Genomic DNA, 47,271 nt, shown 5'->3' on the forward strand with positions numbered 1-47,271 from the left:
CCGCCTGGTGGGCGCGCTCGCCGCACGCATACCGTCCCGGGACGAACGTCCCTTCCTGCACGTGGCCGAGGCGAGCACCGGTGCCGTCGCGCTCTACGAACGGCTCGGCTTCGCGAGCCGGAAGCAGGTGACCTTTCGTGGGTTCCGTACTCCCTGACGACGGACACGGGGCGAGGGTCACCGCGGTGCCCTCCCCTTGCGCAGGAACCGCCGCAGCCGGGTCAGCGGCCAGGTGTTGATCACGTCGTCGCCGGTGAGCCAGCCGCGCTGCGCGGTGCCGATGCCGTACCGCAGGTTGGCGAGGTGGAGGACGGAGTGGGCGTCGCTGTCCACGGCGAACCGCACCCCGTGCCGCCTGGCCCGCAGGATGTCCTCGTCGCGCAGGTCCAGTCGGTCCGGGTGGGCGTTGATCTCCAGGGCCGTGCCGGTGCGCGCGCAGGCGGCGAACACCGCGTCGAGGTCGGCGTCGACGCCCGGCCGCTTGCCGATGATCCGGGTGGTGGGGTGGCCGATGATGTCGACGTAGGGGTTCTCACAGGCACGCACGAGCCGGCGGGTCATGGCCGCGCGGTCCTGGTGGAAGTGCGAGTGCACCGAGGCCACGCACAGGTCGAAGCCGGCGAGGAACTCGGCGGGCCAGTCCACCTCGCCGTCGGGGCCGATGTTCAGTTCGGCGCCGTGCAGCAGCCTGAGGCCGCCGCGCGCCCCGCGGGTGGCGTACGCGCCGTCGAGTTCCCGGACCCGCTCGCGCTGGGCCAGCATCCGCTCGTCGGTCATGCGCTGCATGGCCATGTCGGGCCCGTGGTCGGTGATCGCGTAGTAGGCGTAGCCGCGCCGGGCGGCCGCCTCGGCCATCTCCTCCAGCGGCGCGAGCCCGTCGGTGAGGTCGGTGTGGCTGTGCAGGTCGCCCCGGATGTCCGCCTCGGTCACCAGGTCGGGCAGCTCGCCGCGCAGCCCGGCCTCGATCTCCCCGCGGTCCTCGCGCAGCGTGGGCGGGATCCACGGCAGGCCGAGCCGGGCGTACACCTCCTCCTCCGTCCCGGAGACGGCCTTCTCGCCGCTCTCGACGTCGAAGACGCCGTACTCGGAGAGTTTCAGCCCCTGGTGGACGGCCAGCTCCCGGGTCCGGATGTTGTGGGCCTTGGAGCCGGTGAAGTACTGCAGCGCCGCTCCCCAGGAGTCCGGCGGCACGACACGCAGATCGACGTCGAGGCCCTTGGCCGTGCGCACGGACGTCTTCTTCTCACCGTGCGCGATCACTTCGGTGACGTACGGCAGCTCGGTGAACGCCCGCATGACCGGCGCCGGCGTCATGGAGGCGACGAGGACGTCTATGTCACCGATCGTCTCGCGCATCCTGCGCAGCGACCCCGCGTACGCACACCGCAGACAGCCCGTCGCCCGGGACAGCGCGGCCACGATCCCGTCGGCGAGGTCGGAGGCCACGTCGAGCCGGACCCGGTCGCCGGAGGAGCGCAGGAGCTCGATGCCATGGAGGATGTTCTCCTCGGTCCGGGGGCCGAAGCCCTTCAGGTCGCGCAGCCGCTCCTGGTGGACGGCCTCGGCCAGTTCCTCGACCGAGGAGAGGCCCAGCTCCTCGTACACCGTCAGCGCCTTCTTGGGGCCCAGCGTGGGGATGGCCGTCAGCCGCCGGACTCCGGCGGGGATCTTCGCCCGTAGCTCCTCGACGGCGGCCACACTGCCGCTGTCGAAGTACTCGACGACCTTGTGGGCGATCGACTTGCCGACATTCGGGATCTCCTGGAGCCCCTTGAGGTCGAGTGTGGAGACGTCGGCGTGGTGGCCGCCGATCGCACGGGCGGCCTTCTCGTAGACGCGTGCCCTGAACGCGTCCCCACCGGTGATCGAGATCAGGTCCGCGTACTCCTGCAGCAACGCGGCGACCTCGTCGTTGGGCCGAGCCACACCTTCAGGGTAGGCACGCGGCGACGGACGCGCCGCCCTCCGGCGTAGAGCTGACGAGAGCAGTCCGGCGGTTCGCAGGGAGGGATCACGACGTGGCAGGGCACAGGGTCAGGGGCGCGCGGGGTACGGCGGTCGCGGTGGCGGCGATGGCGGCGCTGACCGCCTCGCAGGCGCCGGGGGCGGTGCCGGCACGGGCCGACGTGCCGGCGGGGCGGCCGGCGGCCGGGTACGGGCGGGGCGTGTCCGGAGGCGGCCCGTACCGTACGGAGCTGCCGCCGCTGACGCGGAAGCACGCGGGCGGGGCGCCGGAGCCGGCCCCCGCCGCGCTGCCCGCGACCGTGTTCGCCGCCTACCGGCACGCCGAGGCGGAGCTGGCGCGGACCGCGCCCGGCTGCCGGCTCCGGTGGCAGTTGCTGGCGGCGATCGGCCAGGTGGAGTCGGGGCAGGCGGACGGCGGCCGGGTGGGGGCGGACGGCACGGCCGTCACACCGATCCTGGGCCCGCGGCTGGACGGCGGCGCCTTCGCCGTCGTCCGGGACACGGACGGTGGCGTGTACGACGGGGACGGGGTCTACGACCGCGCGGTCGGGCCGATGCAGTTCATCCCGTCCACCTGGGCCCGCTGGGGCGCCGACGGGAACGGTGACGGGCGGGCCGACCCGGACAACGTGTTCGACGCGGCGCTGGCCGCCGGGCGGTATCTGTGCGCGGCCGGCGGGGATCTGTCCGATCCGGCCGGCTTCGACCGGGCGGTGCTCGGCTACAACCACTCGGAGGCCTATCTGCGGACGGTGCGGGCCTGGTACGCGTACTTCCTGGAAGGTCACCGGGTGGTGCCGGACCGTCCGGCCACGGCGGCGTCCCGGCCCTCGGCCCGCCGCGCCGGCTCCCGGCCGGAACCGGAATCCCCACCGAAGGCGGCCTCGTCCCCCCACCGGAGTGCCGCCCCGTCCCCGGCGCCCTCCGCCCCGGACTCACCGACCCCCGCCAACTCCCTTCCGTCCAGCGGGAGAACGGCGCAACCGCTGGTCCCCGTACCCCTCCCGACGACCGCTCCGCCCACCGGTGACCTGCTGCCCAGCGGCGGTCCACTGCTCCTCGCCGGTGCGGAATCGATGCCTCTCACCCCCTCCACAACCGCGCCTACCGGGCGGTAATGTCGCGCTCACCCGCCGGACGGGACGACACCGGCGGGGGAGCGCGAAAGGGCCCCTCATGGCGAGTGACATGCCTGCGGAGACGCCGGCCGCCGACGAGCGCTGGCAGCGCATGTGGAGCCACCGCGAGCACCTGCTCAAGGTGGCCAGGCGCCGGTCGATGAGCCAGGAGGACGCCGAGGACGCCGTGCACGAGGCGATGCTGCGCGCCGCCGAGCGGCCCGACCTGGACGACGAGCGGCTCGTCGCCTGGCTGACCACGGTCACGATGCGGCTGTGCGTGGACCGCTACCGGCAGGTCAGCCGTGAGGCCGAGGTGCGCACCCGCCCGACCCTGATCCCGCCCGGGCCGGTGCCGGTCGAGGAGGCCGTGTGCGACCGGGCCGAGGCCAGCTGGCTGGCCGTGCGCAGCGGTGAGCTGCCGGCCCGGCAGGCGGAGGCGCTGTGGCTGAAGTCCGAGGACCTGGACGTGGGCCAGGTCGCCGTCAAGATGGGCCTGAGCTACCGGACCGTCGAGTCGCTCCTCGCCCGGGCCCGGCGGACGCTGCGGAACTCACTGGCCGCGACGCTCGGGGCAGCCGTGTTCCTCGCCGGGCGGGTGCGGCTGCGGGCCGGCGGCAAGGCGGTGGCGGTGGCGTCGACGGCGGCGTCCCTGGCGGTGGCCGGGTTCGTGCTGCCGTACGTGCTGCACGCCGATCCGCCGGGTACGACGCCGCCGCCCGCCGGGTCCACCGCGTCCGGGACCACCGCCAAGGCGGTACGGCCCGGCGGCTCCCGGCCGCCCGCCCCGGCCGTCCGGGAACTGTCGGCCACCTCGACGCCTCGCGGGGCGACGCCGTCGGCCGGCGCCCCCGGCCGCTCGCTGCTGCCGCTGTCGGTGCCACCCCTGCCGACCGCCTCGCTGTCACCGGTGCCGACCGTCTCCGCGGTCCCGGGTGTCCCGGCGCTGCCGAGCGTGAGCGTGCCGGCCCTGCCGGACACGTCCGTGGCCCCGACCACGCCGCCGGCCCTTCCGAAGGCCTCCGTCACGCCCTCCCTCCCGGTCTCCGTACCGGTCCTCACCCCGCTGCCGTAGGCCCGCGAAAAAAAGTTCCCCCCTCCCGCGACGGACCCCCGCCCCCTCCCCGTAGAGCAGATGTCGGAGCTGCTCCACAGGCCGAGAGGTGGACCGGATGGGTGTCGAGATCTGTGTCGAAGGACTGACCAAGTCCTTCGGTCACCAGGTCATCTGGCAGGACGTCTCCCTGACGCTGCCCGCCGGGGAGGTCTCCGTCATGCTCGGCCCCTCGGGCACCGGCAAGTCGGTCTTCCTCAAGACGCTCGTGGGCCTGCTGAAACCGGACCGGGGCTCGGTGACGATCGCGGGGCGGGACATCACCCGGCTCCGCGAGCACGAGCTGTACGAGGTGCGGAAACTGTTCGGCGTGCTGTTCCAGGACGGCGCGCTGTTCGGCTCGATGAACCTGTACGACAACATCGCCTTCCCGCTGCGCGAGCACACCCGGAAGCCGGAGAGCCAGATCCGGCGCATCGTGCTGGAGAAGATGGACATGGTCGGGCTGATCGGGGCGGAGGGGAAACTGCCCGGTGAGATCTCCGGCGGGATGCGCAAGCGGGCCGGTCTCGCCCGCGCTCTCGTCCTGGACCCCGAGATCATCCTGTTCGACGAACCCGACTCCGGCCTCGACCCGGTGCGCGTCGCCTATCTCAACCAGCTCATCGTCGACCTGAACGCCCAGATCGACGCGACCTTCCTGATCGTCACGCACGACATCGCCTCGGCCCGGCAGGTGCCGGACAACATCGGCCTGCTGTTCCGGCGGGAACTGGTCATGTTCGGGCCGCGCGAGGAACTGCTGACCAGTGACGAGCCGGTGGTCCGGCAGTTCCTGAACGGCCGGATGCAGGGCCCCATCGGCATGGCGGAGGAGAAGGACGCGGCCCAGGTCGAGCAGGAGCTGGCCGCGCTCGGCGACGACGGCACCGCACAGACCCCCGGCAGCCAGGCGCCACCTCCCCGCCTGCTGCCGGGGCCGGGCATCACCCGGCCGCCCCGCTGGGAGGCGATCGCACGGCACGAGGCCGAGCTGCGCCACCGGAAGGCGGTGGCCGGAGCATGAGACTGTCGCCGACCGGAGCGCTCCGGCAGTCGGGGAACCTGTTCGCCATGGCGCTGGACGTCATGCGCACGGTGCCCCGACGGCCCTTTCAGACAGGGGAGTTCATTCAGCAGGCCTGGTTCGTCGCGAGCGTCACCATCCTGCCCACGGCCCTCGTTTCCATCCCGTTCGGCGCGGTGATCGCGCTGCAGATCGGCAGCCTGACCCGGCAGCTCGGCGCCCAGTCGTTCTCCGGGGCCGCCTCGGTGCTGGCGGTGCTGCGGGAGGCGTCGCCGATCGTCACGGCGCTGCTGATCGCGGGCGCCGGCGGCACGGCGATCTGCGCGGACCTGGGGGCGCGGAAGATCCGCGACGAGATCGACGCGATGCAGGTGCTGGGCATCGACCCGATCCACCGGCTGGTCGTGCCGCGGGTGCTGGCCTCGATGGTGGTGGCGGTGCTGCTCAACGGACTGGTGTCGGTGGTCGGCGTGGCGGGCGGCTATTTCTTCAACGTGGTGCTCCAGCACGGCACACCCGGCGCCTACCTGGCGTCGTTCACCACCCTCGCCCAGCTCTCCGACCTGTGGGCGGCGGAGATCAAGGCGCTGGTGTTCGGGGCGATCGCGGCCGTCGTCGCCTCGTACAAGGGGCTCACCGCGAAGGGCGGGCCGAAGGGTGTGGGCGACGCCGTCAACCAGTCCGTGGTGATCACCTTCATGTTGCTGTTCGTGACGAACTTCGTGATGACCGCGGTGTACTTCCAGGTCGTCCCGCAGAGGGGCTGAGGCATGGCACTGCTGAAAGAGCTGGAGGAGCTGGGCGAACAGCTCTCCTTCTACGGACGCTCGCTGGCGTGGACGGGCCGGACGCTGCGCCGCTACAAGAAGGAGATCCTGCGGCTGCTGGCCGAGGTGAGCTTCGGCCGGGGCGCCCTCGCCGTGGTGGGCGGCACGGTCGGGGTGATCGCCTTCCTGTCGTTCTTCACCGGCACGGAGGTCGGCCTGCAGGGCTACGCCGCACTGAACCAGCTCGGCACCTCGAACTTCGTGGCGTTCCTGTCGGCCTACTTCAACACCCGGGAGATAGCCCCGCTGGTGGCGGGACTCGCCCTGTCCGCGACCGTCGGCGCAGGCTTCACCGCGCAGCTCGGCGCGATGCGGATCAGCGAGGAGACCGACGCCCTCGAGGTGATGGGCGTGCCCTCGCTGCCGTTCCTGGTGACCACCCGGATGATCGCCGGTTTCGTCGCCGTGGTCCCGCTGTACGTGATCGGTCTGCTGTCCTCGTACCTGGCCGCCCGCACCATCACCACCGGCTACTACGGGCAGTCGGCGGGCACCTACGACCACTACTTCCACCAGTACCTGCCGCCGGTCGACGTGCTGTGGTCGTTCGGGAAGGTGCTGGTCTTCGCCGTCCTGATCATTCTGGTGCACTGCTACTACGGCTACCACGCGAGCGGCGGCCCGGCGGGCGTCGGCGTCGCGGTGGGCCGCGCGGTGCGCACCTCGATCGTCGCGATCAACGTCCTGGACTTCTTCCTGTCGCTGGCGATCTGGGGCGCCAGCACGACCGTACGGATCGCGGGGTGAGCCGGGTGAGCCGGGTGAGGGTACTGCGACTGCGGTTGTACGGCGTGCTGTTCATCGCCGTGCTCGCCCTGCTGCTGTCCCTGTCGGTCGCCGTGTACCGGCAGGTGTTCACCCCGGCCGTACGGATCGAGCTGCAGGCGGACAGCCTCGGCAACCAGCTCGAGCCGATGGCCGACGTCAAACTGCGCGGGCTGCTGGTCGGCGAGGTGCGCGGGGTGCACGCCGACGGCAGCAGGGCGACGCTCGACATCGCGCTCAAGCCGGAGTACGTCGCCGACATCCCCTCCGACGTGCACGCGCGTCTGCTGCCGAAGACGCTGTTCGGCGAGAAGTACGTCGACCTGGTCGAGCCCGCGCGCTCCGCCTCCCCGGCGGTCCGCCCCATCCGTGCCGGTGACGTCATCACCCAGGACCGTACCCGCGTCGGCATCGAGCTGCAGCAGCTGATGAACGACCTGCTGCCGCTGCTGCGGACCGTGCGACCCGGCGAGCTCAACGCCACGCTGTCCGCCTTCGCCACCGCCCTGGAGGGGCGCGGCGACCGGATCGGCGACAACCTCACCCGCGTGGAGGCCTATCTGCACCGCCTCAACCCGCATCTGCCCGCGCTCACGGAGGACTTCTCCCGGCTGGCCGACGTCGCCGAGGTCTACGGTGACGCGGCGCCGGACCTGATGTCGATCCTGCGCGACACCGTCACCACCAGCCGGACCCTGGTCGAGGAGCGCGAGCACATCGCGTCCGCGCTCACCACGACCACCGGCACGGCCGCCACCGCCGGGGACTTCCTGGACGCGAACGGCGACCGGCTGATCACCCTCGGCCGGGTCTCCCGCCCCACGCTGGAGCTCTTCGCCCGCTACTCCCCCGAGTACCCCTGCCTGTTCGCCGGTCTGGTCCACGAGGAGCAGGCCTCCGAGCAGGCGTTCCGGGGCGGGGCGATGCACATCACGCTGGAGGCGGTGCGCCCGCAGGGTGCCTACCGGCCGGGTGAGGAACCCCGCTACGCCGACCGGTCGGGGCCGGACTGCCGTGACCTGCCGCATCCTTCCGTGCCCGCGCCGGGTGTTCATCTCGACGACGGTTCCGGGAAGCCGGGTTCGTCCGGTCCGCCCGGCGTCTCCGCCACCCGGGCCGAGCAGCGTGCCGTCGGCTCGCTGGTGTCGCCCGTGCTGGGGGTGCCCGCCGACGAGGTGCCGCCGGTCACGACGCTGCTGTTCGGGCCGCTGGCCCGCGGGACGGCGGTGAGCGTCGCATGAGCACCTCAGGAGCCCGTCGGACCGCCGCCCCACTGATCAAGTTCTCTCTCTTCGCGCTGGTGACGATCGTGGCGACGGCACTGCTCGCCGCGACCATCGTCAACGTCTCCTTCGCCCCCGAGCACACCTACCGAGCGGTGTTCAGCGATGTCACCGGTCTGGAGAAGGGCGACGACATCCGGGTGGCCGGGGTGCGGGTCGGCGAGGTCGAGAGCATCGGGATCAAGGACCGGACACTGGCGGAGATCACCTTCAGCGTCGGCGCGGACCGGCCGCTGCTGGCCGGCACGCACGCGGTCATCCGGTACCGGAACCTGGTCGGGCAGCGGTACGTCGCCCTGACCGAGGGCGCGGGCGACGGCACCGTGCTGAAGCCCGGCGCCACGATCCCGCTCTCGCGCACCCAGCCGGCCCTGGACCTCAACGCGCTGCTGAACGGCTTCAAGCCGCTGTTCGCCGCGCTCAGCCCGAGTGACGTCAACCAGCTCGCCACCGAGATCATCAGGACGCTGCAGGGCGAGGGCGGCACGGTCGACAGCCTGCTGGTGCACACGGCCTCGCTCACCACGACGCTGGCCGACCGGGACAAACTGATCGGTTCGGTGATCGACAACCTCAACACGGTGCTGGGGACGCTGGACAAGCGGGGCGCCCGCTTCTCCGAACTCCTCGGCCAGCTGCGGCGGGTGGTCTCCGGTCTGTCCGCCGACCGCAAACCCATCGGTGAGTCGCTGGTGAACATCGGCGATCTGACGGAGGCCACCTCCGGGCTGCTGAAGGACGCGCGGCCGCCACTGAAGGACGACATCGCCGGGCTGGCCTCTGTCACCGGAACGCTGAACGACAACGAGAAGACGGTGGAGGGCGTGCTGCAGCGGCTGCCGGACAAGCTCAACGCACTGACGGGGGCCGCCTCCTACGGCTCGTGGTTCAACTTCTACCTCTGCGACTTCGACGGCCGGATCGTGCTGCCGAGGACGAAGCAGGTGCTCACCCCCGATCTGCAGGTGGCGAGGGCGAGGTGCGGAGCATGACCCGTACGAAGCGTCCGGAACCGCTGATCAGGGTCCGTGTCGACCCGCCGAGGCTGCCGATGCCGCGGCTGCCTCGCCGGGCGCCCCGCCCCCGCGGGCCCCAGCCGTTGGTGCGGGTGCGCGTCGATCCGCCGCGGATCAGGCTTCCCCGGATCCGCCGGCCCCACCCGGTTCCGTTCCGTGACCGCAATCCCGTGGTGATCGGCGCCGTCGGCCTCACCGTCCTCGCACTACTGGCCGTCGCCGCGTTCAACGCCGACAGCCTGCCGTTCATCGGCGACGGCAGGACGTACAGCGCGGCCTTCTCGGAGGCCGGCGGTCTGAAGCCCGGGGACGAGGTGCGGATCGCCGGGGTGAAGGTCGGCAAGGTCGAGGGCGTGGACCTGGACGGCGACCACGTCAAGGTCACCATCAAGGTGAAGGGCGATCCGGCGTTCGGCACCCGGACCGGTGCGGCGATCCGGGTCGGGACGATCCTGGGCGCCAAGTACCTGGCGCTGCTCCCCAAGGGGCCGGGGCAGTTGCGGCCGGGCAGCGAGATCCCCCTCGGGCGGACGGTCGCCGCGTACGACGTCGTGGAGGCGTTCAGCGACCTGACCACCACCTCGGAGAAGATCGACACCGGGCGGCTGGCGAAGGCCCTGGACACGATCTCCACCACCTTCCAGGACTCGCCGCCCGAAGTACGCGCGTCCATCAAGGGCCTGTCGAGGATCTCCCGGACGGTGGCCTCGCGGGACCAGGCGCTCGGCGAACTCCTCCGCCACGCCAAGGGCACCACGGGTGTGCTGGCCGACCGCTCCGCGGACCTGACCGCGCTGGTCGACGACGGCGACAAGCTCTTCCAGGAGATCAGCAGGCGGCGCACGGCGATCCACAAGCTGCTGAAGACCTCCGCCGCGCTCGGCATCGAGCTCTCCGGCGTGGTCCGGGACAACGACAAGGAGATCGGGCCCGCGCTGGGGGGCCTGAAGCAAGTGGTGCAGATGCTCGAACGCAACCAGGCCGGTCTCGACCGCAGCGTCAGGCTGCTCGCGCCCTATGTGCGGGTGTTCACCAACACCCTCGGCAACGGGCGCTGGTTCGACTCCTACGTCCAGAACCTCGTCGCCGCTCCGGTGGCACCGCGGACGGGAGGCACCCGATGAGGAGGATACGCGGACGCCTGGCCCTGCTCACCGCACTGGCCCTGGTCGCCGCCCTCGCCTTCGTCCTGTGGCCGAGGCCCGCGAAGACCCATGTCACCGCGTACTTCCCGCGCACCGTCGGCATCTACCCCGGCTCGGACGTGCGTGTCCTCGGGGTGCGGATCGGCCAGGTCGGGAAGATCACTCCAGAGGGCGACCGGGTGCGGGTGGAGCTGGAGTACGACGCCGGGCGCAGGGTCCCCGCCGACGCCCGGGCGGCCATCATCAACTCCTCGGTGGTCAGCGACCGTTACGTGCAGCTGCTGCCGGTGTACCGGACGGGCCCGGCACTGCGCGACGGCGCCGTCATCCCCGAGTCGCGCACCGCCGTTCCCGTCGAACTCGACCGTGTCTTCGACAGCCTGCACACCACCGCCGACGCGCTGGGCCCGCAGGGCGCCAACAAGGACGGCTCCCTGTCGCGGCTGCTCAAGGTGAGCGCCGACAACCTCGACGGGCAGGGCGGGAACCTCAACCGGACGGTCCAGGACCTCTCGCAGGCGGTCACCACACTGTCGGACGGCCGCACCGACCTGTTCGGCACGGTACGCAATCTGCAGGTCTTCACGGCGGCGCTCGCCGCCGACGACAAGAACGTGCGGTCCTTCAACACCAGCCTCGCGGGCGTCGCGAAGCAACTGGCGGGTGAGCGGGGGGACCTCGCGGCGGCGCTCACGAACCTGGGGACGGCGCTCGGCGACGTCGCCGCCTTCGTGAAGAAGAACAAGGAGTCGCTGACCTCGAACGTGCGGGGTCTGAGCAAGGTGACCAAGGTGCTCGTCACCGAACGGGCCGCCCTGGACGAGCTGTTGCGGGTGGCCCCCACGGGTCTGTCGAACCTCAACAACGCCTACAACCCGTCCGCCGGCACCCTCGACACCCGCGACAACGCCCAGCAGGCGCAGGACCCGGCCTCTCTGCTGTGCTCCGTGCTGAGGACGACCGGCGACACGGGCGGCAAGAACCCCGACTGCACGGAGCTGAAGCGCCTCTTCGACTCCCTGCCCGCGTTGCCGAAGACCGACGCGGTGACGGGCACCACCGACCGGACGCTCGGCGGGATCCTGGGGGCGAGCGCATGAACCCGTGGCGCAAGGGCGGCTCGATCGTCTGGACTGCGGCAGGTTCGCTGCTGCTGTCCGGCTGCGCCTTCAACGGCTGGTACGACATCCCGCTGCCCGGCGGCGCCGCCGACGACGGCCACGCGTACCACGTCACGGTCGAGTTCCGTGACGTCCTCGACCTGGTGCCGCAGTCGGCGGTGAAGGTCGACGACGTCACCGTGGGAGCCGTCGAGCAGGTGCGGCTGGACGGCTGGCACGCGCGGGTGCGGCTGCGGATCGCCGACTCGGTGAAGCTGCCCGCCAACGCGGTCGCCGAACTGCGGCAGACCAGTCTCCTCGGCGAGAAGTACGTGGCGCTCGCCGCCCCGGCCGGTACCGCCGCGGTCGGCCGGCTGCACGACGGCGACCGCATCCCGCTGTCCCGCAGCGGCCGCAACCCGGAGGTCGAGGAGGTGCTGTCCGCGCTGTCCGCCCTGCTCAACGGCGGTGGGGTGGCACAGCTGAAGACGATCACCGTGGAGCTGAACAAGGCCCTCGACGGCCGGGAGGACCGGGTCCGGTCCCTGCTGAAGGAGCTCAACACGTTCATCGGCTCCCTGGACGACCAGCGCCGGGACATCGTCCACGCGATCGAGGCCGTCGACCGGCTCGCGGGGCGGCTCGGGAAGGAGAAGAAGACCATCGCCGAGGCCGTCGACACCATGCCGCCCGCGCTGAAGGTCCTCGCCGGCCAGCGGCGCGATCTGACGAGGATGCTCACCGCCCTGTCCAGGCTGGGCAGGACGGGCACCAAGGTCGTCACCGCCTCGCACGACGACACGGTGGCCGACCTCGAGCAGCTCCGGCCGATCCTGCGGCAGCTGGACAAGGCGGGCAGCGACCTGCCGAACTCCCTCGAACTGCTGACCACCTACCCGTTCCCGCGCAACGCCGTGGACGCCGTCAAGGGCGACTACGTCAACCTGCACATCACCGCCGACCTCGACCTGGCCGACCTCTACGGCAACCTGACGGGCGGCGGCCCGGGGAAGGGCAACGGCGGTCCGGAGATTCCCGGGACTCCCGGCGTGCCGGATCTCCCGGGCACCCCGCACCTGCCGAGCGTGCCGACACCGACCGCGCTGCCGAGCACACCGGGCCTGCCGTCGGCGCCGTCCGTGCCGTCGGCCCCCTCCGGCGGCGGGCCGAGCGGGCCGCTGTGCCCGCCGGTGTGCACCAGCGCCTACACCACCGGCGCGAAACCGCCCGAGGGGATCGACCTCGCGCTCGCCGAGCTGATGCTGAAGGGGGTCCAGCCGTGATCACCCGTACCGTCAAGGCGCAGTTGGTCGCCTTCTGCGCGCTCACCGCCGTCGGGGTGGGTTACGTCGGCGCCGAGTACACCGGCCTGGTCGACGACGTCCTGGACCGCGGCTACACGGTGCGGGCGGACTTCGCCGACTCCGGGGGCGTCTTCCCCGGCGCGGAGGTCACCTACCGCGGGGTGCCGGTGGGCCGGGTCGGCACGCTGCGGCTGACCGGCGCCGGCGGCGTCTCCGTCGCCCTCGACATCGACGACGGGGCGCCGCGGATCCCCGCGGACACCCTCGCCGTGGTGGCGGACCGCTCGGCGGTCGGCGAGCAGTACGTCGACCTGCAGCCGCGTACGTCCGACGGCCCGTACCTCCTCGACGGCAGCACCATCCCGCGCGACAGCACCCGTCTGCCGCTCCCCACCACGGACCTCGTCCTCAGCCTGGACCGGCTGGTGAACTCGGTCGGCAAGAACGATCTACGGGTCACCGTCGACGAGTTGGGCAAGGCGTTCTCCGGCACCGGGCCGGACCTGAGCCGGCTGGTGGACTCGGGCAACGCGCTCGTGGAGTCGGCGTCCGAGTCACTGCCCCAGACCGTCTCGCTGATCGACGACTCGCGGAAGGTACTGAGGACACAGGCCGACCAGGGTTCGTCGATCAAGTCGTTCGCGCACGATCTGGCGTTGCTCACCGCGCAGTTGAAGTCGAGCGACGGCGACCTGCGCAAGCTGATCGGCAACGCCACGCCGGCCGCGCAGCAGGTCGACTCGCTGCTGAGCTCCACCGGGCCCCGGCTGTCGGTCCTGCTGGCCAACCTGATCAGCGGCGGCCAGGTCACACTGGCCCACCTGCCCGGCGTGGAGCAGGCCCTCGTGACCTTCCCGGCGGTGGTGGCCGGCAGCTACACGGTCGTACCGGGCGACGGCACCACCCACTTCGGGCTGGTGCTGAACGCCGGCGACCCGCCGCCGTGCACCCAGGGGTACGGCACGAGCCGGCGGGACCCCGCCGACACCAGCACGCGCGCGGCGAACACCGACGCGCGCTGCACGGCCCCGCGCGGCGGCCCGACGTCGGTGCGGGGCGCGCAGAACGCCCCCGGCGCGCGGGCCGCGTCCGGCGGCGCGAACCAGGCGGCGTACGTCACGCCGTACGACCCGGAGACCGGCACCGCGACCGGTCCGGACGGACGGCCCGTCGAGATCGGCTCGACGGGCGGCCAGCAGACGGTGTTCGGAAAGGAGTCGTGGCAATGGCTGCTCGTTGGACCGATGGAATGAGCGGGAGCCTGTCGGGCAGAGCCGTCCCGGTGGGGCTCGCCCTCGCGACCGTGCTGACGGCCGCGGCGGCGGTCTGGCTGGGCGCCGGCGTCCACCAGCAGCACGAGACGGCACAGCGGCGCCAGGACGTCCTGGCCGCGGCCCGCCAGTCGGCGCTGAACTTCACCTCGCTCGACTACCGGCACTACGACCGGGACAGCGCGAACGTCCTCAAGGGCGCCACCGGTGACTTCAAGAAGCAGTTCACCGCGCAGACCGCGCAGTTGACCAAGCTCGTCGCCGAGAACAGGTCCGTGTCCGAGGGCCAGGTCCTCGACGCCGGCATCATCCGCTGCGACGACCGCTCGGCACGTGTGCTGGTGGTCGCCGACAGCAAGGTGACCAACACCGCCGTGCCCCGGGGGCAGGCCCGCACCTACCGGCTGCAGCTGGAGCTGGTGCACCGGGGCGGGCGCTGGCTGACGTCCGACGTCGAGTTCGTGGGCTGACGGCCACCACCAGTGAAGGAGTCCGACCATGGCCATCCCGACCACCCGAAGCCGCGGCCCGGCCGCCCCGGCCCGCCGGAGGCTGACCGCGGCCGCCCGCGCCGCGGCCAAGCGGGTCGAGCAGCGCAGCCCGGTCGTCCGGGACGACCCGCCCGAGCCGTCGCCGAGGTCCCCCGAGACCGGGGCGGCACCGCCTCCGGCCCGGCGGCGGCTGCTCACCGCGGTGCTCGGCGCCCTCCTCGTCGTCGCCCTGGCCGTGGTCTGCCTGCTCGGGTGGCAGTACCGGGAGGGGCAACGCGCGGAGGCCGCGCGGGACGCGGCGCTCACCGCCGCGCGGAAGGCCGCACCGGTCGTCCTGTCGTACGACTACCGGCATCTGGACCGGGACTTCGCCCGCGCCCGGGAGCATCTGACCGGGCACTTCCGTGACGAGTACCGGAAGACCACTGCGACCGTGGTCGGGCCGACGGCCAGGAAGTACCACGGGGTGGTGCGGGCGACGGTCGCCGCACCCTCGGGTGGCGGCGTCCCCGCGGCCTCCGTCGTGTCGGCCGCACCGGACCGGGCGGTGGTGCTGCTCTTCGTCAACCAGGTCACGCGGAGCACCCAGGTATCGGGCTCCCGCCTGGACCTGAACCGGGTACGGATGACGATGACCCGCACGTCCGGGGGCTGGAAGGTGAGCGCGGTGGACGCGCTCTGACGTCCGGTCAATTCGGTTGTGCCGGGCCGCCGAAGCGTGTTCGCTGACCTCATGGTGTTTGGTGATCTTGTGAAGCTGCGTCCGCTCGAGCCGTCGGACGCGGAAGCGCTGTGGCGGTGGCACAACGACCCCGACGTGATGCGCTGGATGGACGACGACTACGCCCCGTCACTGGCCGAGGTCAGGAAACGGGCCGAGGAACGGCCGCGCAACGCGTACGGCAAGGTGGTCTTCGGGGTCGAGGTGCTCGACGACGCGAAACTCGTCGGCGTGGTCTGCCTGCGCGACGCCGAACCGGAGACCGGGTACGCCGAGCTCGACCTCTACATCGGTGAGAAGGAGTACTGGGGGCGCGGCTACGCGACGGACACGATGCGGACGGTCTGCCGCTACGGCTTCCAGAAGATGCGGCTGCACAAGATCCAGCTGACCGTCGTCACCGAGAACCACGCGGCCCACCGGGTCTACCAAAAGGTCGGCTTCGTCGACGAGGGCAGGCTGCGCCAGGTCTTCCGGCGCGACGGCCAGTGGTACGACATGTACACGATGGGCCTGCTGGAGGGGGAACTGCGCTAGGTGTATTGATCACGAGCGTTGTTGACACTCGTGATCAATACACCTAGCGCGCGGGGTCAGTGGTCGCCCGGCCCGTGCGCAGCAGCGCCGCTCCCAGGGGGGTCAGGGTGTGCAGGACCGTGTTGGCGTGGCGGTGGCTGGTGATCAGACCGGCGTCGCGCAGTACGGCGGTGTGGTGACTCGCCGTCGTAGGTGTCACGCCGGCCCGGCGGGCGGCCTCGGTGGTGGTGGAGCCGGTCGCGCTGGCTCTCAGGATGGCGGCGCGGGTGGGGCCGAGCAGCACGTTCAGCGGTGGTGAGTCGGCGTGCGGGGGCGTCGCCGGCAGGTGGTGGAGGGGATGGAGCAGTACGGGCGGCAGCCCGGGGTCGGCCAGGGCGACGGGCGCGTGCCAGCAGAAGTAGGAGGGGATCAGCAGCAGTCCCCGTCCGTCGAGGTGGACGTCGCGGTGGTCCGGATACGGGTCGATCTCCAGGACCGGTGGCCGCCAGCGGATCGTGGGGCCCAGCCCGGTGAGCACACCCTCGGTCCCGGCGTGGAACAGGGTGTGGGCGTGCCGGGCCCGCTCGGCGTACAGGCATTCCTGGATGCGGTCCTCGTGCGGGGCGATCACGGCGCGGTGGTAGGCGCGCAGGGCTCCCACCAGTAGTTCGCGCATGTCCCGCTCGGCGAGCCGACGTGCCCAGGCCGGGGCGCCGACGGTCCGGGTGAGTTCCTCGACCTCCCCCACGACCCGTTCGTACGGCGTCGCCAGCACGGCCTCCAGCCCGGCGTCCAGTCCCTGGGTGCCCTCCGGTGGCGTCAGGAAATCGGGGAAGTAGCCGGCGCGCGGGAAGAGCGGCAGCAGGAAGGTCCGCACCGTCCTTTCGAGTCCGGCCCGGCGCAGGGAGGCACGTGCGGTACGGAACCAGGGTGCGTAGGCCCAGCGGCCGTCGCGGGTCTGCAGCCGGTGCAGGCTGACCGCGATCTCCCAGAGCGCATGCGGTTCGGTCGCCACTCTGACTCTGGTGAGGTCCTCGGACGTGAAGTGAAAGCGGAGCATCCGTTTCCCCGTGCATCACCGTTGCCGACCTGCGAAGTGTCAGTGCACTCGCACGAGCATGCCAGTGACATGCCGAGCGTGAAACATGGATTCCCGCCAGCCGTAGGAGCCTCGGCATCGTCCACCAGAAAGGGCACGGGATGTCCTCGTACGAGCAGCAGCACGGCCGGAAGTCCAGCCGCACACCCCGCCGGGGCCGCAGGGCCCTCGCCGCCGCCGCGCTCACCTTCGCCACGGGCGCGCTGGGCCTGATCGCGCCGAACACCGCGAGTGCCTCGACGCAGGCGGCGTGGGACTGTCCGAGCGGCAATCTGTGTGTGTGGACCGGCAGCAACGGCACGGGCCACCGGTGCAACTGGTCGGACGCCGACCCGGACTGGTGGAACGGCAGCATCCAGTGTTCGTGGTCCGACACCCAGAACGTCGGGTCGGCCAAGAACAACGGCACGTCGTCCTCGTACAACTTCGTCGTCCTCTACACGGGCGCCAATTACAGCGGTGACTACTACTGCCTCGCGCAGCACGGCGACACCTGGTCGGACGTCGGCATCAGGTTCCGCTCCCACCGCTGGCGGACCACCTGCGGCTGACCGGACGGCACGCGTCGGCGGGCCCGGGCACTCCGGGACCCGCCGACGCGTGCCGCCCGGCGTGCGGATCGGTGCCGTCCGCAGCAGCCTGAAGACATGGCACATTCACCGACCCCGCACCCGCACATCGTGGTCCACTCCCCGGCCCTGGACGGTTCACGGCGGGTCACCGAGGGGGACGTGACCCTGGGGCTCGCCTCCCATCTGGACGACGTGGTCGAGATCCTGCGGCTGGCCGACCTGGACCGTGCCGAGGTCGAGGAGGGCGGCCTCGTCGAGTGGCAGGGCGGCGGACCGGACGACTGGCCGGGGCTCTCCGAGCACGACGTGTAGGAGCGGTGCCGCGGCGGACGAGACAGGGCCATTCGGCGGACAAGCGGGGTCCGGCTGGACGACGATGGGGGCATGTCCGAGAGCGTGCCGGTGCGCTGCCCGGCCTGCCGGCGTGAGCACGTCTACACGGCGCCTTCCTACCCCTGCGTCTGCGGGGCCCCGGTCAGCCCGCCGCTGACGAGGGGGGCCGCGCCGGTCACCGTCGTGCACCGGGCCTGGGACGACGACTGGGTCACCGTGCGCTGCGCGTCCTGCGGCCGCCACGACCAGTGGCCGCACCCGGAGCTGGGCTGCCCGTGCGGGACCGTGCTGCGCCTCCCGGTCTCCGGGATGCCGTCGCCCGCCGGCCCCGGGCCGGGCCCGCGTCCGGCGCCGCGTCCGATGGCCATCCGCACCCCGCGCGACGCGGTCACCGCCGCCGCGCTCTACCTGCGCCGGCTCGGCTACCGGGACATCCGCCGCGCCGACCGGCGTCCCCCGTCCGGCGTCGGTCTGGCCGCCCGCGGGCTGCTGGCCCAGGTGGACCCGATCGTGCGCGCGGCCTCGCTGCGGGACGTGGAGTGCCTGTGGCTGACGGCGATGGCGCAGGCCGCGAGCTGCGTCTACTTCTCCCTCGCCGGGTACACCGACGCGGCCCGGGACCGCGCCGACGGCCTCGGCGTCCCCTTGTTCGTGCTGGACCTCACGGGCACCCCGCAGCCGGTGAACCCGGTCGCCGACGCTCTGGACGCCAAGGGCCCCTGAGGTCCGGAGCTACTGCCTGCCGTACCTCTCCCGCAGCTCCACCTTGCGGACCTTCCCGGACACCGTCATCGGGAAGGCGTCGAGGATCTCCACCCGGCTCGGCACCTTGTAGTGCGCGAGCCGTCCGGCGCAGAAGGCGCGGATGCCGGCCGGTGTCGGGGGGTCGGCCGGGTCGCGCGGGACGACGCAGGCCAGGACCTCCTCCCCGTACGTCTCGTGCGGCACGCCGACGACCTGGACGTCCTGGACCCCTGGGTGGGCGTAGAGGAACTCCTCGACCTCGCGCGGGTAGACGTTCTCGCCGCCCCGGATGATCATGTCCTTGATGCGGCCGACGATCTCGACGTACCCGTCCTCCCGCATCACCGCCAGATCCCCGGTGTGCATCCAGCGTCCGGCGTCGATCGCCTCGGCGGTCTTCTCCGGCTCGTTCCAGTAGCCGAGCATCACGCTGTAGCCGCGGGTGCACAACTCCCCCGCCGTGCCGCGCGGTCGCGTCACCCCGCTCACCGGATCGACGATCTTGACCTCCAGGTGCGGGAGCACCCGGCCGACGGTGCCGGTGCGGTGTTCCAGGTCGTCGTCGATCCGCGTCTGCAGCGACACCGGGGACGTCTCGGTCATGCCGTAGCAGATGGAGACCTCCGCCATGTGCATCTCCGCGACCACCCGTTTCATCACCTCCACCGGACACGGCGAGCCCGCCATGATGCCGGTGCGCAGGCAGGAGAGGTCGTACGTCGCGAAGTCGGGGAGGTTCAGCTCCGCGATGAACATGGTGGGCACGCCGTACAACGAGGTGCAGCGCTCCCGCTGGACCGCCTCGAGCGTGGCCTTCGGGTCGAAGGACGGCGCCGGGATCACCATGCAGGCGCCGTGCGAGGTGGCCGCCAGATTGCCCATGACCATGCCGAAGCAGTGGTAGAACGGCACCGGGATGCACACCCGGTCCTGCTCGGTGTAGCGAATCGACTCGCCCACGAAGTAGCCGTTGTTGAGGATGTTGTGGTGGGAGAGGGTGGCCCCCTTGGGGAAGCCCGTCGTCCCCGAGGTGTACTGGATGTTGATCGGGTCGTCGCAGGACAACTCGGCCGCCCGCGCGAGCAGTTCCGGACGCCGGTCCGGTGTTCCGCGCCGGAGCACCGCGTCCCAGCTCGGGTCGCCGATGTAGACGGTCTCCCGCAGCTCGGGGCAGCTGCCGCGCACTTCCTCGACCATCGCCCGGTAGTCGCTGCTCCTGTGGCTGACGGAGGCGAACAGCAGGGAGATCCCGGCCTGATTCAGGACGTACTCCGCCTCGTGGGTGCGGTAGGCCGGGTTGATGTTCACCATGACCGCGCCGATCCGGGCGGTCGCGTACTGGACCAGCACCCACTCGGCGCAGTTGACCGCCCAGATGCCGACCCGGTCTCCCTTGGCGACTCCGCTCGCCAGCAGCGCGTACGCCAGCCGGTCGACGTCGGCGGCGAACTCGCCGTACGTCCAGCGCCGCCCGGACGCCACATCCACCAGTGCCTCGCGCTCCGGCCAGGCGGCGACCGCGCGGTCCAGGTTGGCCCCGATGGTGTCGCCGAGCAGGGCGGTGGCGCCGGTCCCGTGCGTGTACGACGGTTCGCTCACCGGAAGTCCTCCTCGCGGTACTCCCGGTCCGAGCCCGCGGCCGTGGCCTCGCGCAGCTCGATCCGGCGGATCTTCCCGGAGACGGTCTTGGGCAGCTCGCCGAACTCCAGCCGGCGGATGCGCTTGTAGGGTGCGAGGACCTCACGGGAGTGCTCGAAGAGCACCTTGGCGGTGTCGGCGCCGGGCTGCCAGCCCTCGGCCAGGACGACGTACGCCTTGGGCACGGCCAGGCGCAGCTCGTCCGGTGCGGGAACGACGGCCGCCTCGGCCACCGCCTCGTGCTCCAGCAGGGCGCTCTCCAGCTCGAACGGGCTGATCTTGTAGTCGGAGGCCTTGAAGACGTCGTCGGAGCGCCCGATGTACGTCAGATACCCGTCCTCGTCCCGTGCGGCGACGTCTCCCGTGCGGTAGTAGCCGCCCGCCATCGCCTCCGCCGTGCGGTCCGCCTCGCCGTGGTACCCGGCCATCAGTCCGACCGGCCGGGCGGACAGGTCGAGCGCGATCTCGCCCTCGGCCGCGCCGGGGGCGCCGGAGACCGGGTCCAGCAGCTCCACCCGGTACCCGGGGCTGGGCCGCCCCATGGAACCGGTCTTCAGGGGCTGGCCGGGGCTGTTGGACACCTGCACGGCGGTCTCGGTCTGGCCGAAGCCGTCCCGGATGGTGACGCCCCAGGCCTGCCGCACCTGCTCGATGACCTCGGGGTTCAGCGGCTCACCCGCGGCGGCGGCCTCACGGGGCGGGGTGGCGAGCTGGGCGAGGTCGGCCTGGATGAGCATGCGCCACACGGTCGGCGGGGCGCAGAACGTGGTCACCCGGGCCCGGTCCATCTCGGCCATCAGCCGAGCCGGGTCGAAACGGGTGTAGTTGACGATGAAGACGGTCGCCTCCGCGTTCCACGGGGCGAAGAGGTTGGACCAGGCGTGCTTGGCCCAGCCGGGCGAGGAGATGTTCAGATGGACGTCGCCGGGCTTCAGGCCGAGCCAGTACATGGTGGCCAGGTGCCCGATCGGGTACGAGGTGTGGGTGTGCTCGACCAGCTTGGGGTGGGCGGTGGTGCCCGAGGTGAAGTAGAGCATCAGCGGGTCGTCGGCGAGGGTGGGCCCGTCGGGGAGGAACTCGGCGGGTGCGGTGTACGCGTCCTCGTACGGCTCCCAGCCCTCCTCGGGCAGGCCGCCGACCGCGATCCGGGTGTAGGCGCCGGGCACCTCGGCGAACTTCGCGGTGTCCTCCGCGCGGGCGATCACATGCCTGACCCGGCCCCGCTCGACACGGTCCCGCAGGTCGGCGGGGCCGAGCAGCGGGGTGGCGGGGATGACGACAGCGCGCAGCTTCATCGCGGCCAGCGCCGTCTCCCACAGCTCGGTCTGGTTGCCGAGCATGACCAGTACGCGGTCCTCGGCCTCGACACCGCGCGCCCGCAGCCGGTTCGCGACCCGGCCCGAACGCTGGGAGAGCTCCGCGAAGGACAGCCGGGTCTCGGTGCCGTCCTCCTCGACGATGTGCAGGGCGGTGCGGTCGTTGCCCTCCGCGATGACGTCGAACCAGTCCAGCGCCCAGTTGAAGTGCTCGGGGCGCGGCCAGTCGAAGCCCTCGTACGCCGTGGCGTAGTCCTCGCGGTGCTCCAGCAGGAAGTCCCGCGCACTGCGGAAGAGCTCCGTCGCCGTCATCTGTCCTCCTTCTTGCCGGACCATTGCCGGGCGGCTCTCTGGCATCGTGTAATCCGTGATGCAGGTCTCACTACCCCCGAACGGGGGTGTGGACCGCACGATGCCGCGATGAAGGGGCGAAGAGGTGACAGCAGACGCCGCCGCTGCGGTGGAGATAAGCACTGCGCTGGCCCGGCTGCGACGCACGACCGGGCTCCCGGTCGCCTTCGGCGGCCTGGTCGACGCGGGCCGGCCGCGGATGCGGATCAGCGAACTGAGCGGCACGTCCACCGTGGCCCTGCGCTCGCTGGCGGTGACCGCCGGCAGCGGACTGGGCGGCAAGGCGGTGGCGCTGGCCCGGCCGTGCGCGGTGACGGACTACTCCGTCTCCCGGCAGATCAGCCACGAGTACGACATTCCGGTGGCCGCCGAGGGCCTGCGTTCGGTGCTGGCCGTGCCGGTGGTGGTACGCCGCCGGGTGCGGGGGGTGCTGTACGGCGCGCTGCGCACGGCCCAGCCGCTGGGCGACCGGACGTTGAGCGAGGCGGTGGCGGCGGCACGGGACGTGGAACAGGCGCTGGTGGTCCGGGAGGAGGCGCGGGGCCTGCTGGCCGCGGCCCGGACGGAGCCCGCCCCCGGCGGGACGGAGGTCAGCCGGGAGCAGGTGCGCGAGGCGCACGCCGCGCTGCGCGCACTGGCTCCGCGGATCGCCGACCCGGAGCTGCGGGCCGAACTGCTGACGGCCTGCGGCCTGCTGACCGGCCCGGGTCCGGCCGCCGGCCCGAGCCTGGCCCCCCGCGAACTGGACGTCCTGGCCTGCGTGGCGGACGGTGCGACCAACGCGGCGGTGGCCGGGCGACTGGGGCTGCGGCCGGAGACGGTCAAGGGCTACCTGCGTTCGGCCATGCGCAAACTGGGTGCCCACACCCGGGGCGAGGCGGTGGCCACGGCACGCCGCACGGGTCTGCTGCCCTAGGGGGTGTCCTGTGGGTCATCCCGCGGTCGCGGGGCCTGGCGCGCGCATCTGCGGCGTTGCCGTCGGTTGCCGACTCCCCCACTCTCGGCTGCGCTCGAGCGGGGGACCCCCATCGCGTCGACGCCCTCCTCCGCCTTGCAGCTGCACACACCAGACCCCGCTCGGATCGGCCGGAAGGCACCGTCGGCCTATGCCGGCCTGGCACGCACGGCCCGGTGCCCCGGCGCGGACTGCCGCCCGGCGCCCCACCGCGGGACTCGTTTCTATTCATGCGGCCGCGCTTTGAATTTACTCATGCTTGATCGTTGTAATTACCCTCACCACCGCTTCCGTCCGAATTTCGGGGTTCGTTGCCTAGAATTTGGCCCGGACACGACACACGAGGGGAGCGGTGACCGTGCGACGGGACTTCCAGGAGCCTGCGAGATGCCGCCCCGACCTGGTCATCGGCCGGGAGGAACTGTTCACGGCCGCCCACGAGCAGCTCACCCGAGGCGGCAGCGTCCTGCTCCACGGTCCCGCCGGAATAGGGAAATCGACCGTCCTGCGGGCGCTGGCGGCGGAATACGCCGGTGCCGCCCACACCGTGTTGCGCTGCTCCGCCACCGAGTCCGAATCCCACCTCCCCTTCCTCGCGCTCGCCGACCTCCTCGGCCTGGTCCTGGACCGGGTGTCCGCCCGGCTCCCCTCCGCCCAGGCCACCGCCCTGGAGTCGGCGCTCACCGGCCGCGGCGAGTCCAGCCTCCAGCGCGACGGCCTCGCCCTGCGGCTCGCCGTGCTGTCCGCGCTGCGGGCGCTGGCCGCCGAGGGCACCGTCCTCGTCGTCGCCGACGACCTGCAGTGGCTGGACCCGGCCAGCGCCGAACTCCTCGGCTTCGCCGCCCGGCGCCTGGGTGACACCCCGGTCCAGCTGCTGTGCGCGGTGCGCACCGGCGGTCAGGAGTACGACCGTCATCTACGCGCGTCCCCGCCCGACACCCTCGCCGTCCGGCTGGGCCCCCTGAACCGCGCCCAGGTCTCCGTACTGCTCGAGGACCGCGGCTACTCGGGGCTGTCCCGCTCCACCGTCCGCGAGATCCACCGCACCAGCGGCGGCAACCCGCTCTTCGCCCTGGAACTCGGCCGCGCCCTCGCCGAGAGCCCTACCCCGCCCCGCCCCGGTGAGCCGCTGCCGGTACCCACCTCGCTGCGCGCCCTGGTGCTCAGCCGCCTGGACATGCTGTCGGTGGAGGCCCGCCGCACGCTGCTGGTGGCAAGCGCGGGGGCCCGTCCCACGCCCGCCCTGCTGCACGCGGCCGGCCGGGAGAACGCCGAGGCCGAGTGCGCCCAGGCCGCCGAACTCGGGCTGCTGGCCACCGAGCCGGAAGACCCCGCCGTACGGTTCGCCCACCCGCTGATCTCCGCCGCCCTGTACGCCGAGGCCCCCGCCCACGAGCGGCGGGCCGCGCACGCCGCGCTGTCCACCGCCGCGCCGGACCCGATCGAGCGGGCCCGCCACCTGGCGCTGGCCACCACCGGCACCGACCCCGAGACGGCCGCCCGGCTCGCCGAGGCCGCCGCGCTGGCCCGGGACCGCGGGGCGCCGTCCGTGGCCGCGCAGCTCGGCCTGCTCGCCGCCCGGCACACCCCCGCCGGCGGCCTGCCGGGCGCGGACGAGCGCCGGCTGCAGGCCGCCGAGGACGCCATCACCGCCGGGGAGGTCGACCTCGCCCGGGACATCGCCCGCGAGGTGCTGACCCGGGCGACCGTGCCCGCCGACCGGGTGCGGGCCTGGATGGTGGTGATCGAGACCGCCGGCCACACCATGACCGAGGTCGACGCCGTCTTCCCGCAGGCCCTGGCCGACGCCGGCGACGACCCGCGCCTGCTCGCCCTCGTGCACTACCAGATGGCATGGCGGGCGCTGATCGTGGAGGGTGACTCCACCGAGGCGCGCGAGGCCGCCGCGCACACCGCGGAGCTCGCCGAGCGCGGCGGCGACCGGCGCACCGAGCTGCTGGCGCTGGCCTTCCTGGCCCAGATCGAGACCCTGATGGGCCATCCGGCGGCCCCCCTCACCATCAAGCGCGCGATGAAGGAGCCGCAGGACCCGAGGGTGGCGTGCCATCACAACGGCGCCGGCAGCGCCCGGTTCCGCTGGCTGGTCATGGGCGACCAGCTGACCGAGGCACGGGCGACGGTCACCGCCCTGCTGCGCGAGGTGCGGCGGCGCGGCTCGGTGGAGAGCGAGGTGCACTTCCTGCGCGGGCTCGCCGAGACCGAACTGCGCTCCGGGCACTGCGGCCGGGCACTGGAGCTGGCCCGCGAGAGCCTCGCCCTGGCCCGGGACTCCGGGATCGGCGAGACGGCCTCCGGCATGCTCACCTCGCTGGCGGAGGCCTCCGGCGGCGACGTGGACCGGGCGCTCGCGCTGGCCCGGGAGGCCGTGGAGCACGCCGAGCAGGACGGCGACCAGATGTACCTGTCCCGGGCCCTGGGCGCGCTGGGCTACGCCCAGTTGGTGGCCGGCGATCCGGCGGGCGCGGTGCGCTCGCTGCGCCGGGTGCGGGAGCTGGAGGGCGCCCTGGGCATCACCGACCCGGCACGCGGCCGCTGGCAGGGCGATCTCGCCGAGGCGCTCGTGCGGGTCGGCTCGCCCGACGAGGCACAGGCCGTCATCGAGGGCACCCGCGAGCACGCGCTGCGGCTCGGCCGGGAGAGCGTGCTCGGGGTGCTGGACCGCGCCGAGGCCCTGGTCCGCGCCGCACAGGGGGAACACGAGGCCGCCATCGCCCAGCTGACGTCGGCCCAGGACCGGCTCGCCAAGCTCGGTTACGGCCTGGAGGAGGCCCGCGCCGCCTTCCTGCTGGCCCAGCTGCGCTCCTCACGGCCGGGACCGACGGCGTACGACGAGGCCGCCCGGCTGTTCCGCCGCTGCCGGGCGCTGCCCTGGCTGCGCCAGGTGGAGGCGGCCGTCAGCGCGCCGGAGCCCGATCCGGAGCCGGTGGCCGCCCCGCCCGCCGCGCTGGAGGGGCTGGCCTCGATGGAGCGTCAGGTCGCGGCACTGGTCATGGAAGGCGCCACCAACCGGGAGATCGCCGCCCGCCTGTTCATCAGCGTCAAGACGGTCGAGGCGACGCTGACCCGGGTCTACCGCAAGCTGGGGATCCGTTCGCGGGTGGACATCGTCCGTTTGGCGGCAGGACGCCGCGCACACTGAGCAACCCTCTTGTTAACTGAGCCGAACCGAGGGTTTTCCCTGCCCCACTCCGCTAGGGGGTTCCCTCATTGGGAGGAGGGCGTTCCGGGTCCTAGCTTGAACTCGTGCCGCTTGCCCGGGCATACGGGGCCGGTCCCCCGTGCTTCCCCCACACCCGTGCGTCCCCCCACCGGCAACCCCACTGAGGAGACTCATGTTCGGGCTCAACCGCGCAAGAAAGACCGCCGCCGTCGTCGCGGCGACCGCTGCCGCCACCGCGACCGCACTGCTCAGCGCCCCCACCGCTGCGGCCGCCCCCGAGCCCGTCGTCGGTGGTACGACGACCACCACGACGACGTACCCGTTCATGATGCAGATCACCGACGCCTCCGGTAACCAGTTCTGCGGCGGCACCCTGGTGGCGGCGAAGAAGGTCGTCACGGCCGCGCACTGCATGGTCGGCGAGTCCACCGGCGGCGTCCGGGTGGTCGGCGGCCGGACCTACCTCAACGGCACCGACGGCACGGTCAGCAAGGTCAGCAAGATCTGGATCAACCCGGACTACACCGACGCCACCAACGGCGACGACGTGGCGGTGCTGACCCTGTCGACGTCGATGTCGTACACCCCGGCGTCGTACGTCTCCTCCTCGCAGACCGGTGTGTACGCGGCCGGCACCACGGCCCGCATCCTCGGCTGGGGCACCACCTCGGAGAGCGGCAGCTCCTCCAACCAGCTGCGGACGGCGACCGTGCCCGTCGTGTCCGACTCGAGCTGCAGGAGCTCCTACGGTTCGGACTTCGTCCAGACCGACATGGTTTGCGCCGGATACACCTCCGGCGGTGTGGACACCTGCCAGGGCGACAGCGGCGGTCCCCTGCTCATCGGGGGCGTCCTGGCAGGGATCACTTCCTGGGGAGAGGGGTGCGCGGAGGCCGGCTACCCGGGTGTCTACACCCGGCTGACCACCTTCTCGGACCTGGTGACCGCTCAGGTCAACTCGTAACCGGGACAACTTCCCGAGCATCCCTCGGGTAGATGCCAGGGGGGCGCTGCGGGCCTCCACGAGCGGCCCGCAACGCCCCCCTTTCCATGTCCCCGGGCGGCCTCACCGCCGTACGACGGTGCCGAAGCGTATGCCGTACCGCTCCCCGGCGTGCATCGTCTCCAGCATCCGGCTCCCCTCGCGGGCAACCTCCTCGCGCTGAGCCCCGGTCAGCGGGCCGAGGAGCTCGATGACCAGCGCCTCGCCGTCCAGCTTCCACAGTCCGGCCAGGAAGCCGTCGACGAGGAGGACGCGGTGGGCCTGGTTCCCCCGCCAGTTGCGGCCCCGGTACTCCGGGGGTACGACGCGTGCGCGGTCGGCGTGCGAGAGCAGCAGGTTGTCGAACTCGGGCAGGAAGCGGGGCGGGGCCGGGGTGTCCGGGTCGGGGCGCGGCGCGCCGGGCAGGTCGAAGAGTTCCACGCCGCCCTCGTCCCGGAAGGTGACGAGCCGTGGGCGCAGGCGTTCGAAGGCCGAGCCCAGCCGGGTGAGGCCCGCCCAGGTCTGCATGTCCCGCACCGAGGCCGGCCCGAACGCGGCGAGGTAGCGCAGTACGACGGCGTCCGGGGCCGGGGCGGGCTCGGCGGGGCGGCCGAGCCACTGCTCGGCGGTGGTCAGGGCGACCTGGCCGCTGTGCCCCCACAGCCCGCGCGGGGTGGTCTGGACGAGCGGCAGTCCGCAGCGGGCGGCGACGGCGAGGGCCTGGGCGTCGGCGTGGGGCCATCGGGCGGACAGGGCCTGGCGCAACTGTGCCATGGTGCGCGGCTCGGCCTCCACCAGATCACGGGTGAGTGCGGCGAGTTCCTCCAGGTCGACCCCGGTGAGCCCCTTGCGGAAGGAGTGCAGCTCGCGGTCGCGGGCCGGCTGCACCAGCGGACGCAGGGCGAGGCAGTCGTCGGCGGTGTGGGTGTGGATGGTCGAGCGCAGGGTGACGACTCGGCAGACCGCGCGGCCCGCCATGAGCCGGGAGAGGTCCTCGGGGACGAAACCGTCGAGCCGGGCGGCGAGCGCGTAGTACGGGGGTTTGACGTTCTGCGCCTGCAGCCCCACCAGGTGCTCCACGGCGTCCCGGGCGGACAGGGCCGAGCGGCGCAGCAGCAGTTGCCGGTCGAGGGTCGCGCGGTTCAGGGCGCGGGGTCCGAGCACCGGGGCCGGCGGGGTCGTCGTCCTGTTCGTGCTCCGCTTCGTCATGACCGCATGCTGACACGCGTTGCGGACACCCTCGGTCCGCGACCGCTCGGCGCCTCTCACCGGCTTCGCCGGCGCAGGCCTGTCGGCGGGCCGTTCAGGACTCGAGGCCGCACACCGACGACAGCCAGGTGAGGTCCGACTCGCTGCTGAGGGCGTCCAGGTTCCTGAGCAGGGAGTCCAGGCGGCCCGGGTCGGCCAGGAAGTCGATGGTGGCCCGGGCGAAGGCGTCGCGCACCGAGGGGGGCATGGCGTCGGAGGCGTCGAAGCAGTGCACGGCGTGCTGGTCGAGCAGGGTGCGGGCGAGCGAGCGGCGCTGCTCGTCCGGGTAGTCGCTCACCTTGACATCGGCGTTGACGGAGAAGCCGGTGCTCTCGCGGCTCCACTGCCTCTGTGCCTCGGCCGAAGCCAGGTAGCGGATGAGCTCCCGGGCCTGCGGGGTCGAGTTCAGCAGGGCGACCAGGTCGCCGGAGACCTCCCACGCGTGGGGGCCGGCCCTGCCGCCGAGCAGCGCGGTGGACGGCCGGTAGGTGCCCTTCCTCTTCTTCCAGCCGTCCTTGGCGCTGACGAAGGAGGCCTGGTGTTCCAGACTGCACTGCCCTTCGCCGGCCAGGGCGGACGCCTTGCCGTAGTCGGTCTCCAGGGCGCGCCTGAGGAGGTCCGGGTCGCCTTCGGCGCGGACCATCCGCCCCCAGGCCTGCCAGGACTTCCTGACGGGTGTGGAGGTCCAGGGGAGCCCTCCGCTCGCCCACTGGTCGTACTTCTGCCAGCCGTAACGCTGCAGGAGGATGTCCTCGATCCAGTCCGTGCCGGGCCAGCCGCTGGTCGCGCCGGAGCCCATCCCCAGGCACCACTGGCCCGGCTCATGGGCGGCGGTCACGAGCTGCTGCTCGCTCATCCGGCCGGGGTACCAGACGATGCTCTTCAGATCCGCCTTGAGCGGGAACCAGTAGACCTCGCCGCTGAACGAGGGCGTCCAGTAGGTGCCGAAGCCCTTTTCGGGGAGCAGTCCGTCGACGGGCTGGAGCCGGTGGTCGTGGTAGTAGGAGGCGAGTTCGCCGGGACCGGTGAGGACGGCGATGTCGGGCTGGGTGCCCGCTTCCACGTCGGCGCTGAGCACCTGGCTCTCGGCGGAGCTGCCCTGGTAGTCGACGTGGATGTGGTGCCGCCTCTCGAAGGGGGCGAGTACGTCCGTCCGGAACCTGCGCGCATCGGTACCGGTCCAGTTGGCCAGCAGGGTCACCGTCGGTTCCCTGCCGAAGTGGCGCACGGCCACGACCGCCGCGACCGCGACCAGGGCCAGGCAGCTCGCGACGGCGACGACGGTGCGGACCACACGGCCGGAGGGTCCGCGCCGGCGGACGGGGGCGGCCGGGGCGCGGCCGACGTCGGGGGCGCTCACCGGGGGGTGAACCGGTAGTCGTTGAGGTGGCGCCGCAGGCTCGCGTCGGCCAGTGCCATGAGCACGATCCCTCCTATCAGGATCCATACGGCCGCCGCCGCGCGGAAGCCGGTGTTCGCCAGGTGGTGGGCGACGAGCCGCCCCACCTCGGGAATGCGGCGCCCGTGTTCGCCCGGTAGCCGGCGACGTGTGTCCGCCATGCCCTCGTGCGTCCACAGGGTGAACAGCACCAGCGTCACCGTCCCCCCGGTGAGCAGGGCGCCGGCCGCGAGCAGGGGCCTGCTGTACCGGCGGTGGAAGCGTCGGCGCAGGAAGAGCTGGGTCTCCAGCAGGGCGGCGGCCAGGGTGAGCACGAGCAGCAGGGTGACGCTCCAGCCGAGCCGGAGCGACCAGCCGAAGCGGGTCTGGCTGTCGACCAGGGCCAGCTGCTGCTTCTGCAGCGTCGCCAGCCGGGGCAGGATCCCGGTGTCCTGGTCGCGCAGCATGCTCCGGGCGTAGCCGAGGTACGCCGACCGCAGCGCGCTCCCGTCCTGTTCGCCCAGCGCCTTGTGGACCGTGTTGTCGTAGCCGGCGATCAGTCCGGTGACGGTGTTCAGGGTCTGCCGGCCAAAGGCGCCGCCCACTTCGTCGGCGGCGGCGGTCGCCAGGCTCTGCGAGGCGACCGAGATCTGCTTCTGGATCTCGTCGATCGAGGGAGTGCGGGACCCGGCCTCGGCGTCGGCCTTCTTGAGCGCGTAGTCCGCGGTGTCGATGGCCAGTACGGCGGGCGCGCTGTCGGTGCGCAGCGGGTCGGCGTCGCCGTGCACCCCCTCGTAGGAGAGGAAGAGGGCGAGGGTGAGCGCGGCGCTGAGGCCGAGCAGCAGCCGGTGGCGCAGGGTCAGCTCGCGTGCCGTCGTGCTGCCCGCGCCGCCGTCGCGGTGGCCGCCGATCCGGTCGAGGAGACGGGACAGGGCGGCCGGAGCGGGCTGCCCCGTGAGGTCGCGGACCGGTGTCACCGGCCTCATGCGGGCTCCCCGAACGGTCTGCCGCACGCGCCGCCGCAGAAGCGGGATCCGGCCGGGCCGAGCCAGCCGCAGTGCGGGCACTCGATCAGCGCGCCGGCGCCGTCAGCGGCCGGTCCGGGGTCACCGGGGCCGACGGGGGTGTGCTCGGGGGCGCCGTCCCCCTCATGTGATGTGGTCATGGCGCTGGAGAGGATCAGATGCTGCCAGGCGACGTCCTTGAGGCCGTCGCGGACATGGACCTCGTGCGGGGGCGCCGTGTCCCGGTCGGCGACCCGCAGCAGCTCGTCCCTCAGCCGGGCGTCGCCGAGCCGTTCGGCGAGCGAAAGGGCCCTGGCGAGTTCGGCGCCCGCCCGCGCGCGGCCGTCCGCGCCCCGCAGCCAGGCCCGGTAGGCCTGCGCGACCGCCTCGTAGGACTGCTGGTAGAGCCGGTGGCGCTGCACACCGGGGTGGGGCCGGGAGACGTCGTCGGGGTTGTCGCTCCAGTTGACCAGGATCGGCTGCGCGGCGGGCAGCCGTACGGGGGTCCCGCTGCCGGGTACGAGGAGTTCGACGGCGGCGAGCTGGAGGTCCTCGCCGGGTTCCCGGCCGGAGGGGTCGGCGGCGAGGACGACCTGGTAGTGCCGGACCTCGTCGGTCCAGCCCCGGGTGACGTACTCGGTGCCGCCGGCGTCCGGCTCGGCGCCGGTGGGGCGGAGGGCCAGTTCGGCGGGCACCACCTGCTTGACCTCCCGGATCTCGGTGCCCTGGGTGGGGACCAGCCGGATGCGCACCTCGGGCAGCGCGGTGCCGAGCAGTCTGCCCATCAGCTCCGTGTAGGCCGCGGGCAGCTCGGACTCGTCGCGGACCGCGTCCGCGTGCCCGTGCAGCCGGCGGGCGATGCCCAGCAGGACCTCCGCGTCCCAGTCGTCGCCGATGCCCCAGACGTCGCAGATGAACTGCTGGTCGCAGGCGCGGAGCACGGTCTCCAGCCGCTTGTCGGTCCTGCGGCCGTCGTGCTCGTTGCGCCCGTCCGTGAGCAGCAGGACGTGCTTGACGGGTGCCGTCTGCCCGTGCAGCAGCCGCCGGGCGAGGTCGAGCCAGGGACCGATGGCCGTGCCGCCGTCCGCGTCCAGGACCCGTACGGCGAACTCGGCGGCCGCGCGCTCCTGCGGGTCGGCGACGGCCAGCACCTCGGTGCCGCCGGGATGGACCACGGTCGCCTCGTAGCGCCCGGACAGTACGGCGAAGGCGGCGCCGTCGGGCAGCAGCCGGATGGCGGCGACGGTGGCGTCCTTGGCGGCGTTCAGTTTCGTCTCGGGGTGCAGCATCGACTTCGAGGTGTCGATGATCAGGACCTCGGCCAGGGAGGATCCGAGCCCCTCGCGCCGGCCGGAGGCGGGGCCGCCGGTGGTCCTGACCCCGATCTCCAGCATGGCGTGCATCTCCGCAGGCCCTTGCGGGCCGGCCGACGCCGCCCCGGTGGACAGGTACTTGTTCTGGCCCACCTTCAGTGTCACCTCGACGGCACCGGCCTCGCTCATCGCGGAACTCCCCCTCGGTCCACGCTCATCCGCTCACACTCATTCGGTCCGCGCTCGTCGCGCCCTGTCAGAACCTGGTCATCGGACGGACCGTGTTGGCCAGGTCCAGCAGCCGGCCGTGTTCGTCCGCGGTGTGCGCCTGTCCGGCCAGCTGGCGGAAGGACTGCTCGAGCAGTTCCCGCAGCGCGTCCTCGGTCCCGGATCCGAGCAGCGTCCCGGCCGGGAAGTCCGGCCCCCAGCCCTGCTCGGGCCAGCACCGCAGGACGTTCTCCCGTACCTCGGCGACCAGCCGTGCCCGGGACGCGCCGTCGCTGTCACCGCCGTCGAGGCGGAGCAGGGGCAGCCGCCGGGCCGCGTCCTTCAGGTCGGCGACGGACGGCGGGCGGCCCCGCAGGGTGCCGGCCCGGATGCGTACGGCGGCGATCCGGGCGGTGTCGTAGTGCCGGGAGGTCGAGGGGACGTCGTCGAGGACCCGTACCGCCTCGTCGCGCCGGCCGGAGGCCAGGTGGCCGCGGGCCAGTCCGAACGCGGCGGGGGCGTGCGCGAAGTCCCTCTTCCACACGGCCTCGTAGAACGTCATGGCCCGGGCGGTCTGGGCCTCCCGGTGCAGTTCCTCGCCGCGGGCCGCCCGGATCTCGGCGTGCCGCTCGGCGCAGTAGCCGAGGGCGAGCTTGGGCACGTACTCGCCGGGCAGCGCCTGGAACACCGCGTCGAAGCACTGGTCGGCGCCGTCCACGTCCGATCCGCTGAGGTGGAGGACGCCGCGGTGCCAGGAGATCCGCCAGTCGTGGCGGGCGTCCTGTTCACCGAGCTGGGTCTCGGCCTCCGCGAGCCAGGTCTCGGCCTCGTCCTGCCGCCCGGCGCGGAGGTAGGCGCGGCACAGCCACAGCGCGGTCTCGGCGGTGCCCAGCCGGGACTCGCGGCGCCACTGTTCGGCGACCCGGTCGGGGGCGTCCGGCGGGAAGGTGTCCAGCAGCAGGGCCGCGCCGTCGCCGGGGTCGGGGACCGGCTGGGGCAGGGCGCCGGCCACCTCGGCGGCGGGCGGTGCGCTGAAGGAGAGTCCGTGCGGGGGGCCGCCGCCGGTGCGGTTCGTCCAGTGGCCGAGTGCGGGGATCGCGCCGAGGCCGGCGTCGAGTACGGCGTCCGTGGGCGAGAACCGGGTGGAGCTCTCGGGCAGTTGCTCGCCGAACTGCAGGGAGCGGAACTCCCTGAGCGCCTCCCACAGTTGGCGGGACATCTCGGCCGCGGAGTGGAATCTGGCCCGGGGTTCGCGGTGGGTGGCCCGTTCGACGATCAACCGGAAGGAGTCCGGGGCGAGGCCGGGGGCGGGCTCGATGTTGCGGGCCAGTGCCCGCAGTGTCATGCCCACCGTGTAGAGGTCGCTGTCGACGTGCCAGCCGCGCTTGTCGATCTCCGCCCGGGGCGGCGCGTACGCGTCCGTGTACACGTGCGTGGAGTGGCGGTCGCCGGCCGCGCGGACCGCGCCCAGGTCGACGACCTTGATCTCCCGTCCGAAGTGGATGACGTTGGAGGGCTTCATGTCGCAGTACAGCAGCCCGCGTTCGTGCATGTACTGCAGGGCGCCGAGGATCTTGCAGCCGTAGGTGAGGACGTGGTCGAGGCGGGGGCGGCCCTTGAAGAGGTGGGTGACGTCGTCGGAGTCGAAGAGCCGTTGCAGGGAGCGGCCGGCGATGTAGTCCATGACCAGGTAGCCGGACTGCGGCCGGTCGGGGACGTGGTGGTCGGCGTAGGTGATGAGCCGGACGATGTCGGGGTGGTGCAGCTCGGTGAGCGAGCGCTGTTCCTCGACCGCCTTGCGCCGGGCCAGGGCGTCGTGGACGTTGATGAGGCCCTTGAGTACCACGTGCATGCCCTGCGCCTCGGTGTCGGCGGCGAGATAGACCCAGGACAGACCGCCGCCGGGGATGCAGCCGAGGATCCGGTAGTGGTCCTTGACCTTGTCACCGGGGCTGAGTTCGGGCAGGAAGGAGTAGGGCGTGCCGCACTGCGGGCAGCGGCCGGTCGCCCGGGGCGGCTGGCCGCCGTAGCCGACGCCGACCGTCATGGTGCAGCCGTCGAAGCCGCAGCGGCGGCCCCCGGTGGGCGGCTGGGGCTCCTCGTCGAGGAGTTCGTCGAGGTCCGGGGCGGGGACCTCGGGCAGTACGACGAGGCCGTGCTGGTCGAGGCCGCCGGTACCGGCGACGGCGTGGACCGGGAGCGGTGTCTGGAGGTCCCGGCGGTTCCCGTCGGAAGCGCGCGACCGGCCGTGCGCCGCCTCCTGTTCCCGTTCGCGGGGCGGACTCGCGTCACGGCGGCCGCAGGTGTCGCAGAACCCCGTGGCCAGGATGCGGCCCGTGCAGCCGGGCCGGTTGCAGGTTGTCACGACGCCCCCTTGCCGCTGGCACCACCGAAGCCGGGAGGGCCGTCCGCACCGCGCAGGCGCCCCGCCCGCCGTGCGGCGGGGGCGCCCGGGGAGGCGCCTGCCGTGCTCGCGTCGCCGTGGGTACCCGGAACGCCTCGGTCCGGATCGGGGCCGGCGCCGCGGTCACGGGACGCGTCCGCGGCGTCGGCGGGGACCGCCTCGCCGGGGCGGGCCGGGTCCGCGCGCCCGGTTCCTCCGCGGCCGGGGCCGGGACGCCCACCGGCGCCGCCCGGTACCGGGTCTCCGCCCGGACGTCCGGCCCCTAAGGCGACGAAGCGCTCCACCGCGGCCTCCGCCTCCTCCAGGTCGCAGGGTGTGCGGCGCAGCAGACGCAGGGCCGATTCGTAGAGCCGGTAGGCCTCCAGGTCCCGGGTGACGTCCGGCGGCCCGGATCTCTGCCGCCACAGGGCCCAGACCCCGGCGACCCGGCCGCGCAGTTCGTCACGGCGCCTGAGACGGGAGTCGAGGGCGTCGACGGCCAGCTCCAGGCGCCGTCTGCGGCGCCGGGCGGCCGCCTCGTACACGAACAGGTCCTCGGCGTGCCGCGGTTCGGGGGCCGGACGGGCCGCCACCTGTCCGCGCAGGACGACGGTGCGCCGGAAGCCGTCGTCGGCCCGGGCGATCAGCTCCTCGGTGCCGGGCTGCGGCAGCACGCGGCCGAGGCGTTCGTGCAGGGCCGGGCCGAGCCGGTCGGCGATCCGGTCGAGTTCGGCGCGCATCCTGCTCCAGCGCTCCGGCAACGGCCGCCGTACCAGGGTCTCCTCGGCCTGTGCCGCGAGCCCGTCCCGTCTGCGGAACACCAGCAGCAGGCGTGCCCCCTGGTCGGCGAGCCGCTCCAGCAGGCCGAGCAGCGGGGCGGGTTCGGCCGCCATGTCGACGCCCACGAGGACGGCGGCGAGCGGCGTGCGCGCCTCGGCGACCTGCTGCGGCAGACCGCCCAGGGGATCCAGGGGGACGCCGAGCCGTTCGGCGATGCGCTCGCAGACCTGGCCGACCGTCATGCCCTGCACGCCCAGGGCCAGATCGTGGCTGCCGGCCGGGGGCACCGTGGCGGGCGGGTCGTCGGAGAACCGGCTGGTGTTGTGCCGGGTGCGCAGTTCGCGGTCGGCCAGCGTGATGGCCCGGCCCAGGGTCCAGGCCCGGCGGCCGCGGGCCGGGACTACGGTGACCAGCACCGGCCAGCCCTCGCCCCGGAACCAGCCGGCCAGTTCGGTGGCGAACTCCACGTCCAGTTCCCCGGTGCCCTGCTTGGGGCGCAGCTCGGGGTCGACGGCGGACCGGCCGGCCGTCCAGGCGTCGACCTGCGGGAGGTGGCGAAGGATGGTCTCGGCGGGGCTCATGTAGGTGAAGAGCGAGGGACGGCCCTCGTCGACGCTGAGCACGATGCCGATGACCCGGCCCGTCGCGAGGTCGACGACGCCGCCGCCGCTGAACCCGGGGCTGGCCAGTTCCCCGGGGGTGTCGGGGCGGAGCTGGACCTGGCCGTCCCGGCCCCGGCCGCCGACCACGGTGCCGCCGTGCCACCGGCCGCCGTCGTCGCCCCACGGGAAGCCGTACATCCGGACGCCCTGCCGCGCGGTGGCGAGACGGTACAGCCGGGTGGCGTCCTGCGCGGGTCTGGGTTCGGCGAGGCGGAGCAGCGCGAGGTCTCCGGCGCGGTCACCGAAGTCGTCCGTCTCCTCCGGGATCCACTCCGGCTCGCTGACGGCCGCCGGTACCGCCGGAACCGTGCCGACCGCGGCCCCGACGAAGCGGACGACGTACTGCCGTCCCGGCTCGACGACATGGGCGCAGGTGAGCACCCGGTCGGGGCTCAGCAGCACCCCGGCGCCCACGACGTGTCCCTCCGGGTGGTGGATGCGGGCGATCCACCGCGGTGTACGTAAGTCCGGTTCGACGGCTCGCTCCCCCGTGCCTGCCATGTCTTGTGAGGTTACTCCCGATGACTCTCCGGTACCACTGATGTGCGCAGAGTCCCGACAGGCGGGGGTGACGGAGGACGACGTCGGCACCCCGGGGGAAAGCCGGCGCGGTCAGTGCGCGTGCAGGGCGTCGAGCACCTCGGCGTCGGTCATCTGCCCGAAGTCGTCGTACCACTGGCCGACGGCGGTGAAGGAGGCCGGCCGGTGCACGCAGACCACGTCGTCGGCCTCGTCGCGCAGCAGGTCCAGCGAGGCGGGGGCGCCGACGGGCACGGCCAGGACGAGGCGGGCGGGCGCCCGGCGGCGTACGTGGCGCAGCGCGGCGCGTGCGGTGGAGCCGGTGGCCAGCCCGTCGTCGACGACGATCACGGTGCGTCCGGTGAGGTCGGGCTGCGGGCGGCCCTGCCGGTAGCGCCGTTCGCGGCGGTGCAGTTCGGCGCGTTCACGAGCCACCACCGGGGCGAGCGCCGCCTCGCTCAGGCCGAGCCGTCGCACGCTCTCCTCGTCGAGGAGTGGCGGGTCGTCCCCGGCGATCGCGCCGACGCCGAACTCCTCGTGGAAGGGGGCGCCGATCTTGCGTACGACGAGTACGTCGAGGGGGGCGTCCAGCGCCCGCGCGACCTCCTCGGCCACCGCGACGCCACCGCGGGGCAGGGCCAGGACGACGGGGTCCGGCAGGGTGCCCTGCTCCTTCATGACGCGCAGCCGTGCGGCCAGTTCCCGTCCGGCCTGTCTGCGGTCCTGGAAGCGCATCTGTCTTCCTCTCCGGCGGGGCTCGTTCTCTCCTTCCATGGTGGCCGCACATCACCGCACACGAGACATCCGCACATTCGAACGCGTGATCTATACACTCTATGTATAGTCCTCGCATGCCTCTTTCGATCTCCAAGACGAGAAGACGGGCGCCCGGGTTCCGTGCCACCGCGACGACCGCGGCCGCCGTCTGTCTGGCCATGGCGCTGACCGGCTGCGCGGACGTGGACACCACCTCGCCGAGCGCCGCCCGGGCCCATGCGGCGTCCGGCGTCCCGGCCCGGTTCGGCACCGTCGACTGCCGCGAGGCCAAGTGCATCGCGCTCACGTTCGACGCGGGCCCCAGCGAGAACTCCGCCCGGCTGCTGGACATCCTCAAGGAGAAGAGGGTCCCGGCCACCTTCTTCCTGCTCGGCAAGCGGCACATTGAGAAGTACCCGGAGCTGGTCAAGCGTATGGCCGCCGAGGGGCACGAGGTCGCCAGCCACACCTGGGACCACAAGATCCTGACCAGGATCCCGGACGCGCAGATACGCGAGGAGCTGAAGCGGCCCGACGACGCGATAGAGCGGCTGACCGGGCACCGGCCGACGCTGATGCGTCCGCCGCAGGGCCGTACGGACGCCGACGTGCACCGGATCGCCAAGGGGGAGGGCCTGGCGGAGGTGCTGTGGAGCGTCACCGCGAAGGACTACACGACCACCGACTCGAAGCTGATCACCAAGCGCGTCCTCGCGCAGGCGTCCCGGGACGGGATCATCCTGCTGCACGACATCTACGCCGGGACCGTGCCCGCCGTACCCGGGATCATCGACGCGCTGAAGGAGCGCGGGTACGTGTTCGTGACCGTGCCGCAGCTCCTCGCCCCCGGGAAGCCCGAGCCGGGGAAGGTCTACCGGCCGTAGAGCCGGCGGTTCCCTACGATCGTGCCGTGGTCACCTTCCTCCTCGAACGCACGGCACCGCTCCCCGTCGACGAGGCGTGGCGCCGGCTCACCCAGTGGTCGCGGCACGCCGACGCCGTCCCCCTGACCCGGATCACCGTGGTCACCGATCCGCCGACCCGTCGGGGCACGCTGGTCGTGGCACGCTCCGGGATCGGACCGCTCGCCTTCGACGACCCCATGGAGATCACCGTCTGGCGCCCGCCGCGGGACGGCGAGCCCGGACTGTGCCGCCTGGTCAAGCGGGGCCGCGTGGTGCTGGGCTGGGCCGAACTGGAGGTGCACCCGGGACCCGGCGGCCGTACACGCGTCCTGTGGCGGGAGGAACTGCGGGTACGCGGGCTGCCCTCCGCCTTCGACCGGCCCCTGACCGCGGCGTCCCGCACGGTGTTCGGACGGGCGGTGAACGCGCTGCTGGGCAGCCCGTGAAGGGCTCGCACCCGGTGTGGCGGCCCGCGCGGTTCTAGGCCACCGATCCGATCCGCCCCGCCGGTGCCGGGGTGGTGTCGTGGTGGATCGGGGTGTGCGCGCCGGTCAGCGGGACGCCGGTGCCGCCGCGCCGGTGCGCGACGATCTCCGCGGCGATGGACAGGGCGGTCTCCTCGGGCGTACGGGCGCCGAGGTCGAGGCCGATCGGCGAGTGCAGACGGGCCAGTTCCAGTTCGGTGACACCGACCTCGCGCAGGCGCTCGTTGCGGTCGAGGTGGGTCCGGCGGGAGCCCATCGCGCCGACGTACGCCACCGGCAGCCGCAGCGCCAGCTTCAGCAGCGGTACGTCGAACTTCGCGTCGTGGGTCAGCACGCACAGGACGGTACGGCGGTCGACGTGCGTGCGCTCCAGATACTGGTGGGGCCACTCCACGACGACCTCGTCCGCCTCGGGGAAGCGGGCCCGGGTGGCGAAGACGGGACGGGCGTCGCACACGGTCACGTGGTGGTTCAGGAACTTGCCGACGCGGACCAGCGCGGACGCGAAGTCGATCGCGCCGAAGACGATCATCCGGGGCGGCGGGACCGACGACTCGACCAGCACCGTCAGCGGGGCCCCGCAGCGAGAGCCCCGTTCGCCGGTCTCCAGGGTGCCGGTACGGCCCGCGTCCAGGAAGGCCGTCGTCTCGGCGGCCACCGTGCGGTCCAGCTCGGGGTGCCCGCCGAAACCGCCCTCGAAGGAACCGTCGGCCCGCACCAGCAGCGCCCTGCCGAGAAGGGCGGCCGGGCCCGAGACGATCCGCGCCACCGCCACCGCCTCCCCCCGCGCGGCGGCGGCGAGCGCGGCCGCGACCACCGCACGGACGGGGTCCCCCGCCCGCACCGGGGCGACCAGGATGTCGATGACGCCGCCGCAGGTCAGACCGACGGCGAAGGCGTCCTCGTCGCTGTACCCGAAGCGCTCCCGCACGGGCTCGCCGTCCTCCAGGGCCTGCCGGCACAGGTCGTACACGGCGCCCTCCACACAGCCGCCGGAGACCGAGCCGATCGCCGTGCCGTCGGAGTCCACCGCGAGGGCGGCGCCGGGGCGGCGCGGAGCGCTCCCGCCTACCGCCACCACGGTGGCGACGGCGAAGTCACGGCCCTGCCCTGTCCACCGGCCCAGTTCCTCGGCGATGTCCAGCATCTGTCGGTCCTCCTCGATCGCGACGGCTCTCCATCAGTGGGAGGGCGAAACAGCCCGGGAAGATGCCTCAGGACACTCACCTGCTCGGCTCTCGGCGGATCATGTACCCGTGAGGTGTTCCGGACGGACCGGCGTCCGGTTCAGCTCCAGCCCCGTCGCGTCGCGGATCGCCGCGAGGACGGCCGGGGTCGACGACAGGGTCGGGGCTTCGCCGACGCCGCGCAGCCCGTACGGGGCGTGGTGGTCGGCGAGTTCGAGGATGTCGACCGGGATGGCCGGCGTGTCCAGGATGGTCGGGATCAGATAGTCCGTGAAGGAGGGGTTCCTGACCTTCGCCGTCTTCGGATCGACGATGATCTCCTCCATCACCGCCACGCCCAGGCCCTGCGTGGTGCCGCCCTGGATCTGGCCGGTGACCGACAGCGGGTTGAGCGCCTTGCCGACGTCCTGGGCGCAGGCCAGCTCGACGACCTTGACCAGGCCGAGCTCGGTGTCGACCTCGACGACGGCCCGGTGCGCGGCGAAGGAGTACTGGACGTGGCCGTTGCCCTGGCCGGTGCGCAGGTCGAAGGGCTCGGTCGGGCGGTGCCGCCACTCGGCCTCGACCTCGACGACCTCGTCCTCGAGCACGTCCGCCAGGCCGGCCAGTACCTCGCCGGCCTCGGTGACGACCTTGCCGTCCTCCAGGAGCAGTTCGGCGGTGGCCCAGGCGGGATGGTACGTGCCGAACCTGCGGCGGCCGAGGTCCAGGATCTTCTCGCGCACCAGCTCGCAGGAGTTCCTGACGGCGCCGCCGGTGACGTACGTCTGGCGTGAGGCGGAGGTGGAACCGGCGCTGCCCACCCGGGTGTCCGCCGGATGGATGGTCACCTGGGCGACGCCCAGCTCGGTCCGGGCGATCTGCGCGTGCACGGTGACGCCGCCCTGGCCGACCTCCGCCATCGCCGTGTGCACGGTGGCGACGGGTTCACCCGCGACGACCTCCATGCGGACCCGCGCGGTGGAGTAGTCGTCGAAGCCCTCGGAGAAGCCCACGTTCTTGATGCCGACCGCGTAGCCCACACCTCGTACGACGCCTTCGCCGTGCGTGGTGTTGGACAGACCGCCGGGCAGCTGCCGTACGTCCGCGCCCTCGCTGCTCTCCCACTGGCGCTCCGGTGGCATGGGCATCGCCTTGACCCGGCGCAGCAGTTCGGCGACGGGAGCGGGTGAGTCCACCGGCTGGCCCGTCGGCATGAGCGTGCCCTGCTCCATGGCGTTCAGCCGGCGCAGCTCCACCGGGTCCATGCCGAGCTTCTTCGCCAGCTTGTCCATCTGCGCCTCGTACGCGAAACACGCCTGGACCGCGCCGAAGCCGCGCATGGCCCCGCAGGGCGGGTTGTTGGTGTACAGGGCGAGGGCCTCGATGTCGACGTCGTCGACCCGGTACGGGCCGACGCCGAGCGAGGAGGCGTTGCCGACCACGGCCGGGGAGGAGGACGCGTACGCGCCGCCGTCGAGGACGATCCGGGCTCTGACGTGCGTCAGCCTGCCGTCCTTCGTGGCGCCGTGTTCGTAGTACAGCTTCGCCGGATGGCGGTGGACGTGCCCGAAGAAGGACTCGAAGCGGTTGTAGACGATCTTGACCGGTTTCCCGGTGCGCAGGGCCAGCAGACAGGCGTGGATCTGCATCGACAGGTCCTCGCGGCCGCCGAACGCACCACCGACGCCCGCCAGGGTCATCCGGACCTTGTCCTCGGGCAGACCGAGGACGGGCGCGATCTGCCGGAGGTCCGCGTGCAGCCACTGAGTGGCGATGTAGAGGTGGACGCCGCCGTCCTCCTCCGGTACGGCCAGACCGGACTCCGGGCCGAGGAAGGCCTGGTCCTGCATGCCGAAGTGGTACTCGCCCGTCACGATCACATCGGCCCTCTTCGCCGCCTCGTCCGCGTCGCCGCGGACGATCGGCTGGCGGTGGACGATGTTGGGGTGCGGGACATGGCCGCAGTGGTGGTCGGTGCGGTTCTCGTGGACGAGGACCGCGTCCGGTGCGGTGGCCGAGGCCTCGTCGGTGATCACCGGCAGCTCGCGGTACTCCACCCTGATCCTCGCGGCGGCGCGGCGGGCGGTCTCCGGGTGGTCGGCGGCGACGATCGCGACCGGCTCGCCGTGGTGGCGGACCTTGCCGTGCGCGAGGACCGGGGTGTCCTGGATCTCCAGGCCGTAGTTCCGTACGCCGGTCGGCAGGTCGTCGTAGGTCATGACGGCGTACACGCCCGGGGTGGCCAGGGCCCCGGCCGTGTCGATGGAGACGATCTCGGCGTGGGCGACGGTGGAGCGCAGGATCTGGCCCCAGAGCATGTCCTCGTGCCACAGGTCGGAGGAGTACGCGAACTCGCCGGTGACCTTGAGGGTGCCGTCGGGGCGGAGCGTGGACTCGCCTATGCCGCCCCTGGTCCGCGAGTCCTGGGTGATTCCGGTGGGAGCGCCGTCGGGCATCGGGGTCAGACCGCCTCTCCCTGCCGGGCGGCCGCCAGGCGGACCGCGTCCATGATCTTCTCGTAGCCGGTGCAGCGGCACAGGTTCCCCGAGAGGGCCTCGCGGATGTCCTCGTCGGTCGGGTCCGGGTTGCGCTCCAGCATCTCGTCGGCGGCGACCAGCAGGCCCGGGGTGCAGAAGCCGCACTGGACGGCGCCGGCGTCGACGAAGGCCTGCTGGATCGGGGCGAGCCGGGGGCCCGCGCCGGTCCGGGAGTCGGTGCCCGCCGCCCGCGCCGTACCGCACGACCGCTGCTCGGCGAGGTCCGCCAGCCCCTCGACCGTCACGACCTCACGGCCCTCCACCTGCCCCGCCGCGACCAGACAGGAACACACCGGCACACCGTCCAGCCGGACCGTGCAGGAGCCGCACTCGCCCTGCTCGCAGGCGTTCTTGGAACCGGGGAGGCCGAGGCGTTCCCTGAGCACGTAGAGCAGGGACTCGCCCTCCCACACGTCGTCGGCCTGCCGCGGACGTCCGTTGACGGTGAAGTTGACGCGCATCAGGCGACTCCCTCCGAGCCACGGCGGGCGCCGCGGTACGACTCCCAGGTCCAGGTGAGCGTGCGACGGGCCATGACGCCGACCGCGTGGCGGCGGTAGCTCGCGGTGCCCCGCACGTCGTCGATCGGGTTGCAGGCGGCGGAGCACAGGTCCGCGAACCGCTTGGCGACCGACGGTGTGATGATCCTGCCGTTGTCCCAGAAGCCGCCCTCCCCGAGCGCCGCGTTCAGGAACTCCTCGGCGGTCTTCGCCCGTACGGGGGTCGGGGCGGCGGACCCGATGCCGGTGCGCACGGTGCGCGTCTCGGGGTGCAGTGCCAGACCGAAGGCGCAGACGGCGATGACCATGGCGTTGCGGGTGCCGACCTTGGAGTACTGCTGCGGGCCGTCGGCCTTCTTGATGTGCACCGCGCGGATCAGCTCGTCGGGGGCCAACGCGTTGCGCTTCACACCGGTGTAGAACTCGTCGATCGGGATGAGCCGGGAGCCGCGCACCGACTCGGCCTCGACCTGCGCGCCCGCCGCGAGCAGCGCGGGGTGGGCGTCGCCGGCCGGGGAGGCGGTGCCCAGGTTGCCGCCGACGCCGCCGCGGTTGCGGATCTGCGGGGAGGCGACCGTGTGCGAGGCGAGGGCCAGGCCCGGCAGCTCGGCCCGCAGGTCCGCCATGATCCGGGTGTAGGGGACCGAGGCCCCCAGTCGCACGCTGTCCTCACCGACCTCCCATTCGTAGAGGTCGGCGACGCGGTTCAGGTCGAGGAGGTACTCGGGTCTGCGGTGGTCGAAGTTGAGCTCGACCATCACGTCGGTGCCGCCCGCGATGGGCACGGCGGTGGGGTGCTCGGCCTTCGCGGCGAGCGCCTCCTCCCAGCCGGCGGGGCGAAGGAAGTCCATGACCGGCTCTCTTCCTCGTCTTGTGGTCGTACGGTTCGAGCCAGATCGGGTGCGGCGGGCCCGGCTCGTGCACGAGCTGTTCACGGCGGTTCACGCTGGACGGGGTCAGTACACCGCGCTCGGCTCCGCCGGGGTCAGTCACGGAAACCATGAAGGAGTTGGCTGGCCAGCGCGGGCATCTTGTAGATTCGTATGAACCGAGGTCATCGGCAACCTCTGCGTTTTCCCGCGGAAACATCACCGGGCCCGAACCCCACGAGACTCTCCACATTCCATCGTAGTTTTCGAGACACAGAACGGCGGACGAGAATGCGGCTGCGCGCACTGCTGGACACCGACGCGCTGGGCCTGCGGCTGCTCGGCGGCGAGGACGAGCTGGACCGCGCCGTCCGGGGCGTGATGACCACCGACCTGCGCGACCCCAGCCGCTACCTCTCCGGCGGTGAGCTGGTGCTGACGGGCCTGGCCTGGCGCCGGGACGCCGCGGACTCCGAGCCTTTCGTACGGATCCTGGTGCAGGCCGGCGTGGCCGCGCTCGCCGCCGGCGAGGCGGAGCTCGGGGACGTACCGGACGATCTGGTCGTGGCCTGCGCCCGGCACCGGCTGCCGCTGTTCGCGGTGCACGAGTCGGTGGCGTTCGCGACGATCACCGAGCACGTCGTGCGGCAGGTCTCCGGGGAGCGCGCCGGAGACCTCGCGGCCGTGGTGGACCGGCACCGCCGGATGATGACGTCCGGCCCGGCCGGCGGCGGCCCGGACGTCGTACTGGACCTGCTCGGCTCGGACCTGGACCTGAGCGCCTGGGTGCTGTCGCCGACCGGCCGCCTCATCGCGGGCCCCAAGAACCCCGGCCCGGCGCTGCCCGCCGAGGTGTGCGCCCGGCTCGCCGCCGAGCAGCTCGCCGCCCGACGCACCGGCCGCCGCGGACCGCACCGGACCGCGCTGGGCCATATGACGTACTCCCTCTTCCCGATCCGTGGCAGCAGCCGCTCCTCGCAGGCCGCCCGGGACGTGCGCGAGACGGTGCTGTCGGACTGGCTGCTGGCCGTCGAGGCCGACGCCGGTGACTGGCCCGGGGAGCGCCTGGACCTGCTGCAGGGCGTCACCCAGCTGATCGCGGTGGAGCGCGACCGGCGGGACGCGGCGCGCACGGTCCGGCGGCGGCTCGCACAGGAGGTCCTCGAGCTGGTGCAGACGGGTGCGCCGCCCGCCGAGATCGCGGCCCGGCTGAGGGTCGCCGCACCGGTGCTGCTGCCCGGCCTGGGCACGGCCCCGCACTGGCAGGTGGTGGTGGCCCGCGTCGAGTGGGACGGCGGGGAGGTCGACGGCGGGCCGGTGGCCCAGTCGCTGCTGGAGGAGATCCTGGTGGATCCCCGCGCGACCGGCCCCGAGCCCTCCGACCGGATCGCCGTCGCGCACACCGGTGACGAGGCGATAGCGCTGGTGCCGCTGCCGGCGGTGTCCGTCGAGCACGACGGATCGGAGGCCGGGGTCCTCGCCGAGGCGCTGCTGGAGTCCGTACGCGAGCCGCTGTCGGCCGGGCTCGGCGACGACGGGCGGGTCACACTCGGCGTCAGCGCGGCCGTGCACTCGGCGGAGGGGCTGCGCGGGGCGCTGGAGGAGGCGCGGCACGCACGGCGGGTGGCGGCGGCGCGCCCGGGCCGGGTGTGCGCGGCGGGCCACCAGGAGCTGGCCTCGCACGTACTGCTGCTCCCCTTCGTCCCGGACGACGTGCGCCGGGCCTTCACCGCGCGGCTGCTGGACCCGCTCCGGGACTACGACCGCAGGCACCGGGCCGAGCTGATACCGACGCTGGAGGCGTTCCTCGACTGCGACGGCTCCTGGACCCGCTGCGCCACCCGGCTGCACCTGCACGTCAACACGCTGCGCTACCGGGTGGGCCGGATCGAGCAGTTGACGGGGCGTGATCTGTCCCGGCTGGAGGACAAGCTCGACTTCTTCCTGGCGCTGCGGATGAGCTGAGCGCGGCAAGCGATCCCGGAGGGGATCACTCCCGTCACTTTGTGAAAACTTTCACCCAGCCTCTTGGCCCGGCCCGTCGATCGGTGCTGGAATGCGGCCACCACTCAGAAGCTCGATGGCGCGCTCGAGGAGGGCAACGTGGCGCACTCCGCCATGTCTGGGAACGGAACGACCGCCGGTGACGATCCTCTCCAGACCGCGGTATGGCGGTTGCGCTCGCGGGCCTGCTGGGCCGACGCGGCGGCCCTGCTCCGGCCGGACACCGCCGCCGCCGCGCTGCAACGCGCCGGGCTGCTCGTCGAACGGTGCCTGTACACCGAGCGGGGGTGGGAGGAGGCGGAGGACGCGCTGCGCACCGCCGAGGCGCTGGCCCGGGACGACGAGGCGCGGGGGGCCGCCGCCTGCGAGCGCGGGCAGCTCGCCTACGCGGCCACCCTGCACAGGGTGCGCGACCGGGCCGACGAGGCGCGGGCCGCGCTCGGGCGGGCCGCCGCGCTGATCCCGCCGGACGCTCCCGGCCGGGCCCTGCTGGACTTCCGGCGCGGGCTGCTCGCCGAGAACCTGGCCCGCTCACCGCAGGCGGCCCGTGCCGCCTACCGCCGGGCCCACGCGGGCGCCGCCGCGCACTCCGATCCGCTGCTGCTGTCCTTCACCTGGCGGCATCTGGCGGGACTCGCTCTGCGGGACGGCGAGTCGGCGGAGGCCCGGCACGGTTTCGCCGAGTCCCTCCGCATCCTCGAGGAGCTCGGGTACCTGGTGGGTACGGCCCCCGCGCTGGCGTCCCTGGCGGACACGGAGACCGAGCCGGAGGCGTCCCGCCTGCGCGAGGAGGCCCGCCGTCTGTTCCGCCTCCTCGGCGGCGTACCCACGTGGCTGGCCCGGCAGCTGGCGCCGCCGACACCGGGGGTGGCCACCGCCTGAGCGGAGACTCAGAGGCACCTGAGAGGTTCCTGTGCCAGGGTGGCACCCCCGATCCCTGGAGGGAATCACCCCGATGAGTCTCATCAACGGACTGCCCGCGCACGTCCTGCTCGTCCATGTCGTGGTCGTACTGGTGCCACTGACCGCGCTGGCCCTGGTGGCCTCTGCGCTGTGGCCGCCGGCCGCCCGAAGACTGGGCGTACTGCTGCCGCTGCTCGCCTTCGTGGCCCTGGTCAGCGTGCCGCTGACCACGCAGGCCGGCGAGTGGCTCGAGGCGCACGTCGAGAGCGATGCCCTGGTGCGACGGCACACCGAGCTGGGCGACGGGCTACTGCCCTGGGCCCTCGGGCTGTTCGTGCTGGCAGCGGTGGTGTGGTGGGCGGCACGCCGGGGCGGGACGGCGTCGGCCGGTGCCGTGGAGGGCGGCGCCGTCGACGGCGGTGGCGCGGCGACCGCCACCCGGTGGACGGCCACGCCCGTGCGGATCGTCGTGGCGGTGCTGTCGCTGGCCGTGGCCGCGGGAGCCGTGGTCGACGTCTACCGCATAGGCGACTCCGGCGCGAAGGCCGCCTGGCACGACAGCTTCTCCAAGACCGCGAACCACTCCGGGGACGGGGACTGAGCCGCACCGGCGCGACCGCGGCGGCGGCCCGACCGACGAGACCCCGGCCAGGCGATCACGATCCTCGCCGGGGAACGGGCCGGTAACCGCCGCCGAGGAGGCCCGCGAAGCCTTCGGCGACCGGGCTAGTGCTGCGACCAGAAAGGTTCACCGGCTCGCGACGCCCGGCACGGCACCTCGCCGCGTTGTCGCACCACCCGAGTACATCCAGTACGCGGGTGATGCTCCGCCTTGC

At 72.8% G+C, this 47,271-nt stretch carries 40 protein-coding genes and 1 pseudogene (1 of these 41 cut by a window edge); 26 read left to right on the forward strand and 15 right to left on the reverse strand.

Annotated elements, in window-relative coordinates:
• Positions 1-157, forward strand: a pseudogene (locus tag ACWC21_RS30155) (GNAT family N-acetyltransferase) (it extends 490 nt beyond the left edge of the window).
• A 20-nt stretch (positions 158-177) separates the two neighbouring features.
• On the opposite strand, the gene polX reads toward ACWC21_RS30155, so the two are convergent.
• Complete coding sequence (polX, locus tag ACWC21_RS30160; protein ID WP_450886317.1) at positions 178-1,926, reverse strand: DNA polymerase/3'-5' exonuclease PolX; 1,749 nt, start codon at positions 1,924-1,926, stop codon at positions 178-180.
• Between the two features lie 92 nt (positions 1,927-2,018).
• On the opposite strand from polX, the gene ACWC21_RS30165 reads away from it, so the two are divergent.
• The 14 genes from ACWC21_RS30165 to ACWC21_RS30230 all read left to right on the forward strand — a co-directional run bounded on the left by ACWC21_RS30165 (position 2,019) and on the right by ACWC21_RS30230 (position 15,663).
• Positions 2,019-3,083 (forward strand): lytic transglycosylase domain-containing protein, encoded by a 1,065-nt coding sequence (locus ACWC21_RS30165; protein WP_450886318.1) that lies wholly within the window; start codon positions 2,019-2,021, stop codon positions 3,081-3,083.
• 70 nt (positions 3,084-3,153) lie between these two features.
• Complete coding sequence (locus tag ACWC21_RS30170) at positions 3,154-4,158, forward strand: sigma-70 family RNA polymerase sigma factor (RefSeq protein WP_450886320.1); 1,005 nt, start codon at positions 3,154-3,156, stop codon at positions 4,156-4,158.
• Positions 4,159-4,255: 97 nt separating this feature from the next.
• The gene (locus tag ACWC21_RS30175) at positions 4,256-5,203 is read left to right on the forward strand and encodes an ABC transporter ATP-binding protein (protein WP_450886322.1); all 948 of its coding nucleotides are present in this window, start codon (positions 4,256-4,258) and stop codon (positions 5,201-5,203) included.
• Positions 5,200-5,970 (forward strand): MlaE family ABC transporter permease, encoded by a 771-nt coding sequence (locus ACWC21_RS30180; RefSeq protein ID WP_450886323.1) that lies wholly within the window; start codon positions 5,200-5,202, stop codon positions 5,968-5,970. Before ACWC21_RS30175 ends, ACWC21_RS30180 begins: the two co-directional genes overlap by 4 nt.
• 3 nt (positions 5,971-5,973) lie before the next feature.
• The gene (locus tag ACWC21_RS30185; protein WP_450886325.1) at positions 5,974-6,777 is read left to right on the forward strand and encodes an ABC transporter permease; all 804 of its coding nucleotides are present in this window, start codon (positions 5,974-5,976) and stop codon (positions 6,775-6,777) included.
• Positions 6,778-6,791: 14 nt separating this feature from the next.
• Positions 6,792-8,036 carry an MCE family protein gene (locus ACWC21_RS30190; protein ID WP_450886327.1) on the forward strand — a complete coding sequence of 415 codons (1,245 nt, stop codon included), beginning with the start codon at positions 6,792-6,794 and terminating at the stop codon, positions 8,034-8,036.
• The gene (locus tag ACWC21_RS30195) at positions 8,033-9,070 is read left to right on the forward strand and encodes an MCE family protein (protein WP_450886329.1); all 1,038 of its coding nucleotides are present in this window, start codon (positions 8,033-8,035) and stop codon (positions 9,068-9,070) included. The genes ACWC21_RS30190 and ACWC21_RS30195 overlap by 4 nt, the downstream gene beginning before the upstream one ends.
• A complete protein-coding gene (locus tag ACWC21_RS30200) occupies positions 9,067-10,218 on the forward strand; it encodes an MCE family protein (protein ID WP_450886330.1) in 1,152 nt (383 codons plus the stop codon). The genes ACWC21_RS30195 and ACWC21_RS30200 overlap by 4 nt, the downstream gene beginning before the upstream one ends.
• Complete coding sequence (locus ACWC21_RS30205; protein ID WP_450886332.1) at positions 10,215-11,339, forward strand: MCE family protein; 1,125 nt, start codon at positions 10,215-10,217, stop codon at positions 11,337-11,339. The genes ACWC21_RS30200 and ACWC21_RS30205 overlap by 4 nt, the downstream gene beginning before the upstream one ends.
• Positions 11,336-12,622 carry an MCE family protein gene (locus ACWC21_RS30210; protein ID WP_450886334.1) on the forward strand — a complete coding sequence of 429 codons (1,287 nt, stop codon included), beginning with the start codon at positions 11,336-11,338 and terminating at the stop codon, positions 12,620-12,622. The genes ACWC21_RS30205 and ACWC21_RS30210 overlap by 4 nt, the downstream gene beginning before the upstream one ends.
• Entirely contained in the window at positions 12,619-13,896 is a 1,278-nt protein-coding gene (locus ACWC21_RS30215; protein WP_450886336.1) for an MCE family protein, read from the forward strand. Before ACWC21_RS30210 ends, ACWC21_RS30215 begins: the two co-directional genes overlap by 4 nt.
• Entirely contained in the window at positions 13,869-14,384 is a 516-nt protein-coding gene (locus ACWC21_RS30220; protein ID WP_450886338.1) for a hypothetical protein, read from the forward strand. Before ACWC21_RS30215 ends, ACWC21_RS30220 begins: the two co-directional genes overlap by 28 nt.
• 28 nt (positions 14,385-14,412) lie before the next feature.
• Positions 14,413-15,087 (forward strand): hypothetical protein, encoded by a 675-nt coding sequence (locus ACWC21_RS30225; RefSeq protein ID WP_450886339.1) that lies wholly within the window; start codon positions 14,413-14,415, stop codon positions 15,085-15,087.
• A 69-nt stretch (positions 15,088-15,156) separates the two neighbouring features.
• The gene (locus ACWC21_RS30230) at positions 15,157-15,663 is read left to right on the forward strand and encodes a GNAT family N-acetyltransferase (protein WP_450886340.1); all 507 of its coding nucleotides are present in this window, start codon (positions 15,157-15,159) and stop codon (positions 15,661-15,663) included.
• Between the two features lie 43 nt (positions 15,664-15,706).
• Here the strand turns inward: ACWC21_RS30230 and ACWC21_RS30235 are convergent, their stop codons facing one another.
• Positions 15,707-16,702 (reverse strand): ArsR/SmtB family transcription factor, encoded by a 996-nt coding sequence (locus ACWC21_RS30235; protein WP_450886342.1) that lies wholly within the window; start codon positions 16,700-16,702, stop codon positions 15,707-15,709.
• A 140-nt stretch (positions 16,703-16,842) separates the two neighbouring features.
• Here ACWC21_RS30235 and ACWC21_RS30240 point away from each other — a divergent pair, with 140 nt between their 5' ends.
• The 3 genes from ACWC21_RS30240 to ACWC21_RS30250 all read left to right on the forward strand — a co-directional run bounded on the left by ACWC21_RS30240 (position 16,843) and on the right by ACWC21_RS30250 (position 18,369).
• Complete coding sequence (locus ACWC21_RS30240) at positions 16,843-17,292, forward strand: peptidase inhibitor family I36 protein (protein ID WP_450886344.1); 450 nt, start codon at positions 16,843-16,845, stop codon at positions 17,290-17,292.
• A gap of 96 nt (positions 17,293-17,388) precedes the next feature.
• On the forward strand, positions 17,389-17,625 hold the full coding sequence (locus ACWC21_RS30245; protein WP_450886345.1) for a hypothetical protein: 237 nt from the start codon (positions 17,389-17,391) through the stop codon (positions 17,623-17,625).
• Between the two features lie 72 nt (positions 17,626-17,697).
• Positions 17,698-18,369 carry a hypothetical protein gene (locus tag ACWC21_RS30250; RefSeq protein WP_450886347.1) on the forward strand — a complete coding sequence of 224 codons (672 nt, stop codon included), beginning with the start codon at positions 17,698-17,700 and terminating at the stop codon, positions 18,367-18,369.
• A gap of 9 nt (positions 18,370-18,378) precedes the next feature.
• On the opposite strand, the gene ACWC21_RS30255 is transcribed toward ACWC21_RS30250, so the two are convergent.
• Entirely contained in the window at positions 18,379-19,989 is a 1,611-nt protein-coding gene (locus ACWC21_RS30255; RefSeq protein ID WP_450886349.1) for an AMP-binding protein, read from the reverse strand.
• Positions 19,986-21,656, reverse strand: a complete 1,671-nt coding sequence (locus ACWC21_RS30260) for an AMP-binding protein (protein WP_450886351.1) — start codon at positions 21,654-21,656, stop codon at positions 19,986-19,988. Before ACWC21_RS30260 ends, ACWC21_RS30255 begins: the two co-directional genes overlap by 4 nt.
• Positions 21,657-21,780: 124 nt before the next feature.
• On the opposite strand from ACWC21_RS30260, the gene ACWC21_RS30265 reads away from it, so the two are divergent.
• From ACWC21_RS30265 to ACWC21_RS30275, 3 genes are all read left to right on the forward strand, one after another.
• A complete protein-coding gene (locus ACWC21_RS30265) occupies positions 21,781-22,611 on the forward strand; it encodes a response regulator transcription factor (RefSeq protein ID WP_450886352.1) in 831 nt (276 codons plus the stop codon).
• A gap of 391 nt (positions 22,612-23,002) precedes the next feature.
• The gene (locus tag ACWC21_RS30270; protein ID WP_450886354.1) at positions 23,003-25,810 is read left to right on the forward strand and encodes an AAA family ATPase; all 2,808 of its coding nucleotides are present in this window, start codon (positions 23,003-23,005) and stop codon (positions 25,808-25,810) included.
• A gap of 193 nt (positions 25,811-26,003) precedes the next feature.
• Complete coding sequence (locus ACWC21_RS30275) at positions 26,004-26,795, forward strand: S1 family peptidase (RefSeq protein WP_450886356.1); 792 nt, start codon at positions 26,004-26,006, stop codon at positions 26,793-26,795.
• Between the two features lie 102 nt (positions 26,796-26,897).
• Here the strand turns inward: ACWC21_RS30275 and ACWC21_RS30280 are convergent, their stop codons facing one another.
• From ACWC21_RS30280 to ACWC21_RS30310, 7 genes are all read right to left on the reverse strand, one after another.
• The gene (locus ACWC21_RS30280) at positions 26,898-28,022 is read right to left on the reverse strand and encodes a winged helix DNA-binding domain-containing protein (RefSeq protein WP_450886358.1); all 1,125 of its coding nucleotides are present in this window, start codon (positions 28,020-28,022) and stop codon (positions 26,898-26,900) included.
• 94 nt (positions 28,023-28,116) lie between these two features.
• On the reverse strand, positions 28,117-29,421 hold the full coding sequence (locus tag ACWC21_RS30285) for an extracellular solute-binding protein (protein WP_450886360.1): 1,305 nt from the start codon (positions 29,419-29,421) through the stop codon (positions 28,117-28,119).
• On the reverse strand, positions 29,418-30,425 hold the full coding sequence (locus ACWC21_RS30290; protein ID WP_450886362.1) for a hypothetical protein: 1,008 nt from the start codon (positions 30,423-30,425) through the stop codon (positions 29,418-29,420). Before ACWC21_RS30290 ends, ACWC21_RS30285 begins: the two co-directional genes overlap by 4 nt.
• Positions 30,422-31,945: a VWA domain-containing protein gene (locus ACWC21_RS30295; protein WP_450886363.1), complete on the reverse strand. Its 1,524-nt coding sequence runs from the start codon at positions 31,943-31,945 to the stop codon at positions 30,422-30,424. The genes ACWC21_RS30290 and ACWC21_RS30295 overlap by 4 nt, the downstream gene beginning before the upstream one ends.
• Positions 31,946-32,012: 67 nt before the next feature.
• Entirely contained in the window at positions 32,013-34,328 is a 2,316-nt protein-coding gene (locus ACWC21_RS30300; RefSeq protein ID WP_450886365.1) for a tetratricopeptide repeat protein, read from the reverse strand.
• On the reverse strand, positions 34,325-36,289 hold the full coding sequence (locus ACWC21_RS30305; protein ID WP_450886367.1) for a S1 family peptidase: 1,965 nt from the start codon (positions 36,287-36,289) through the stop codon (positions 34,325-34,327). The genes ACWC21_RS30300 and ACWC21_RS30305 overlap by 4 nt, the downstream gene beginning before the upstream one ends.
• A gap of 111 nt (positions 36,290-36,400) precedes the next feature.
• Complete coding sequence (locus ACWC21_RS30310; RefSeq protein WP_450886369.1) at positions 36,401-37,042, reverse strand: phosphoribosyltransferase; 642 nt, start codon at positions 37,040-37,042, stop codon at positions 36,401-36,403.
• Positions 37,043-37,158: 116 nt separating this feature from the next.
• On the opposite strand from ACWC21_RS30310, the gene ACWC21_RS30315 reads away from it, so the two are divergent.
• Positions 37,159-37,947 (forward strand): polysaccharide deacetylase family protein, encoded by a 789-nt coding sequence (locus tag ACWC21_RS30315; protein WP_450886370.1) that lies wholly within the window; start codon positions 37,159-37,161, stop codon positions 37,945-37,947.
• A gap of 26 nt (positions 37,948-37,973) precedes the next feature.
• A complete protein-coding gene (locus tag ACWC21_RS30320) occupies positions 37,974-38,414 on the forward strand; it encodes an SRPBCC family protein (protein WP_450886372.1) in 441 nt (146 codons plus the stop codon).
• Positions 38,415-38,448: 34 nt separating this feature from the next.
• Here ACWC21_RS30320 and ACWC21_RS30325 read toward each other — a convergent pair whose 3' ends face one another.
• The 4 genes from ACWC21_RS30325 to ACWC21_RS30340 all read right to left on the reverse strand — a co-directional run bounded on the left by ACWC21_RS30325 (position 38,449) and on the right by ACWC21_RS30340 (position 43,510).
• Complete coding sequence (locus ACWC21_RS30325) at positions 38,449-39,600, reverse strand: XdhC family protein (protein ID WP_450886374.1); 1,152 nt, start codon at positions 39,598-39,600, stop codon at positions 38,449-38,451.
• A gap of 99 nt (positions 39,601-39,699) precedes the next feature.
• Positions 39,700-42,078 carry a xanthine dehydrogenase subunit D gene (pucD, locus tag ACWC21_RS30330; RefSeq protein WP_450886376.1) on the reverse strand — a complete coding sequence of 793 codons (2,379 nt, stop codon included), beginning with the start codon at positions 42,076-42,078 and terminating at the stop codon, positions 39,700-39,702.
• Positions 42,079-42,083: 5 nt separating this feature from the next.
• Entirely contained in the window at positions 42,084-42,620 is a 537-nt protein-coding gene (locus ACWC21_RS30335) for a (2Fe-2S)-binding protein (RefSeq protein ID WP_450886378.1), read from the reverse strand.
• The gene (locus tag ACWC21_RS30340) at positions 42,620-43,510 is read right to left on the reverse strand and encodes an FAD binding domain-containing protein (RefSeq protein ID WP_450886380.1); all 891 of its coding nucleotides are present in this window, start codon (positions 43,508-43,510) and stop codon (positions 42,620-42,622) included. The genes ACWC21_RS30335 and ACWC21_RS30340 overlap by 1 nt, the downstream gene beginning before the upstream one ends.
• A gap of 309 nt (positions 43,511-43,819) precedes the next feature.
• On the opposite strand from ACWC21_RS30340, the gene ACWC21_RS30345 reads away from it, so the two are divergent.
• The 3 genes from ACWC21_RS30345 (at position 43,820) to ACWC21_RS30355 (ending at position 47,036) form a co-directional block, all read left to right on the forward strand.
• A complete protein-coding gene (locus ACWC21_RS30345; RefSeq protein ID WP_450886381.1) occupies positions 43,820-45,493 on the forward strand; it encodes a PucR family transcriptional regulator in 1,674 nt (557 codons plus the stop codon).
• Between the two features lie 153 nt (positions 45,494-45,646).
• Positions 45,647-46,414, forward strand: coding sequence for a hypothetical protein (locus tag ACWC21_RS30350; protein WP_450886383.1), 768 nt, complete (start codon positions 45,647-45,649; stop codon positions 46,412-46,414).
• A gap of 73 nt (positions 46,415-46,487) precedes the next feature.
• The gene (locus ACWC21_RS30355) at positions 46,488-47,036 is read left to right on the forward strand and encodes a DUF2231 domain-containing protein (RefSeq protein WP_450886385.1); all 549 of its coding nucleotides are present in this window, start codon (positions 46,488-46,490) and stop codon (positions 47,034-47,036) included.
• The last annotated feature ends 235 nt before the right edge of the window (positions 47,037-47,271 follow it).

Source organism: Streptomyces sp. NPDC001348, assembly GCF_053597535.1.

Excerpts from the sequence above, each read along its gene's own strand:
- ACWC21_RS30170 (WP_450886320.1), top strand. The coding sequence starts at position 3,154 with ATGCCTGCGGAGACGCCGGCCGCCGACGAGCGCTGGCAGCGCATGTGG.
- ACWC21_RS30175 (WP_450886322.1), top strand. The coding sequence starts at position 4,256 with ATGGGTGTCGAGATCTGTGTCGAAGGACTGACCAAGTCCTTCGGTCAC.
- ACWC21_RS30180 (WP_450886323.1), top strand. The coding sequence starts at position 5,200 with ATGAGACTGTCGCCGACCGGAGCGCTCCGGCAGTCGGGGAACCTGTTC.
- ACWC21_RS30185 (WP_450886325.1), top strand. The coding sequence starts at position 5,974 with ATGGCACTGCTGAAAGAGCTGGAGGAGCTGGGCGAACAGCTCTCCTTC.
- ACWC21_RS30195 (WP_450886329.1), top strand. The coding sequence starts at position 8,033 with ATGAGCACCTCAGGAGCCCGTCGGACCGCCGCCCCACTGATCAAGTTC.
- ACWC21_RS30200 (WP_450886330.1), top strand. The coding sequence starts at position 9,067 with ATGACCCGTACGAAGCGTCCGGAACCGCTGATCAGGGTCCGTGTCGAC.
- ACWC21_RS30205 (WP_450886332.1), top strand. The coding sequence starts at position 10,215 with ATGAGGAGGATACGCGGACGCCTGGCCCTGCTCACCGCACTGGCCCTG.
- ACWC21_RS30210 (WP_450886334.1), top strand. The coding sequence starts at position 11,336 with ATGAACCCGTGGCGCAAGGGCGGCTCGATCGTCTGGACTGCGGCAGGT.
- ACWC21_RS30220 (WP_450886338.1), top strand. The coding sequence starts at position 13,869 with ATGGCTGCTCGTTGGACCGATGGAATGAGCGGGAGCCTGTCGGGCAGA.
- ACWC21_RS30225 (WP_450886339.1), top strand. The coding sequence starts at position 14,413 with ATGGCCATCCCGACCACCCGAAGCCGCGGCCCGGCCGCCCCGGCCCGC.
- ACWC21_RS30235 (WP_450886342.1), bottom strand. The coding sequence starts at position 16,702 with ATGCTCCGCTTTCACTTCACGTCCGAGGACCTCACCAGAGTCAGAGTG.
- ACWC21_RS30240 (WP_450886344.1), top strand. The coding sequence starts at position 16,843 with ATGTCCTCGTACGAGCAGCAGCACGGCCGGAAGTCCAGCCGCACACCC.
- ACWC21_RS30245 (WP_450886345.1), top strand. The coding sequence starts at position 17,389 with ATGGCACATTCACCGACCCCGCACCCGCACATCGTGGTCCACTCCCCG.
- ACWC21_RS30250 (WP_450886347.1), top strand. The coding sequence starts at position 17,698 with ATGTCCGAGAGCGTGCCGGTGCGCTGCCCGGCCTGCCGGCGTGAGCAC.
- ACWC21_RS30260 (WP_450886351.1), bottom strand. The coding sequence starts at position 21,656 with ATGACGGCGACGGAGCTCTTCCGCAGTGCGCGGGACTTCCTGCTGGAG.
- ACWC21_RS30275 (WP_450886356.1), top strand. The coding sequence starts at position 26,004 with ATGTTCGGGCTCAACCGCGCAAGAAAGACCGCCGCCGTCGTCGCGGCG.
- ACWC21_RS30280 (WP_450886358.1), bottom strand. The coding sequence starts at position 28,022 with ATGACGAAGCGGAGCACGAACAGGACGACGACCCCGCCGGCCCCGGTG.
- ACWC21_RS30290 (WP_450886362.1), bottom strand. The coding sequence starts at position 30,425 with ATGAGGCCGGTGACACCGGTCCGCGACCTCACGGGGCAGCCCGCTCCG.
- ACWC21_RS30295 (WP_450886363.1), bottom strand. The coding sequence starts at position 31,945 with ATGAGCGAGGCCGGTGCCGTCGAGGTGACACTGAAGGTGGGCCAGAAC.
- ACWC21_RS30305 (WP_450886367.1), bottom strand. The coding sequence starts at position 36,289 with ATGGCAGGCACGGGGGAGCGAGCCGTCGAACCGGACTTACGTACACCG.
- ACWC21_RS30310 (WP_450886369.1), bottom strand. The coding sequence starts at position 37,042 with ATGCGCTTCCAGGACCGCAGACAGGCCGGACGGGAACTGGCCGCACGG.
- ACWC21_RS30315 (WP_450886370.1), top strand. The coding sequence starts at position 37,159 with ATGCCTCTTTCGATCTCCAAGACGAGAAGACGGGCGCCCGGGTTCCGT.
- ACWC21_RS30325 (WP_450886374.1), bottom strand. The coding sequence starts at position 39,600 with ATGCTGGACATCGCCGAGGAACTGGGCCGGTGGACAGGGCAGGGCCGT.
- pucD (WP_450886376.1), bottom strand. The coding sequence starts at position 42,078 with ATGCCCGACGGCGCTCCCACCGGAATCACCCAGGACTCGCGGACCAGG.
- ACWC21_RS30335 (WP_450886378.1), bottom strand. The coding sequence starts at position 42,620 with ATGCGCGTCAACTTCACCGTCAACGGACGTCCGCGGCAGGCCGACGAC.
- ACWC21_RS30340 (WP_450886380.1), bottom strand. The coding sequence starts at position 43,510 with ATGGACTTCCTTCGCCCCGCCGGCTGGGAGGAGGCGCTCGCCGCGAAG.
- ACWC21_RS30345 (WP_450886381.1), top strand. The coding sequence starts at position 43,820 with ATGCGGCTGCGCGCACTGCTGGACACCGACGCGCTGGGCCTGCGGCTG.
- ACWC21_RS30350 (WP_450886383.1), top strand. The coding sequence starts at position 45,647 with ATGTCTGGGAACGGAACGACCGCCGGTGACGATCCTCTCCAGACCGCG.
- ACWC21_RS30355 (WP_450886385.1), top strand. The coding sequence starts at position 46,488 with ATGAGTCTCATCAACGGACTGCCCGCGCACGTCCTGCTCGTCCATGTC.